Origin of the sequence: Thermomonas mangrovi, assembly GCF_028201335.1 — a bacterium.
GTDB classification, from domain to species: domain Bacteria; phylum Pseudomonadota; class Gammaproteobacteria; order Xanthomonadales; family Xanthomonadaceae; genus Thermomonas; species Thermomonas mangrovi.
The window spans coordinates 222,487-278,927 of the sequence record NZ_JAPEVV010000006.1 but is presented as its reverse complement, the minus strand read 5'-3'; the positions used below and the strand labels follow the sequence as shown (position 1 = coordinate 278,927).

The 56,441-nt window shown below is 70.0% G+C and carries 53 protein-coding genes (2 of these 53 only partly in view); 35 read left to right on the top strand and 18 right to left on the bottom strand.

What is annotated here, in order from left to right; genetic code table 11:
- Together ON759_RS10150 and ON759_RS10145 are read left to right on the top strand one after the other, a co-directional pair.
- On the top strand, positions 1-133 hold the 3' end of the coding sequence (locus ON759_RS10150) for a pyridoxal-phosphate dependent enzyme (protein ID WP_271680254.1). It extends 1,244 nt beyond the left edge of the window; the window shows 133 of its 1,377 coding nt (coding positions 1,245-1,377); its start codon lies off the left edge, out of view; the stop codon is at positions 131-133.
- A gap of 22 nt (positions 134-155) precedes the next feature.
- Complete coding sequence (locus tag ON759_RS10145) at positions 156-1,322, top strand: cystathionine gamma-synthase (protein ID WP_271680253.1); 1,167 nt, start codon at positions 156-158, stop codon at positions 1,320-1,322.
- 3 nt (positions 1,323-1,325) lie between these two features.
- Here the strand turns inward: ON759_RS10145 and ON759_RS10140 are convergent, their stop codons facing one another.
- The 3 genes from ON759_RS10140 to ON759_RS10130 form a co-directional block, all read right to left on the bottom strand.
- Positions 1,326-2,093, bottom strand: coding sequence for a sulfotransferase domain-containing protein (locus ON759_RS10140; RefSeq protein WP_271680252.1), 768 nt, complete (start codon positions 2,091-2,093; stop codon positions 1,326-1,328).
- On the bottom strand, positions 2,077-3,393 hold the full coding sequence (locus ON759_RS10135) for an ABC transporter ATP-binding protein (RefSeq protein WP_271680251.1): 1,317 nt from the start codon (positions 3,391-3,393) through the stop codon (positions 2,077-2,079). Before ON759_RS10135 ends, ON759_RS10140 begins: the two co-directional genes overlap by 17 nt.
- A gap of 109 nt (positions 3,394-3,502) precedes the next feature.
- Positions 3,503-5,311: a hypothetical protein gene (locus ON759_RS10130; RefSeq protein WP_271680250.1), complete on the bottom strand. Its 1,809-nt coding sequence runs from the start codon at positions 5,309-5,311 to the stop codon at positions 3,503-3,505.
- A gap of 429 nt (positions 5,312-5,740) precedes the next feature.
- Between ON759_RS10130 and ON759_RS10125 the strand changes: the two genes are divergently transcribed.
- The 22 genes from ON759_RS10125 (at position 5,741) to ON759_RS10020 (ending at position 29,578) form a co-directional block, all read left to right on the top strand.
- Positions 5,741-6,538: an ABC transporter permease gene (locus ON759_RS10125; protein WP_271680249.1), complete on the top strand. Its 798-nt coding sequence runs from the start codon at positions 5,741-5,743 to the stop codon at positions 6,536-6,538.
- Between the two features lie 7 nt (positions 6,539-6,545).
- Positions 6,546-8,231, top strand: coding sequence for a GspE/PulE family protein (locus ON759_RS10120; protein WP_271680248.1), 1,686 nt, complete (start codon positions 6,546-6,548; stop codon positions 8,229-8,231).
- Between the two features lie 2 nt (positions 8,232-8,233).
- On the top strand, positions 8,234-9,427 hold the full coding sequence (locus tag ON759_RS10115; RefSeq protein ID WP_271680247.1) for a type II secretion system F family protein: 1,194 nt from the start codon (positions 8,234-8,236) through the stop codon (positions 9,425-9,427).
- A gap of 51 nt (positions 9,428-9,478) precedes the next feature.
- Complete coding sequence (gene gspG / locus ON759_RS10110; protein WP_271680246.1) at positions 9,479-9,919, top strand: type II secretion system major pseudopilin GspG; 441 nt, start codon at positions 9,479-9,481, stop codon at positions 9,917-9,919.
- 9 nt (positions 9,920-9,928) lie between these two features.
- Positions 9,929-10,315, top strand: a complete 387-nt coding sequence (locus ON759_RS10105; RefSeq protein ID WP_271680245.1) for a pilus assembly FimT family protein — start codon at positions 9,929-9,931, stop codon at positions 10,313-10,315.
- A 17-nt stretch (positions 10,316-10,332) separates the two neighbouring features.
- Positions 10,333-10,776: a type IV pilus modification PilV family protein gene (locus ON759_RS10100; protein ID WP_271680244.1), complete on the top strand. Its 444-nt coding sequence runs from the start codon at positions 10,333-10,335 to the stop codon at positions 10,774-10,776.
- Entirely contained in the window at positions 10,773-11,396 is a 624-nt protein-coding gene (locus ON759_RS10095) for a type II secretion system protein (protein ID WP_271680243.1), read from the top strand. Before ON759_RS10100 ends, ON759_RS10095 begins: the two co-directional genes overlap by 4 nt.
- Positions 11,393-12,457: a type II secretion system protein GspK gene (locus tag ON759_RS10090; RefSeq protein ID WP_271680242.1), complete on the top strand. Its 1,065-nt coding sequence runs from the start codon at positions 11,393-11,395 to the stop codon at positions 12,455-12,457. The genes ON759_RS10095 and ON759_RS10090 overlap by 4 nt, the downstream gene beginning before the upstream one ends.
- Entirely contained in the window at positions 12,363-13,466 is a 1,104-nt protein-coding gene (locus ON759_RS10085; RefSeq protein WP_271680241.1) for a hypothetical protein, read from the top strand. The genes ON759_RS10090 and ON759_RS10085 overlap by 95 nt, the downstream gene beginning before the upstream one ends.
- Positions 13,463-14,074, top strand: a complete 612-nt coding sequence (locus tag ON759_RS10080) for a GspMb/PilO family protein (RefSeq protein WP_271680240.1) — start codon at positions 13,463-13,465, stop codon at positions 14,072-14,074. The genes ON759_RS10085 and ON759_RS10080 overlap by 4 nt, the downstream gene beginning before the upstream one ends.
- Positions 14,061-14,621, top strand: coding sequence for a hypothetical protein (locus ON759_RS10075; RefSeq protein ID WP_271680239.1), 561 nt, complete (start codon positions 14,061-14,063; stop codon positions 14,619-14,621). Before ON759_RS10080 ends, ON759_RS10075 begins: the two co-directional genes overlap by 14 nt.
- Before the next feature lie 104 nt (positions 14,622-14,725).
- The gene (locus ON759_RS10070) at positions 14,726-16,840 is read left to right on the top strand and encodes a type II secretion system protein GspD (protein WP_271680238.1); all 2,115 of its coding nucleotides are present in this window, start codon (positions 14,726-14,728) and stop codon (positions 16,838-16,840) included.
- 102 nt (positions 16,841-16,942) lie between these two features.
- On the top strand, positions 16,943-20,623 hold the full coding sequence (locus tag ON759_RS10065) for a glycosyltransferase (protein WP_271680298.1): 3,681 nt from the start codon (positions 16,943-16,945) through the stop codon (positions 20,621-20,623).
- Complete coding sequence (locus ON759_RS10060) at positions 20,620-21,645, top strand: GHMP family kinase ATP-binding protein (protein WP_271680237.1); 1,026 nt, start codon at positions 20,620-20,622, stop codon at positions 21,643-21,645. Before ON759_RS10065 ends, ON759_RS10060 begins: the two co-directional genes overlap by 4 nt.
- Positions 21,642-22,229, top strand: a complete 588-nt coding sequence (locus tag ON759_RS10055) for a D-sedoheptulose-7-phosphate isomerase (protein ID WP_271680236.1) — start codon at positions 21,642-21,644, stop codon at positions 22,227-22,229. The genes ON759_RS10060 and ON759_RS10055 overlap by 4 nt, the downstream gene beginning before the upstream one ends.
- Positions 22,219-22,920: a nucleotidyltransferase family protein gene (locus ON759_RS10050; RefSeq protein WP_271680235.1), complete on the top strand. Its 702-nt coding sequence runs from the start codon at positions 22,219-22,221 to the stop codon at positions 22,918-22,920. Before ON759_RS10055 ends, ON759_RS10050 begins: the two co-directional genes overlap by 11 nt.
- Complete coding sequence (locus ON759_RS10045; protein ID WP_271680234.1) at positions 22,917-23,495, top strand: HAD-IIIA family hydrolase; 579 nt, start codon at positions 22,917-22,919, stop codon at positions 23,493-23,495. The genes ON759_RS10050 and ON759_RS10045 overlap by 4 nt, the downstream gene beginning before the upstream one ends.
- Positions 23,492-25,546, top strand: coding sequence for a hypothetical protein (locus ON759_RS10040; RefSeq protein WP_271680233.1), 2,055 nt, complete (start codon positions 23,492-23,494; stop codon positions 25,544-25,546). Before ON759_RS10045 ends, ON759_RS10040 begins: the two co-directional genes overlap by 4 nt.
- A 113-nt stretch (positions 25,547-25,659) precedes the next feature.
- Positions 25,660-26,778, top strand: a complete 1,119-nt coding sequence (locus tag ON759_RS10035) for an acyltransferase family protein (protein ID WP_271680232.1) — start codon at positions 25,660-25,662, stop codon at positions 26,776-26,778.
- Complete coding sequence (locus ON759_RS10030; RefSeq protein WP_271680231.1) at positions 26,775-27,209, top strand: hypothetical protein; 435 nt, start codon at positions 26,775-26,777, stop codon at positions 27,207-27,209. The genes ON759_RS10035 and ON759_RS10030 overlap by 4 nt, the downstream gene beginning before the upstream one ends.
- 13 nt (positions 27,210-27,222) lie before the next feature.
- Positions 27,223-28,197, top strand: coding sequence for a glycosyltransferase family 2 protein (locus ON759_RS10025; protein WP_271680230.1), 975 nt, complete (start codon positions 27,223-27,225; stop codon positions 28,195-28,197).
- Positions 28,190-29,578, top strand: a complete 1,389-nt coding sequence (locus ON759_RS10020; RefSeq protein ID WP_271680229.1) for a hypothetical protein — start codon at positions 28,190-28,192, stop codon at positions 29,576-29,578. The genes ON759_RS10025 and ON759_RS10020 overlap by 8 nt, the downstream gene beginning before the upstream one ends.
- 102 nt (positions 29,579-29,680) lie before the next feature.
- On the opposite strand, the gene ON759_RS10015 is transcribed toward ON759_RS10020, so the two are convergent.
- Complete coding sequence (locus ON759_RS10015) at positions 29,681-30,619, bottom strand: electron transfer flavoprotein subunit alpha/FixB family protein (protein WP_271680228.1); 939 nt, start codon at positions 30,617-30,619, stop codon at positions 29,681-29,683.
- Entirely contained in the window at positions 30,619-31,365 is a 747-nt protein-coding gene (locus ON759_RS10010) for an electron transfer flavoprotein subunit beta/FixA family protein (RefSeq protein WP_271680227.1), read from the bottom strand. The genes ON759_RS10015 and ON759_RS10010 overlap by 1 nt, the downstream gene beginning before the upstream one ends.
- Before the next feature lie 176 nt (positions 31,366-31,541).
- Here ON759_RS10010 and ON759_RS10005 point away from each other — a divergent pair, with 176 nt between their 5' ends.
- Together ON759_RS10005 and ON759_RS10000 are read left to right on the top strand one after the other, a co-directional pair.
- Positions 31,542-32,276 (top strand): CoA transferase subunit A, encoded by a 735-nt coding sequence (locus tag ON759_RS10005; protein ID WP_271680226.1) that lies wholly within the window; start codon positions 31,542-31,544, stop codon positions 32,274-32,276.
- Between the two features lies 1 nt (position 32,277).
- Positions 32,278-32,904: a CoA transferase subunit B gene (locus tag ON759_RS10000; RefSeq protein WP_271680225.1), complete on the top strand. Its 627-nt coding sequence runs from the start codon at positions 32,278-32,280 to the stop codon at positions 32,902-32,904.
- Positions 32,905-32,992: 88 nt separating this feature from the next.
- On the opposite strand, the gene ON759_RS09995 is transcribed toward ON759_RS10000, so the two are convergent.
- From ON759_RS09995 to ON759_RS09975, 5 genes are all read right to left on the bottom strand, one after another.
- Positions 32,993-34,660 (bottom strand): electron transfer flavoprotein-ubiquinone oxidoreductase, encoded by a 1,668-nt coding sequence (locus ON759_RS09995; protein WP_271680224.1) that lies wholly within the window; start codon positions 34,658-34,660, stop codon positions 32,993-32,995.
- Between the two features lie 72 nt (positions 34,661-34,732).
- A complete protein-coding gene (locus ON759_RS09990) occupies positions 34,733-35,371 on the bottom strand; it encodes an ABC-type transport auxiliary lipoprotein family protein (protein WP_271680223.1) in 639 nt (212 codons plus the stop codon).
- Positions 35,368-36,294: an MlaD family protein gene (locus tag ON759_RS09985; protein WP_271680222.1), complete on the bottom strand. Its 927-nt coding sequence runs from the start codon at positions 36,292-36,294 to the stop codon at positions 35,368-35,370. The genes ON759_RS09990 and ON759_RS09985 overlap by 4 nt, the downstream gene beginning before the upstream one ends.
- A 48-nt stretch (positions 36,295-36,342) precedes the next feature.
- Positions 36,343-37,149, bottom strand: coding sequence for an ABC transporter ATP-binding protein (locus tag ON759_RS09980; RefSeq protein ID WP_271680221.1), 807 nt, complete (start codon positions 37,147-37,149; stop codon positions 36,343-36,345).
- Between the two features lie 2 nt (positions 37,150-37,151).
- On the bottom strand, positions 37,152-38,273 hold the full coding sequence (locus ON759_RS09975; RefSeq protein ID WP_271680220.1) for an MlaE family ABC transporter permease: 1,122 nt from the start codon (positions 38,271-38,273) through the stop codon (positions 37,152-37,154).
- A gap of 70 nt (positions 38,274-38,343) precedes the next feature.
- On the opposite strand from ON759_RS09975, the gene ON759_RS09970 reads away from it, so the two are divergent.
- Positions 38,344-39,591, top strand: a complete 1,248-nt coding sequence (locus ON759_RS09970) for a threonine/serine exporter family protein (RefSeq protein WP_271680219.1) — start codon at positions 38,344-38,346, stop codon at positions 39,589-39,591.
- A gap of 220 nt (positions 39,592-39,811) precedes the next feature.
- Here the strand turns inward: ON759_RS09970 and ON759_RS09965 are convergent, their stop codons facing one another.
- From ON759_RS09965 to ON759_RS09950, 4 genes are all read right to left on the bottom strand, one after another.
- Positions 39,812-40,186, bottom strand: a complete 375-nt coding sequence (locus ON759_RS09965; RefSeq protein ID WP_271680218.1) for an H-NS histone family protein — start codon at positions 40,184-40,186, stop codon at positions 39,812-39,814.
- Positions 40,187-40,284: 98 nt separating this feature from the next.
- On the bottom strand, positions 40,285-41,994 hold the full coding sequence (locus ON759_RS09960) for a proline--tRNA ligase (protein ID WP_271680217.1): 1,710 nt from the start codon (positions 41,992-41,994) through the stop codon (positions 40,285-40,287).
- A gap of 57 nt (positions 41,995-42,051) precedes the next feature.
- Complete coding sequence (locus tag ON759_RS09955; RefSeq protein WP_271680216.1) at positions 42,052-42,321, bottom strand: DUF4124 domain-containing protein; 270 nt, start codon at positions 42,319-42,321, stop codon at positions 42,052-42,054.
- A complete protein-coding gene (locus ON759_RS09950; protein ID WP_271680215.1) occupies positions 42,318-42,701 on the bottom strand; it encodes a DUF4124 domain-containing protein in 384 nt (127 codons plus the stop codon). The genes ON759_RS09955 and ON759_RS09950 overlap by 4 nt, the downstream gene beginning before the upstream one ends.
- 74 nt (positions 42,702-42,775) lie before the next feature.
- Here ON759_RS09950 and pssA point away from each other — a divergent pair, with 74 nt between their 5' ends.
- From pssA to rimI, 3 genes are read left to right on the top strand one after another with little or no spacing between them, the layout of a single operon-like run.
- Complete coding sequence (pssA, locus tag ON759_RS09945) at positions 42,776-43,558, top strand: CDP-diacylglycerol--serine O-phosphatidyltransferase (protein ID WP_271680214.1); 783 nt, start codon at positions 42,776-42,778, stop codon at positions 43,556-43,558.
- Positions 43,555-43,842 carry a hypothetical protein gene (locus ON759_RS09940; RefSeq protein ID WP_271680213.1) on the top strand — a complete coding sequence of 96 codons (288 nt, stop codon included), beginning with the start codon at positions 43,555-43,557 and terminating at the stop codon, positions 43,840-43,842. Before pssA ends, ON759_RS09940 begins: the two co-directional genes overlap by 4 nt.
- Before the next feature lie 2 nt (positions 43,843-43,844).
- The gene (rimI, locus tag ON759_RS09935; RefSeq protein WP_425608475.1) at positions 43,845-44,345 is read left to right on the top strand and encodes a ribosomal protein S18-alanine N-acetyltransferase; all 501 of its coding nucleotides are present in this window, start codon (positions 43,845-43,847) and stop codon (positions 44,343-44,345) included.
- Between the two features lie 14 nt (positions 44,346-44,359).
- Here rimI and ON759_RS09930 read toward each other — a convergent pair whose 3' ends face one another.
- The 3 genes from ON759_RS09930 to ON759_RS09920 all read right to left on the bottom strand — a co-directional run bounded on the left by ON759_RS09930 (position 44,360) and on the right by ON759_RS09920 (position 49,374).
- A complete protein-coding gene (locus ON759_RS09930; RefSeq protein WP_271680211.1) occupies positions 44,360-47,188 on the bottom strand; it encodes a valine--tRNA ligase in 2,829 nt (942 codons plus the stop codon).
- A gap of 145 nt (positions 47,189-47,333) precedes the next feature.
- Positions 47,334-47,756 (bottom strand): DNA polymerase III subunit chi, encoded by a 423-nt coding sequence (locus tag ON759_RS09925; RefSeq protein WP_271680210.1) that lies wholly within the window; start codon positions 47,754-47,756, stop codon positions 47,334-47,336.
- Between the two features lie 133 nt (positions 47,757-47,889).
- Positions 47,890-49,374, bottom strand: coding sequence for a leucyl aminopeptidase (locus ON759_RS09920; protein ID WP_271680209.1), 1,485 nt, complete (start codon positions 49,372-49,374; stop codon positions 47,890-47,892).
- A 152-nt stretch (positions 49,375-49,526) separates the two neighbouring features.
- On the opposite strand from ON759_RS09920, the gene lptF reads away from it, so the two are divergent.
- Positions 49,527-50,606 (top strand): LPS export ABC transporter permease LptF, encoded by a 1,080-nt coding sequence (gene lptF / locus ON759_RS09915; protein ID WP_271680208.1) that lies wholly within the window; start codon positions 49,527-49,529, stop codon positions 50,604-50,606.
- Complete coding sequence (gene lptG, locus ON759_RS09910; RefSeq protein ID WP_425608474.1) at positions 50,555-51,700, top strand: LPS export ABC transporter permease LptG; 1,146 nt, start codon at positions 50,555-50,557, stop codon at positions 51,698-51,700. The genes lptF and lptG overlap by 52 nt, the downstream gene beginning before the upstream one ends.
- Before the next feature lie 15 nt (positions 51,701-51,715).
- Here lptG and ON759_RS09905 read toward each other — a convergent pair whose 3' ends face one another.
- A complete protein-coding gene (locus tag ON759_RS09905) occupies positions 51,716-52,156 on the bottom strand; it encodes an RDD family protein (RefSeq protein WP_271680207.1) in 441 nt (146 codons plus the stop codon).
- 31 nt (positions 52,157-52,187) lie between these two features.
- On the opposite strand from ON759_RS09905, the gene xerD reads away from it, so the two are divergent.
- The 3 genes from xerD to purL all read left to right on the top strand — a co-directional run.
- Positions 52,188-53,135 (top strand): site-specific tyrosine recombinase XerD, encoded by a 948-nt coding sequence (gene xerD, locus ON759_RS09900; RefSeq protein WP_271680206.1) that lies wholly within the window; start codon positions 52,188-52,190, stop codon positions 53,133-53,135.
- Between the two features lie 100 nt (positions 53,136-53,235).
- The gene (locus ON759_RS09895) at positions 53,236-54,066 is read left to right on the top strand and encodes a DsbC family protein (protein WP_271680205.1); all 831 of its coding nucleotides are present in this window, start codon (positions 53,236-53,238) and stop codon (positions 54,064-54,066) included.
- Between the two features lie 71 nt (positions 54,067-54,137).
- Positions 54,138-56,441, top strand: the 5' portion of a protein-coding gene (gene purL, locus ON759_RS09890; RefSeq protein ID WP_271680204.1) for a phosphoribosylformylglycinamidine synthase. The gene runs 1,578 nt beyond the window's last position; only the first 2,304 of its 3,882 coding nucleotides appear in the window; the start codon lies at positions 54,138-54,140; its stop codon lies off the right edge, out of view.

Below are 56,441 nucleotides of genomic sequence, written 5' to 3'. Positions count from 1 at the left end.
GCGCGCGCCGATGGAATCGCTGCTGCCGGTGTTCGACCGCGGCCACGTCGCAATCGTGATGGACGGCCAGCGCTTCCTCGGCCTGATCACCCGCATCGACCTGCTCAACTACCTGCGCCGCCGCGTGCAGTGACCCCACGGATACGGATCCCTCGATGAAAACCCACGACCAGAAGGAACTCGGTCTCGGCACGCTGGCGATCCACGGCGGCCAGTCGCCGGATCCGTCCACCGGCGCGGTGATGCCGCCGATCTACGCGACCAGCACCTACGCGCAATCCAGCCCGGGCGTGCACCAGGGCTTCGAGTATTCGCGCACCCACAACCCGACCCGCTTCGCCTACGAGCGCTGCGTGGCGGCGCTGGAGGGCGGCAGCCGCGGCTTCGCGTTCGCGTCCGGGCTCGCGGCGACCTCGACCTTGCTGGAACTGCTGGACAGCGGCGACCACGTCATTGCGATGGACGACCTGTACGGCGGCAGCTACCGGCTGTTCGAGCGCGTCCGCAAGCGCAGCGCGGCGCTGGACTTCAGCTTCGTCGACCTCACCGATCCGGCGGCGTTCGAAGCCGCGATCACGCCGAAGACCCGGCTGGTGTGGATCGAGACCCCGACCAACCCGCTGCTGAAGATCGTCGACATCGCCGCGATCGCCGCCATCGCGAAGAACCACGGCCTGCTGGTCGCGGTCGACAACACCTTCGCCTCGCCGATCCTGCAGCGCCCGCTCGAACACGGCGCCGACATCGTCATGCATTCGGCGACCAAGTACCTCAACGGCCATTCCGACATGGTCGGCGGCATGCTGGTGGTGGGCGACAACGCCGAACTGGGCGAGCAGCTGGCCTTCCTGCAAAACTCGGTGGGCGCGGTGCAGGGCCCGTTCGACAGTTTCCTCGCCCTGCGCGGCCTGAAGACGTTGCACCTGCGGATGAAGGCGCATTGCGACAACGCGCTGGCGCTGGCGCAGTGGCTGCAGGGCCACGATGCCGTCGCCGAGGTGATCCACCCGGGGCTGGCCGCGCACCCGCACCACGCGCTGGCGGCCAGGCAGATGCACGGGTTCGGCGGCATGCTCTCGATCCGCCTCAAGGGTGGCTTCGAGTCGGCGAAGCGTTTCTGCGAGCGTCTCGAACTGTTCACCCTGGCCGAGTCGCTGGGCGGCGTCGAATCGCTGGTGAACCACCCCGCGGTGATGACCCATGCCTCGATCCCGCCGGCGCGGCGCAGGCAACTGGGCATCGGGGACGAGCTGGTGCGCCTGAGCGTGGGCATCGAGGCGCTGGAGGACCTGCGCCGGGACCTCGCGCACGCGCTGGCCTGAAGCTCAGGCGTCGAAGTCGATGCCGTGGCGGCGTGCCAGCGCGCGCCGCTCCCGCCGGAACCGCCATCGCAGCCAGCGCATCGCCCACCCCGCTGGTGGCGTGTAGTCGCCCACGAAGACCGGCGGGTAGGGCGTCCCGGGCGGCGGTGGCGGCACGCCGAGGAATCGGCAGGCCGACGCCACGCAGGCGCCCGGATCGGCGCGCAGGTGGTCGCTGCGCAGCACCAGCACCTGCGCACGCGGGACGTGTTGCAGCAGGACGTCCAGTTGCCGCGCATAGTCGCCGCGCAATCGGTACGCATGGCGACGCATCGGCGAGCTGCGCGAGAAATCGTCGTGGTGGCCGGCCAGCCGCCAGCGTTCGAGGAGCAGGGCCAGCCACAAGGGCCAGCGTTCCCTGCCACGCGATCGCTCCATGTGGTGGTGCGAGAGGGCGCGTTCCGCCGGCTCCCGCAGCAGCACGATCCAGCGCATCGCCGGGTTGTAGCGCGCGATGCGCGCGACCACGCGCGGGTGCAGGAGGTAGAACGGCGTCGCATCGCCGTGAAGCGCATCGGCGCGCGCGGGATCGAACAACGCCGTGCACCGCGCGTCGATGTCCGCGGGCAGCCATGCCTCGTCGAAGTCGGGCGCATCGAAGACATGCCCTTCCTTGCCGGTGGGCAGGCAGAGCGCCGGATGCGCGTCGAGGTAGCGGGCCAGGGCGGACGTGCCGCCCTTCTGCGCGCCGCCGATCACGAATCGCAGCAGGGGCTCAGCCGATGGCCGCATCGTTGCCGGCGGGCTGCACGTCCACGTCCACCGGCATCGGGAACAGGCCGCTGAAGCGCTCGATGGAATTTTCCACGACCTCGAACGACAGGTTCGATTCGTAGCGGCAGAGCACGCGCCGATGGTGCTGGTGGAGCGCCGGGGCCTGCACCAGCCGCGCGCGGACCCGGTAGATGCCATTCGCCAGCCGCGTGCGGAAGCGCAGGCCCACGCGCAGGCGCTCATACCCGGCCGTGCGCACGGGCAGGCGCACGCGTTGGCCGCTGAGCGGCACGCCCCGACCGTCGAGGATGTCGATGATGCAGGCGGCATCCTCCACCTCGGCGGCGACGTGCAGGTCAGCGTGGATTTCCAGCACGTCGTCGTAGCCCAGCGCCAGGTGGCGGGCGCCCCCCGCGAAATGCAGGGCGAGCACCCCGCCGTCCTCGCTGCGGAATCCTTCGACGATCCGGATCGGCCGCGATGCCCCTTCCCGCGCAGCCTTGGCGTGCACGCGGTAGAGGTATTCCTCGATGACCTCCTCGGGGCTTCCCTGCGTCGCGACCCTGCCCTCCTCGAGCAGGATCGCGCGCTGGCAGAAAGCGCGGATCGCATTGAGGTCGTGGCCGACGAACAACAGCGTCGTCCCGCGCGCCAGGGTTTCCTGGATCCGGGTCATCGCCTTGGCCTGGAAGGCCGCGTCGCCCACCGCCAGGGCTTCGTCCACGATCAGGATGTCCGGGTCGATGTGGACCTGCACCGAGAACGCCAGGCGCAGCGCCATGCCCGAACTGTAGGTCTTGACCGGCTGGTCCACGTAGTCGCCGATGTCGGCGAACGCGATGATGTCGGCGAGGCGCGCCTCCACCTGGCGGCGATCCAGCCCCAGGATCGCGGCATTGATGTGGATGTTCTCGCGCCCGGTGAGTTCGGGGTTGAAGCCGGACCCAAGCTCCAGCAGCGCGGCGACGCGGCCGTGCGTCTCGACCGTGCCGGTGGTGGCCGGCAGCACGCCGGCGATGATCTGCAGCAGGGTGCTCTTGCCGCTGCCGTTGAGGCCGACGATGCCCAGCGCTTCGCCACGCCGGAGCGTGAAACTGATGTCTCGCAGTGCCTCGTGGACGTGGATGCGTCGCCGTGCCGACGCCTGCAGCCGCGCGGCGAGGCCCGGCAAAGCGTGCGCGAGCAGGCCGCCGGCCCGATGCAGTATCGGCACGATCAGGCGCTGCGCGGGGCTGGCCCAGGTGCGGAAGGTCTTGGAGACCGCATCGACGCGGATCGCGACCGCATCGGCTGGCTCGGGCTGGGGGGAGTGCGGCATGGGCGGCGTATTGTGCCGCGCGTGGCGGGTGGCGGCCAGCCTGCCGCGCCCCAAAAGAAAACGGGCGGCCCGGAGGCCGCCCGTTGGTACAGCAAGTATTGCGTGACGCTTACGGACCGGAGTTGCCGAAGTTGCCGTCCGGGGTGGTCTGGCCACCGCTCGGGCCGTCGCTGCCGTTCGGGCCGCCCGGTTCATCGGTCGAACCGCCGTTGCCGTGGAAGTCCGGGGTGACTTCCTGGATGAAGTCGGACGGACGCTCACCCGGCTCGCTGGCGAAGGTGCCTTCGTTGTAGTCGCGATCGTACTGCTCACCGCGGGTGTCGCTGTCGGTGATGTTGGTCAGGACGCGCGGCAGGGCGCTGTTGACCAGGCTGGTGGCGACCAGGCCCGGGAACTCGGCGGTCACGACCGCACGCCACTTGCCATCGGTCGGGGCACCCCAGGCACCGACGGCGCCGTTGGTCCCGTTCTCGAGGTCAGCCGCATCCAGCTGCACCGACGCACCGGCCGGCACCCACACGCGGACCTGCGACGCGCCGCGAACGCCGGCGTTGTCGATGCCTTCCAGCGAGACCCAGCCGTCGGTCATGCCGCGGTTGGTCAGGCGGACGAAGCTGCGCTGGGTGGTGTTGCTGCCCGGGTTGATGGTGAAGATTTCCATCGTCGAGCCGTTGTAGCGCAGCGGCAGCAGGTTGCAGCCGGTCGGGCCGAACTGGGGCGTCTGGACCGCATTCGGACGGAAGAAGTTGGTGACGACCGTGTTGATGTGGTCGTCGATCACGCGGTCGGTGCCGGCGAAGGCGCACACGGTCAGGCGGTTCACGAACGAACCGGTCGCCAGGTTCAGGCCAGCCTGCGCCGCCGTGTACTGGAAGATCACGGTCTGGCCGGAGATGGTGCCGGCGTCGATGATGGTGCCCGACGAGCAGCTGCCCTGGACCAGGTACACCTCGTCATCGATGCCCGCGCCGTTCTCGAACGCATTCCAGTCGTCGCCGCCGTTGCCGGTGATGACGGTGGTGAACTGGTCGGTGACCAGGAAGGCGAAGTTGCCGGCACCGGTGTTGGTGATGGTCACGTCGCCCAGGTCGATGGTCTGCGAGTCGTAGTCGGTCTCGGACTGGAAGCTGCCGCCGGCCGAGTCGACCGCCGTGCCCAGCTTGCCGTCGAAGCTGAAGCGGGTCTTCGGGTACTGGCTCTCGTTCCAGTTGTCGGCAACGTCGATGTACTTGTCGACTTCCGAACCGACGCTGTCGGCGCAGGCCTGCACGCCGCTGACGCGGTTCAGGATGGTGCGCGACATGGTGGAGTTCACGAAGCGCGCGTCGTTCGAGATGTTGATCATCCAGAACTCGGCATCGACCTTGTTGGTCGCGCCGGTGGCGAACTCGTTCAGGCTGGTCAGGCGCGGGTTGTTCCAGGTCAGCAGCGTGCCGGAGCTCGGGTTGACCGGGTTCGGGGTGGTCGGGGTGAGGCGGAAGCTCGCGGTGGTGTTGCCGTTGCTGTAGCCGTCGAACGCGACGCTCCAGGTGGCGGCCAACGACGGATCCAGGACCAGGTCACCCGGCAGCGGCGGGTTGGCGGCGTCGAACAGAGCGCCGTCGGTGGTGGGCGAGCAGACCGGGACGTTGGTCGGCGGGCTGGTCGGGTTGACCATCGTGTCGTGCGGGTTGCAGCGGCTGTTCAGGGCCACGCGGACGGTGAAGCTGTCGCCGATGTTGGCGGCGTTGTCCGGCACTTCGATGTCGAAGACGATCGCCTGCGTCATCTGGTAGCTGTAGTTCGGCGCGAACAGCATCTGGTAGGCCACGTTCTCCGGGGTCGCCAGACTCGGGCTGGTGCCGTAGTTGTAGGCGGCAGCGGCGCCCGCCAAGCCCAGGCCGGCCACCAGGGCAACGGCGAGGGTGTTCTTCTTCATGCTAGACATGTCTAACTAACTCCTGTCAGTTGGTGTAGCGGATGTATGCAACTTGCTCCGATTGCACGGCCCTTGCCCGGTACCAGGAGGCAGGGCCTCCGGCAACCGGTGTCTCCCGTGGGAGCAGTATGACGTGGAATGGCGTTGGTTTTCGCGTCGGCTGCAGGCCGGGCGCAACTTCCCCCTTCTCCCCTGGTTGACCAAGTTGCACTGCGGACGCTAACCCACGGTTAAGGAATCGTCAATCCCTAGCCCTGTGAATGACTTGGGCTGCGGAGCGAAAGTGGTGCCGAATGTCGCGATCAGGGCGACCAAGCGCATGCGAGGGTTGCATGCGAGGCATTCGAACGGGATTCGATGCCGCCAGGAGCGGCCGGTTAGACTTTGCGACCGCCCGTCCTGCCCCGGCCCGAGTCCCCCGACGACGTGTTGAGCCACCTCGCCCATCCCTGGCGCCACCGCGCGCTCATCCAGATCCTGGCCTGGCGGGACATCAGCGGGCGCTACCGGGGCTCGCTGTTCGGTTCGCTGTGGTCCTTGCTCACGCCGCTGCTGATGCTCGGGGTCTTTACCTTCGTGTTCGGCGTGGTCGCCCCGACCCGCTGGCCCGGCGCGCAGGACCAGGGCATCGGCATGTTCGCGTTGCGCCTGCTGGCCGGCATGGTGGTGCACGCCCTGCTGAGCGAGGTGCTCAACCGCGCGCCCACCCTGGTGACCACCCAGCCGAACTACGTCAACAAGGTGGTGTTCCCGCTCGAGGTGCTGGGCTGGGTCGCCCTGCTGACCGCCCTGTTCCATGCCGCCATGGCGCTCATCCTGCTGCTCGTCCTCGACGGCCTGTTCGGGACCGGGTTCTCGGCGACGCAGTTGGCCCTGCCGCTGGTGCTGGCGCCGTTCGCCCTGCTCCTGCTGGGCCTGTGCTGGATGTTCGCCGCGCTAGGGGTCTACCTGCGCGACCTGGCGCAGCTGGTCGGTCCGCTGGTCATGGTCACCATGTTCCTCGGACCGGTGTTCTATCCCCGTGCGGCGATGCCGGCCGCGGCGCAGCCCTGGCTGGCCCTGAACCCGATCACCGTCCCGGTGGAACAGGTGCGCCGGGTCGTATTCGATGGCCAGTGGCCCGAATGGGGCGTCCTGGCGCAGTATGCGGCGATCGCCCTGGCCGTCTACCTGTTCGGCCTCTGGGCCTTCTCCAAGCTCAAGAAGGGATTCGCCGATGTCATCTGAGGCCGCGATGCGGACCGCTCCGCGCGACCGCCTGCTGGGCGAGCTCCTGCTCGAAGCCGGGCTGGTCGGCGCCAACGACTTGGAACGCGGGCTGGCCCTGCAGCAGAAGATCGGCGGGCGCATCGGCAGCGTGCTGATGCGGATCGGCGCGGTCAGCGAGGACAACCTGCTGCAGGTGCTGAGCCGGCAACTGGGCTTGCCGGTGATGGGGGCGGACGTGCCCGCCCCCGACGAGGACGTGGTGCGGGTGTTGGCGGCGCAGGCGCCGGTCGGCATCGATTGGCTGCTGGACCAGCAGGTGCTGGTCTGGCCGGGCGAGGGCAGCGACCTGTTCTGCGCGGCGCGCGATCCGCTGCAGCCCGCCTTGCGCGACTCGATGCGCCACGCGTATCCCGGCCGCCGCATCCACTGGTGCCTGTGCCGGGCGCAGGACCTCGAGCGGGCGCTGGACGGGCTGGCCCACCACGCCCGCAACGACGAGTTCGGCGGCGGCGACGAACAGCAGCTGCGCGCGATGGCCGAGGAGGCGCCGGTCGTCGAACTGGTGAGCAACCTGATGGCGCAGGCGGTGGAACAGCGTGCGTCCGACATCCACCTGGAGCCGGAAGAGCGGATCTTCGCCGTGCGCTTCCGCATCGACGGCGTCCTGCACACGCGCCTGCAGCTGCCGCGCGAACGCTTCGACGCGGTGGCCTCGCGGCTCAAGCTGATCTCCGGCATGGACATCGCCGAGCGGCGCCTGCCACAGGACGGCCGCCTGTCCACGCGCGTGGGCGGGCAGGAGATGGACATCCGCGTGTCCGCGCTGCCGGGCGTGCATGGCGAGTCGATCGTGATGCGCCTGCTGCCGAAGGAGCGCAAGGAGCTCGGGCTGGAGCGGCTCGGCTTCGAGCCCGACCACCTGGCGATGTTGAAGGCGTGGACGGCGGAGGCGAACGGCATCGTGCTGGTCACCGGCCCGACCGGCTCCGGCAAGTCGACCACCTTGTACGCGGCCCTCGCCGCGGCCAACGACGGCCTCAAGAAGATCATCACGGTCGAGGACCCGGTCGAGTTCCAGCTGCCCGCGATCACCCAGATCCAGGCGCACCCGGACATCGGCCTGACCTTCGCGAACGCCCTGCGCTCGATCCTGCGCCAGGACCCGGACGTGATCATGATCGGCGAGATCCGCGACCTGGAGACCGCGGAGATCGCGGTGCAGGCGGCGCTCACCGGCCACCTGGTGCTGAGCACCCTGCATACCAACGATGCGATCAGCGCGTTCACCCGGCTGGTCGACATGGGCGTCGAGCCGTTCCTGGTCGCCACCCCGATCCGTGCCGTGCAGGCGCAGCGCCTGGTCCGGCGCCTGTGCCCGCATTGCGCCCGGCCGCATGCGGTGCCGGCGCGCATCGAAGCCGAGGCGCGGGTGTTCGCGGAACGGGTGCTCCCGGGCGTCGCGCCGCGGTGGATGGAGGCCGTGGGCTGTTCGCAGTGCCTCAATACCGGGTATCGCGGGCGCCTGGGCATCTACGAGATGGTGCCGGTGACCGAGCGCATGCAGCACCTGATCGTGAGTGGCGCATCGGTCAACGACATGAAGGCCCTGGCGCGCGAAGAGGGCTGCCGCTTCCTGCGCGACGACGGCCTGCTGAAGGCCTGGCAGGGGTTGACCACGGTCGAGGAAGTCCTGCGCGTGGCGGGTAGCTGACGATGCCCCGTTACCACTACCAGGCCCTCAATGCCGAAGGCGTGAGCCTGGAAGGCATGCTGCGCGCCAACAACGAGCGCGAAGCCGCGCGCGCGCTGGAGCGCCGCGGGCTGGCGGTGATCGAAGTGCGCAGCGGCGAGGCTGGCGCGCGCGAACGGCGCGGCAGGTTGCGCCACGGCGACGTGATCCTGGCCCTGCAGGAATTGGCGACCATGCTCACCTCCGGCGTGAGCATCGCGGATGCGGTGGGCAGCCAGGCGCTGGGGGCGCACCACCCGCGCATCGTCGAGGCCTTCGCCGGGATGTCGCGCGACCTGCAACGCGGCCAGGCATTCTCCGCGACCCTCGCCAAGTGCGGGCTGCCGCTCCCCGAGTACGTGGTGCAGCTGGCCCGCGCCGGCGAGTTGACCGGCGAACTCGGCAAGGCCCTGCGCGACGCCGGCACGCAGATGGAATACGAGCAGCAGCTGCGCAACGAGATGCGCAACGCGCTCATCTACCCCGCGGTTCTGGTGGTGGCGGGCGTGGCCGCGGTCGCGATCATGTTCATCTTCGTGGTGCCGAAGTTCGCCTCGTTGCTGCAACAGGCGAAGGACCTGCCGCTGCTGGCGTGGGTGGTGCTGGCATTCGGGACCTGGACGCGAGAACACTTCTGGCTGCTCGTGCTGGCGATCGTCGGCGTGGGTGGTGGCCTGGCCTGGGCGCTGCGCAAGCCCGAGTTGCGCGCGCGGGCGATGGACGCCATGTCGCGCTGGCCGGTGGTCGGCCCGTGGCTGGTCGAGGCCGACACCGCGCGCTGGGCGAAGGTGCTCGGTGCACTGCTCGGCAACAAGGTGCCGCTGATGCGCGGGCTGGAGCTGGCCCAATCGGGCCTGCAACTGCCGCAGCGCCGCGCCCGCATGGGCGAGGTCACCCGTGCGGTGCGTGGAGGTGCCTCGCTCGCCGACGCGCTGGAGGACCACGATGCGCTGACCGCGACCGGGTACAACCTGGTCCGGGTCGGCGAGCGCTCCGGCAAGCTCGCATCCATGCTGGATTCATTGGCCCGCCTGTATGAAGAGGCCGGCCGCAACCGCATGAAGCGCGTGCTGATCCTGCTGGAGCCGATCGCCATCCTGGTGATCGGCAGCGCGATCGGCACCATCATCCTCGGCGTCATCCTCGCCATCACCAGCGCCAACGACCTTGCCGTCTGAGGCAGACACCGCACACAGGGGCAACCGATGCAACCTCGCCGCGTTCCTTCCATGCCGCGCCAAGCCGGCTTCACCTTGCTCGAGATGATCGTGGTGCTGGTCATCATCGGCCTGATCATGGGCCTGGTCGGGCCGCGGCTGTTCGGCCAGGCCGACAAGGCCAAGGTGCAGACCGCGGAGACCCAGGTGAAGATGCTCCGCGGCGCCCTGCAGACGATGCGGCTCGACATCAGCCGTTGGCCCACCGAGCAGGAAGGCCTGGCGCTGCTCACGACCAAGCCCGCGAATGCGGAAGCGGCGCAGGGATGGGCAGGGCCCTACCTGGACGAGGAGGTGCCGCAGGATCCCTGGGGGCATCCCTACCAGTACGCACCGCAAGCCAGCGGCAACAACCCGTTCACCCTGTATTCGTATGGCGCCGATGGCAAGCCGGGTGGGGAAGGCCAGGACGCGGACATCGGTTACGTCGCCGGCGTCGCCGCCGCGAACTGACGCGACGGGATGGACCCGCGCGGCTTCACCCTGCTGGAGATGATCGTCGTGCTCGCCATCCTCGGGTTGGCGACCGCGCTGGTCGCGCCGTCGGCGCTGCGTGGCATCGACAGCTGGAAGCGCCAGGCCGAGCTCGATTCCCTCGTGGACCAGGTGCGTGCCTTGCCCGGCACTGCGCGCGCGCGCGGCAGGGCGATCCTGGTCTCCACCGAGACCCTGGCGTCCGACCAGCCGCCGCTCCGCATCGCGCCGGAGTGGACCCTCGCGGTCGACAAGCCCTGGCGCGTGGGGGCGAATGGCGTGTGCGAAGGCGGGCAAGTGCGCGTCGGCAATGCCTATGGCAGCCGGACGCTGGACGTTGCGGCACCGTTCTGCGACCCGGTCGTGCGGCCTTGAGCGAACGACGCGAACACTTGCGCAGGTCGCGCCCGCCGGCGCCCGCCGTGCGGATGGTCGGCGGCTTCACGCTGCTGGAGGCGATCGTCGCGCTGGTGGTCTTCAGCATGGGCGCATTCGCGCTGTACGGTTGGCTGTCGACCAACACGATCGCCTTGCAGCGCATCCGCGACAGGCAGCAGGTGGAAGTCGCGATGCACTCTGCGCTGGACCTCATCCGGCGCAGCAATCCCATGGAAACGCCAGCGGGCCAGCGCCAGCTCGGCGACCTCACGGTCACCTGGAACAGCGAGCCGGTGGAGCCGCCCAAGCCCGGCGTCGACCAATCCGGCACCCCCGATGTCTTCATGGTCGGCCTGTACGACGTGCAGGTGCGCGTGACCCGCGGGGGCGATCAGCTGCATGCCTTCCACGTCCGCCAGGTGGGTTGGCGGCAGGTGCGCGAGGTGGGCGACCTGTGAGCGCGCGAGGCATCCCCTGCATCGCCGCGCGCGGTCGCGGCACCGGTTTCACGCTGATGGAAATGCTGGTCACGCTGATGCTGGTGTCGTTCGCCACCATGCTCATGTTCCAGATGCTGGGCAGTTATCGGGTCGCGCGCGAGCGCGTGCAGGCGCAGGCCGGCGGAATCGACCGCCAGGTGTTGTTCCAGGACTGGTTCCGCGACAGCGTGCACGGCCTGTTCATCAACGAGGACCTGCGCTTCGACGGGGACGGCAAAGGATTCCGCGGGACCTCGCTGAACCCGCTGTACGCGCCGGAGGGCAGTCCCACCCCGGTGGAATGGACGATCGTGCCGCGCGATGGCGGCGTCGTGGTGGCCTACGTGGAGGATGGCGCGTCGCGTTGGGCGTTGCCGTTGTCGAACACGGGGGAGGCGAAGTTCGCCTACCTGGACGAGGCGGGCGTGCTGCATGCGACCTGGCCGCCCAAGCGCGGCCTGCAGGACGCGGGGCCGACGCTGCCGGCGGCGGTGGTGCTGTCGCGTGGCGACGAGGGCCGCGATGGGGTGCAGGCGGCCGCCGTGCTCGGGCCGCTGAAGCCACCGGTGCGGCTCTACGGCGACGAGGAACTCGAATGACCCCGATGCGTCGTCCCGCGGGGTTCGTGCTGGTCCTGGTGCTGGCGATGCTGGTCGTGCTCGGCTTGCTGGCGGGCGGCATCGCCGCGGTCACCGCGCGCCTCGTGGCGCAGGCGCAGGAGCGCGCGCAAGGCATGCAGGACGCAGTGGACATCGCCAGCACGCGCGCGACCGTGATCTACCTGCTGACCACCCAGCGCATGACCCTCGGCGGGGTCACCGTCGACAACCTGGTCTCGATGGGCGATGCCGGCGTGCGGCCGATCGAGTCGACCGCCGACCTGGAGTCCTCGTTGCCGGTCGGCAGCGAACTCGCGCTCGACGGGCGCGTCTACCAGGGGGTGGGCGGCGCGCGCTTCTCGCTGCAGGACGACTACGGCTTGTTCGGGGTCAACTGGAATCCGCCCTGGATGCTTGACCGCCTGCTGGCGCAGGGCGGGGTGCGGTCGGTGCCGGGCGTGACCCTGCAGAACCGGCTGCTCGACTACCAGGACAAGGACGACCTGTACCGCTTGAACAGCGCCGAAGCCGATGGCTACCGCAAGGCGGGCCTGCCCCCGCCGACGAACCGCCCGCTGGCGACGCCGATGGAATTGCTGCGCGTGATGGGATGGGCGGAGGCGCTGTCCTTCATGCCGCCCGCCGAGATCAACGACACCCTGAGCGTGGACAACGTGGCGGTGGTCAATGTCAACACCGCGCCGGAGCGCGTGTTGCGCACCATCGATGGCGTCGACGAAGGCATGGCGCGACGCGCGATCGCGTACCGGAAAGTGCAACCGTTCCTGACCGAGACCGCCTTTTTCGAGTTCCTCGGCCTGCCCAAGTCGGCAGAAGCGCCGGTCGCCGTGTATCCTGCGATGTCGGGCACTTTGAAGCTATGGCCTTCGCATGGGGGGCAGGTGGGCGTGGTGCACTGGACGTTGACCCCGATCGAGGATCGCGGTCGCCCCTGGCGTGAGGATTATGAGCTCATCCAATCCCAAGCAACCGCTCAGGACGACGTGGCTTACCCGGTTCGCTCGCGGCTTTTCGCCGAGCCGGTGGCTGCGCGCAAGTGAGGGCCTGCAGCGACTGAGCGAGGGCGGCGGCGGGCAGGAATGGATCCTCGCGCGCGCCTTCTGCGCCTACACCGTCCTCGACGGCGCGGCGGTCCCGCCGCGCAAGCGGCGCGCCTTCGCCGAGATGTCGGTCGCCCGCTGGGCCCCCTTCGCCGACGTGCAATCGCACGTCGAATGGATCGGCGACAAGGCGATGGTGTGGGCGTGGTCGCGGAGCCGGGTGCTGGCGGGCGAGGATGGCGAACCTTTGCCGCCGCCGCGCCGGATCCTGCCGGAATCGTTGTTGCGCGGCGCGCCGCAGGAGCACGGCGAAGCGCTCGCCGCGATGGCGGATGGCTGCGAGGGTCGGGTCTGGCGCGGCGGCGTGATGCAGGCGTCGCGCTGGTGGCCCGCCGCGCCCGAGCTCCACGAGTGGAATGAGTTCCGGCGGGGCGCCGGTTTGTCGCCTGCGGCGATGGTGCCGGATTTGCAAGCCCTCGCGCTCGGCGAGCGCACCTGGAGCGCGCAGCGCAGGGTCGATTTCGGGGATGCCCTCGGGCAGTACCGCAATTACCTGGTGGCAGGCGCCGCCGGCCTCGCTGCAGCGGTGTTTTCCGCGTTGCTGGTGGGCGCGTTCGCGCTGAAGGCATCGATCTGGCAGGTCGAACGCGACATCGCCGACCGCGAGAAGGCGCTCGAGAAGATCATCAATGCCCGCGATGCCGCCTTGCAGGCGCAAGGCGCGATCACGCAGGCGCTCGCGCTGCGGCCGCCGGCGGGACAGCTGGAACTGCTGTCGCTCATGCCGCGGCTGTTCCGCGGCAACTGGCAGCTGGTGGAGTGGAAGATGCCGGATGCGCAGACGCTCGAAGTCACCGCGCGCATGGCCAATCCGGACCCGCGGGCCATCGTCTCCGCCTGGGAGGATTCCAAGCGCTTCGCCGACGTGACCGCGCAGCTGGGGCGGCAAGCCGATACCGTGGTGGTCAAGGCGCGCGTGCTGCGCGACAGCGCCGGGGGCAAGCCATGAGCGCGGCCGTGCCGAAATTCCTGCGCCAGGCGCATGAGGAATGGCGCGCGAATCCTCGCTTGCGCTGGGGCGCGCTGGTGGCCGGTGCGATCGCGGTGGTGTACCTGTGCCTGCTCCTGGTGGACTGGCGGCGCGACCTGCACGAGCAATACCAGCAACGGACCCTCCAGCTCTACAAGATGGCGGCGCTGTCGGGCCAGGAAGCCTGGCTCGTGCGCGCCGATCGCGCGCGCGCCGTGGCCAAGGCGGTCGATGCGGAAATCCCGCGCGCAACCACCATCGGCCTGGCCGAGGCCGAAGTGCAGACCACCGTGCGGCAACTGTTGAATGCCTTTGGCGGCAAGCTATCCAGCGATCCCAAGCCTTCGGTGCAGGTCGCGGGCCAGCCGGGCCTGTGGCGGGTGCCGTTCACCCTGCGCGGGATCACGAGCCAGGCGCAGATGCTGGAGATCCTGCGCAGGATCGAGAGCTCCCAGCGCCTGATGGTGGTGGAGGAGTTCTCCTTCAGTTTCGTGCAGGGCGCACCCAACCTCACGCTGACCGGAGTCGCCTATTTCCGGATCGGGCCGCAGGCTGCAGCGGCAGGAGGCAAGCGTGCGCCTGGTTGACGCCATCCGCCATCGCCCGTGGCTCGCGGCGGTGCTTGGCGGCGCCCTGCTGGGCGGCGTGATCGGCCTGTTCCTGCCGATCCGCGCCGCGGATCCGCCCAAGGCCGATGCCGTGGACTGGACCCTGCCGACCGCGCAGTCGCTGAAGCGGTTCCGCGAGGACCAGTACCAGCTCGTCCGCGGCGCCCGCTACTGGGGCGAATTGGCGGCGGCCGGCGGTCGTCGCGCGGCGCCCCTGAACTGGACGCCCGTGGCGATCCTGACGCGTCCATCGGTGCGCGTGGCGGTTTCGGTGGCCGGGAAGAAAGAGACCCAATGGGTGCGGCTCGGCGAAGCGCTGCCGGATGGCGCGACCCTGGTGTCGGTGACCCGCGACCGCATCTGGTTCGAGAAGGACGGTTGTCGCCGCGAGCGTCCGCTGTACCCGGGCAAGCCGGACAAGGCGACCGCCGCCGCGGATGCGTGCATCGGAGCGCCCGCCGCCACACCCACGACGCCAGCGGTGTCGCGGCGCCCGTTGCCGGCACCCGCCGGCAAGACCCCCTGATTACCTTGCGAACAAGGCTTGGCATGAACAGTTTCCGACCTTTCCTCGCTGCGACCGGCATTGCATTGCTCGCGGGCGCGTGTGCCGCGCCGAGCATGCTGGCGGTGCCCCAGCCCCTGCCCGCGCCGGCATCCAGCGGCGCAATGAACGAAGGGCTCGGCATGCAGGGTGACGAGCCGTCGTCGCCACAGGCCACCGGCCTGCGGCGCACCGACACCCCGCGGATGCCCGGCCTGGCCGGCGCGGATGCGCGGGGCGTGTTGGTCGCCGGTGCGGCCGGGGAGCCGATGCCGCCGCTCAAGGGCGGCAGCGTCAACGTCAATATCGAAGGGATGCCGGTTCCGGCCTTCATCAACGAGTTCTTTGGCGCGATCCTCGGCGCCGGGTTCCAGATGGACCCGCAGGTCGCGAAGATGAACGACCTGGTGACGCTGCGTACGTCCGGGCCGCAAACCCCGCAAAACTTTTATCGGCTCGCGGTGCAGGTCCTGCGGACCTATGGCGTGGCCACCGACTACAGCTCGGGCCTGGTGTTCTTCTCGCGCGCCCGCGACGGCGCCGGCGGCGTGCCGCCGCTCGTAGTCAGCGGCCGCGCCCTGCCAGAGGTCCCGATCAGCCATCGCCCCGTGTTCCAGTTGGTCGAGTTGCAGTCGGCGCGGGCCACCGACGTGACGACGTTGTTGAACGTCGCGTTCAAGACCGAAGGACTGACCATCCAGGCGGATTCCAACCGCAACGCGATCATGCTGATGGGGCGCCCGGAACTGGTGCGGCAGGCCCTCGACGCGATCAAGGTCTTCGACTCGCCGTTCATGCGCGGCCGCCAGAGCGCACGCCTGGAGCCGGCCTTCGTGACCGCCGGCGAATTGTCCAAGCGACTGATCGAAGTCCTCGGCGCCGAAGGCTACGCGGCGGCCCTGTACGGCAACAGCGTGAGCAACGCAGCGGTGCTCGTGCTGCCGCTGGAAGCCTCGAACTCGGTGCTGGTGTTCGCCGCCGATCGTGCCGTGCTCGAACACGCGATCGCGTGGTCGCGCGACATCGACAGGCCGAACCCGACGGGCGGCACCGACGGACTCTTCTACTACCTGGTGAAGAACACCCAGGCCAAGGAGATTTCGGAAACCATCAACGGCGTGCGCAGCGCCAAGTCGGGCGGCTCCACGCGCAACGCGATCGATGGCAGCCAGGTGGGCGTCCCGCCGCCGCCGGTCGTGGAGCAAGTCCCGGCCAACGCCCAGTCGTCCTCCGGCAGCGGCGACCTGGCGCGCGGCAAGCTCACCCTGGACGAGCCGCGCAATGCCCTGATCTACCAAGGCTCCGCGACCGACTGGGGGCGCCTGCTGCCGCTGATCCAGCAGATGGACCGCGCGCCACGGCAAGTCATGGTGGAGGTCACGATCGCGGAAGTGACGCTGACCGACAACGAGGATTTCGGCATCGCCTGGAAGGCGCTGACCAACAGCGGCATCTCCAACGGACAGATCCAGTCCGGCACCTTCAGCGGCCTCGGCGGCAGTGGGCTGACTTACCTGCTCGACATCGGCGGGCAGACCCGCGCCACGCTCAAGGCGATGGCCGAGAAGGGACGGGTCAACATCCTGTCGACGCCGCGCCTGATGGTGAAGAGCGGCGAGGAAGCCTCGTTCGACGTCGGCACCGAAGTACCGACGATCACCTCGCAAGCGACCTCGGGCATCCAGACCGACGGCAACACCGGGATCATCCAGAACGTGCAATACCGCAAGACCGGCATCCTGATCACGATGAAGCCGGTGGTCTATTCCGATGACCGGGTCGACCTCCAGTTGCGGCAAGAGGTCAGCGAGGCGCAACCGCTCGGCGCCGATGCCTCGGTGAAATCGCCGTCGATCTTCAACCGGTCCTACAGCACCAACCTCAGCCTCAAGGACGGCAGCGCGATCCTGATCGCCGGACTGATGTCGCAGAAGGAAACCACCGGCGACGCCGGCGTGCCGTACCTCAAGGACGTGCCGGTGCTGGGCAACTTGTTCAAGACCCAGTCCCGCGAGCGCAGCAAGACCGAGCTGGTGCTGATGGTGGTGCCCTACATCATCGAGACGGACACCGAAGCCGAGGAGCTCACCCGTTCGCTGCGCCAACGCTTCGAGTTGATCGACCTGTCGCTGCCGGGACCGTCGCCGACCACGCAAGTCATGCCGTCGACGCCGGTGTCGCAACCCGCGCCCCAGCGCTGAGGCCGACGCGCCGTGGGGACTGCGCAGGCACAACCCGGGCGGCGGCGCCCGGCGGACGAAGGGCGGGCCACCGGCCGGCAGGTCGGGGTACTCGTGCTTGGGATGCACCGCAGCGGGACGTCCGCGCTGACCCGCTTGCTCGCCCTGCACGGCATCGCCCTGGGCGACGCGCTGTTGCCCGCGGCGGTGGACAACCCGACCGGATTCTGGGAACACCGCGAGGTCGTGGCGCTGCACGAACGCCTGCTCGCCGCACTCGGACGCGCCTGGGACGATCCGCGCGCCCTGCCGCGTGACTGGCTGGAGCATCCGGCGGCGCGGGAGGCGCAGGCGGGCATCGGGGCATTGCTGGACCGCGAGTTCGCCGGGCATCCCGCCTGGGCGGTGAAGGACCCGCGGCTGTGTCGGTTCGTGCCGCTGTGGCGGCGGGCGATGGCCGAACGCGGGATCGACGCGGTGGCGGTGTTCGCCCTGCGCCACGCCGACGAGGTGGCGGCGTCGCTCGAAGCACGGGATGGCTTGCCGCGCGGCGTCGGCCATCTGTTGTGGGCGCGCTACCTGCTGGATGCCCTCGCAGGCAGCGAGGGCATGGCCCGGCATGCGATCCGCTACGACGCGCTGCTTGCCGACTGGAGCGGCGCAATGCGCGCACTCGTCGACGCCACCGGCTTGCGCCTGCCGCATCCCGCGGATCCGGACACCGTGGCTGCGTTCCTGTCGCCGACCCTGCGCCACCATGCCGCGACGAACGAACCGCCGGCGCTGGTCGCGCCGCTGCAGGCAGCGCTGGAGGAGGGCGTGGCGCCGCTCGACGCCGCCGCCCGCGCCACCGCAGTTTGCGAGGCGCGATGGGCGCCGGCGGAAGCCGCGCTGGACGGGCTGGCGGAGATGCTGGCGCATGCGCGTGCGCAAGCGGGGGAGGCGCAGGCGATGGCCGGCCGCCTGCAGGGCGAACTCGACCAGCAAGGTCGATGGGGCGCTGGCCTGGTCGATGAACTGGCGACCCTGCAGGCCAACCACCGTGCGTTGCAGGCGGAGCATGCCGACGCGGTCCGCTGGGCGCAGGACCTGGATGCCGCGATGGTGGACCTGCGCGCGGACCTCGCGAAGGTCGAGTCAGACCGTCGCGAAAAGCTGGCATGGGCGCAGGCGCTGGATGCGGCCCTGGCGGACGTGCGTGCGGACTTGGCCAAGGTCGAGGCCGACCGCCGCGAAAAGCTGGCATGGGCGCAGGCGCTGGATGCGGCCTTGGCGGACGTGCGTGCGGACTTGGCCAAGGTCGAGGCCGACCGCCGCGAGAAGCTGGCCTGGGCCGAGGCGCAGCAACGCGAGTTGGCGGCCCTCGGCCTGGCCTATCGGCAACTCGAGGCCGATCGCGACGAGAAGCTCGCCTGGGCGCGCCGCGCGGATGCCGATGCGGTCGCGGCGCAAGTGTCGATCGAAGGCCTCGGTGCCGCACTGGCGGAGGCCAATGACGCGCGTCTGGAAGCCAACGCCTTGCTCGGTGAGGCCAGCGCGCGCGCGCAGGCGCTCGAGGCCGACGTGGCGGGCTTGCAGTCCCGCCTGCAGGCCGAGGAGCGCGCACTCGAGGCCGAGCGTCGCCACGCCGACGCGGTCACCGGCTTCGCGCGCGAACTCGTGCAATCGACCAGCTGGCGCGCGACCGCGCCCTTGCGGCGTTTGCTGGCCAAGTGGCGGGGCGTCTCCGCCGAACCGGTGTTGCCCGCGCGGCCCGCCGGCGCCGCGCGGGTGGCGCCGGCCCCCGTGCCAGCGGACGGGCCCGCTCCGGCCGCATCGATGCCTACGCAGCAAGACCTCGGCCCCATGCACTTCGCGGGCCTCGCGTTCCCGGCGGTCGAAGCGCCGACGGTCACCATCGTCATCCCGACCTGGGGCAAGCCGGACTACACCGCGCGCTGCCTGCGCTCGCTGCAGGCGCATCCGACGCTGGCCAGCGCGGAAGTGCTGGTGCTCGAGGACGCGTCCGGCGATCCGGCCATGGCCGCGCTGCGCGCCGTGCCGGGCCTGCGCTACCACGAGAATCCCGAGAACCTCGGCTTCCTGCGCTCCTGCAACCAGGCGCTCGAACTGGCCCGCGGCGAATACGTCTGCTTCCTCAATAACGACACCGAAGTCACCCCGGGCTGGCTGGATGCGCTGCTGGAGGTGTTCGACCTGCACCCGGATGCCGGGGTCGCCGGCTCCATGCTGCTGTTCCCCGATGGCCGGCTGCAGGAAGCCGGCGGCATCGTGTGGCGCGATGCGTCGGCGTGGAACTACGGCCGGCTCGGCGATCCCGACGCCACCGAGTTCAACTACGTGCGACGCGTCGACTATTGTTCCGGCGCGTCCCTGCTGCTGCCGCACGCGTTGTTTGCGCGGCTGGGCGGCTTCGACCCGCGTTACGCGCCGGCTTATTGCGAGGATTCCGACCTCTGCTTCCGGGTCCGCGAGCTCGGCCTGCAGGCTTACTACACGCCATTCTCGCGGGTGGTGCACCACGAAGGGATCTCGCACGGCACCGACACCGGCGGCGGGGTGAAGGCCTACCAGGTGCGCAACCAGGCGACCTTCCGCGCACGCTGGGAAGATGCGCTCGCGGCGCATTTCCCGAACGCCGAGCAGGTCGCGCGCGCGCGCGACCGCGCATGGGACCGACCGGTGGTGCTGGTGGTCGACCACTACGTGCCGCAACCCGACCGCGACGCCGGCTCGCGCACGATGGTCGCGTTCATGCAGTCCTTGCTGGATGCCGGCGCGGTGGTCAAGTTCTGGCCGGACAACCTCTGGCACGACCCGGTGTACACGTCGCGGCTGCAGGCGATGGGCGTGGAAGTCTTCCACGGCGCGCGCTGGCGCGAGGGCATCGGCGCGATGCTGCGCGAGACCGGGCTCCGGCCCGACGCGGTGCTGCTGTCGCGGCCCGACGTGGCCGAGGCGCACCTCGACGCCGTGCGCGCGCTCGCTGGCTGCGCGGTCGCCTACTACGGACACGACCTACATTTCCGGCGCATGCACGAACAGGCCGCGCAGGCCGGCGGCGACGATGCCGCGCGCCTGCAGCGGGAGGCGGATGCGATGCAGGCCCGCGAACGCGCGCTGTGGCGGCGCCACGACGTCGTGCTGTATCCCTCCGAGGACGAGGCGGCCCAGGTACGCGCGCTGGAACCCGCGGTCGATGCGCGCGCGGTCTTGCCGTATGCCTACGACCGATTCGTCGATGATGCGATGCCGGCAGGTCGCGCCGGCGTGCTGTTCGTCGCCGGCTTCGCGCATCCGCCGAACGTGGATGGCGCACGCTGGCTGGTGGAAGCGATCATGCCGGCGGTGTGGGCGCGGCGTCCCGGCGTGCGCCTGTCGCTGGTCGGCTCGAACCCGACCGCAGAGGTGTTGGCTCTCGCCGGCGAGCGGGTCGAGGTGACCGGGTTCGTCAGCGACGCCGAATTGCAGCGCCGCTATGGCGCGGCGCGGGTGGCGGTGGTGCCGCTGCGCTTCGGCGCCGGCGTCAAGAGCAAGGTCGTGGAAGCGCTGCAGCAGGGGTTGCCGCTGGTCACCACCAGCGTGGGCGCGCAGGGGCTGCCGGGCGTGGAAGCCGCATGCACCGTGGCCGACGACCCGGCGGCGCTGGCCGACGCGATCCTCGCGTGGCTGGATGACGACCAGGCCTGGTTGTCGGCATCGCGCGCCGGGGCGGCGTATGCCGGGGCGAGGTTCTCGCGCGCGGCGCTGCAGGCTACCCTGCTCGGGGCGCTGGGGATCGCAGCGCGGGAGGAACGGGCATGATCGTGCGGGCACGCGCGCCGTTGCGGCTGGGATTGGCCGGTGGCGGGACCGATGTCGCGCCGTATTGCGACTTGCACGGCGGCTACGTGATGAACGCCGCCATCGACAAGTACGCGCATGCGACGATCGAAGCCGGCGACGCGCTGGTCGAGCTGCATGCGCTCGATGGCGGCGTGCAGGCCAGTTGCGCGCCGGCCGCCCTCGAGGTCGCTCCGGGGCCGTTGCAGTTGCTGGCGGGCGTGTACCTGCGCATCAGCCGCGACTTCCTCGGTGGCGAACGCCCGCCACTGCGGATCCGCACCTGGTCGGATGCGCCGCCGGGTTCGGGCCTGGGCGCGTCCTCGACCCTGGTGGTCGCGCTGGTGGCGGCATTCGCGGAGTACTTCGCGCTGGGCCTCGGCGAATACGAAGTCGCGCACCTGGCCTACGAGGTCGAGCGCCAGGACCTGGCCCTGGCCGGCGGCAAGCAGGACCAGTACGCGGCGGCGTTCGGCGGCTTCAACTTCATGGAGTTCCATGCCGGCGACCGCGTCATCGTCAATCCCCTGCGCATCAAGGACTGGGTGCTCGCCGAACTCGAGGCCTCGCTGCTGCTGTATTTCACCGGCGTGTCGCGCGAGTCGGCGCGGATCATCGACGAGCAGTCACGCAACGCGGAACGCGGGGCCGCCGAGGCGCTGGACGCCATGCACGCGCTCAAGCGCGAGGCGGTGCAGATGAAGGAGGCCCTGTTGCGCGGCGACCTGCGCGCCTTTGCCGCCACCCTGCAGCAGGGTTGGGAGGCGAAGAAGCGCATGGCCAGCAGCATCAGCAACCCGATGATCGATGCGCTCGAAGCAACTGCGCGCGCGCATGGCGCCACCGCGACCAAGGTCTCGGGCGCGGGCGGCGGCGGCTTCATGATGTTCGCCTGCGACCCGGTCGACCGCATCCGCCTGGCGCGTGCGCTGCAGGGCGAAGGCGGTCGCCTGCTGGATTTCCACTTCAACCCGGCCGGGGCAGTGGCCTGGAGGGTGCCGTGAAGGATTACATCGACGCCGAGTTCCGCAAGGCCTTGGCCAACATGCAGGCGCTGGCGGCGGATGCGCCATTGCATGCCGACCTGCAGCGCGCGGTGGAGGCCTGCGTGGAAGCGTTGCGCGGCGGCGGCAAGCTGCTGTTCTGCGGCAATGGCGGCAGCGCCGCGGACGCGCAGCACTGGGCCGGCGAACTGGTCAGCCGGTTCTACTACGACCGGCCCGGGCTGGCGGCGATCGCGCTGACCACCGACACCAGCATCCTCACCGCGGTCGGCAACGACTACGGCTACGACTACACCTTCGCCCGCCAGGTCGAGGCGCTCGGCCGCGCCGGCGACGTGCTGGTCGCGATCTCCACGTCCGGCAACTCGCCGAACGTGCTGCGGGCCGCCGAGGCCGCGCGCGCGCGCGGCATGCGCGTGCTCGCCTTCACCGGTCGCCACGGCGGCACGCTGGCGCCGCTGGCCGACATCGCCTTCCGCATGCCCTCGGACGAGACGCCGCGGATCCAGGAAGGCCACGAGTTCGTCGGCCATTTGCTCTGCGCGCTGGTCGAGGCGCGCATGCATCCGCGCGATGCCGGCTGACGAGGCCATCGTCCTCGCCGGCGGCTTCGGCACGCGCCTGCGCGGGATCGTCGACGACCTGCCGAAACCGCTCGCGCCGGTCGCCGGCCGCCCGTTCCTGGCGCGCCTGCTGGATCGCCTCGCCGGCGACGGCATCCGTCGCTGCATCCTCGCCACCGGCTACCTCGCCGAGCGCATCGAGGCCGTGGTCGGCCCGCGCTGGCAGGGCATGGAGATCGCGTATTCGGTCGAACCCGCGCCACTCGGCACCGGTGGCGCGATCCGGCTCGCCGCGCGCCTCCTGCAGGGCAGCGGCACGCATGTCCTGAACGGCGATACCTGGCTGGCGTACGCGCCCGCGGCGCTGGAGGCGGCGGCGCGATCGATCGATGCGCCGATGGCGATGGCCCTGGCCCGGGTGGACGACGTCGCCCGCTACGGCGCCGTGGACATCGACGCCGGCCGCGCGGTCGCCTTCCGTGAGAAGGGCGAGCGCGGCCCGGGCTGGATCAACGCGGGCTGCTACTTCCTGGATGCCCGCGCGCTGGACGCGCTGCCGGCGACGCAGGCGTTCTCCTTCGAACATGCGGTGTTGCAGCCACGCGTCGCGCGCGGCGAGGTGGCGGCCTTCACCGCGACCGCGGGCTTCATCGACATCGGCGTGCCGGAGGATTTCGCGCGCGCGCAGGGCTTGTTCGCGGACGCGCCGTGACCGCGCCGGCGATCCGCCCGCCCTATCTCGACCCGGCCGCCGATGCGCTGCTGGCGGCGGCGCCGACGCCGCGCCGCGCCCTGTTCCTGGATCGCGACGGGGTGGTCAACGTCAACCACGGCTATGTGCATGCGCCGGCGCAGACCGATTGGGTGCCCGGCATCTTCGCGTTGGTCGCCGCGGCCGCCGCGCGCGGTTACCTGGCGATCGTGGTGACCAACCAGGCCGGCATCGCGCGCGGGCTGTACGACGAAGCCGCCTTCCTCGACTACACCGCGTGGATGCATCGCGAGTTCGCCCGGCGCGGCACGCCGCTGCTCGCGACCTACTGGTGCCCGCATCATCCAGAGGCCGGGCAGGGTGGATACCGGGTCGCCTGCGCGTGCCGGAAGCCCGCGCCGGGCATGTTGCTGGCGGCGTTGGCGCGGTTCGCGTTGATGCCGGGAGCCTCGTTCCTGGTCGGCGACCACGACAGCGACGTGCTTGCCGCGGCGGGTGCGGGCGTGGCCGGCAGGCGCGTGGACCGCGCGGATTGGGGCGACGCCATGGCCGGGCTGTTGGCGTTCGCGCCATGACGTCATCCGCCGCGCGCAACGGTCTCGCCGGCTGGGTGTTCGTGCTGCCGGTCGGCGTGCTGCTGGTGGCGTTCGTGGCCTACCAGCTCGGCGACCAGGTCGCGCGCGATTACCGGCTGTTGCTCGTGGCGCTGGCCGGCTGGATAGCCGTGCTCGCCGGCCTGGCATGGACTGGGGCGCGCCGGCAGCGTGCGGGCGGCACGCGGTGGGTGGCGCTTGCGGCGCTCCCGGCGAGCATCGCGGTGGTGGCGTTCGCGGGGCCTTCGACCGTGGTCGCAGGCGCACTGCTCGCGCTGGTGGCGATCGGGATCGGCAGCTGCATCGTGCCGCGATCCAGCGGATCCGCCACCGCCTTGCTGGCGGGGCTTGCGGTGTTGGCCGCGATCGTCGGCTGGACCCTGCCACTGCCGATCCACCATCGCGGCGCCTACCTGCTGGGGGCGGTCGTGGTGCTGGCGTGGCGACGGCAGGCCTTGCTGGCGATGTCGCGCGACGCGTTGGCCTCCGCACGCGCCGTCGCCGCCGCGCATCCGGCCTGGTCGATGCTGCTGGTGGCGGCCGCCAGCGTCGCCAGCCTCGGGCTGTGGTTGCCCAGCCTCAACTACGACGATAACGCGGTGCACCTGGTGATGCAGGCGCAACTGCTCGCGGATGCGCGGTACCACTTCGACGTGCAGCGCCAGGCCTGGGCGGTGGCGCCCTGGGCCAACAACGTCCTGCACGCGATCGCCGCGATGTTGGCCGGGCACGAGGCGCGCGCGGCCATGGGCGCGATCTGGCTGCTGCTCGGGATCGACGGTGCGCGCCGGCTGGCGCTGGCGCTTGGCGCGCCGGTCGCGGTGGCGCTGGCCGCCGCCGCGGTGTTCGCGGCGCAGCCCTTCACCGGCTACTTCACGACCACGATGCAGGTGGACGGTGCCAGCGCGGCGATCCTGCTGCACCTCGCGGCGATCGCTGCCAGCCCGCCCGCCGCCCGCCCCGGGCCATGGGCGACCGGCGCGATCGGCGGACTGCTGCTTGGCCTGAAGACCGTCAACTTGCTGTTCGCGCTGCCCCTGCTGGCGTGGATCGCGTGGACATCCCCCGCGCGCGGACGATGGCTGGCGCGGGCATTGGCGATCGGGGTGGCGATCGCCCTGCCCAACTATGCCTATGCGTGGTTCATCACCGGCAACCCGTTGTTCCCGTTCTTCAATGCGGTCTTTCGCTCGCCGCTGTATCCGCTCGAGAATTTCCGCGACCTGAAATGGATGGCGGGGATCACCTGGCGTGCGCCATGGGACCTCAGCTTCCGTTCCAACCTGTTCGGCCAGGTCGCGCCGGGCGCCGCGGGCCTGGCGCTCCTGGCCACCTTGCCGGCGTTGTTCGCGGCAGCGCGGACGAGCCGGCCGCTGGCCTGGCTTGGCGCGTGGGCGATCGCCGTCGCCGCACTGCTGTTCTGGCAGATGCAGTACCTGCGCTACCTGTTCCCCGCCTACGCCGTGCTGGTCGTGCTCGGCACCGTCGCGCTCGCCCGGTTGGCCCCGATGCGCGGGTTCGTGGCCGCGGTGTCGGTGCTGGTCGTGGTCGACGCCGCGCTGATGCCGACCACCAGCTGGACCCTGCAGCAGAACGCATGGGCGCGGATGCTGCGGGAGGGGCCAGGAGGACGTGCCGCGCACCTCCGCGCCGCGATCCCGGAACGCGCGTTGCTGGAGGCGATCATGGCCCGCGAACCGATGGCATGCGTGCTGATGGCCGACCCGAGGCGCCCGTTCGTCGGTGCCGGCCGCGGCCGGGCCTTCTCGGTGCACCGCCGCTACGACCCCGCAGCCTGGCAGGCGCGCCAACGCGCCGAGGCGGATCCGACCGGCATGGCATGGCGCAGCGCGCTGGCGCAGTGGCGCCCGTCGCACGTGGTGCTGGCGCCCGCCGAGTCCCCGGTTTTGGCGCAGGTGCTGGTTGCAGGCGGTTGGCGGATGCAGGATGCCGCCGGCGGCGAGCAGGCATGGGCGGATCCCGCCGGCAGCGCGGGCTGCGGGCGGGGTCGCGGCAAGCACGACGGTCGTTGAGGCGTGTGCCGCGGATCACGATCCGTGCATGGCCGGGAAGCCCCTGATCCGCCATGCTGTGGCGGAGAGCCGCAGCGCGCAGCGACGACAGCGGGTGAGGAGGGACGAAGGGGATGGAGAAGGATTCGATGAGCGGAGGCTCCATGGACGCACTGCGCGTTTCAGACTACCTGTCGATGCGGCGCGACAATTTCCTGTTGCTTCGCATCGTCGCTGCGCTCGCCGTGATCTACGGCCACAGTTTCGCGTTGGCCAAGCCGGATGGTTCGCAAGACGTCTTCATCCGGCTTGGATGGCCGATGTACAGCGGCGACATCGCGGTCGCGATGTTCTTCGTGATCAGCGGGTTCATGGTGTCCGGCAGTTTCCTGGCGCGTGGCGACGTGATCGATTTCGCCAAGGCGCGCCTGTTGCGCATCGTCCCGGCCTTCGCGGCGGTGTTGTTGGCGAGTGCGTTCGTCATCGGGCCGCTGGCGACCGAACTTTCCACGGGCGAGTACCTGCGCAATCCCGAGGTGGCCGCGTACGTGTGGAAGAACCTCAGGTTCAGTTCGGACATGGCTTGGCAACTCCCGGGTGTGTTCAAGGACCATGTGCGGGATGCCGTGAACGGGTCGATCTGGACGCTTCCGGCCGAGATGCGGATGTATCTCCTGGCCGCAGCGTTGGGGGTGTTCGGCTTGTTGGGACGGCGATGGTTGGCAACCGCCTCCCTCGCCCTGCTGGCCTGGCTGGGCATCGCCCACCCGGAGTTCATCCCGCTCCACCAGGACTGGTTCCGCCTGGCGGGCTATTTCCTGCTCGGCATCCTCGTGCAGCTGCACAAGGACGAGCTGCGCATCGGCCATGCCGCGATGGCGATGCTCGCCCTGCTGGTCTACCTGTCGATGCGCACCCAGTCCGCGCCCTATCTGTTCGCGCTCGCGCTCGCGTACTTCTGCTTCTGGTTCGCATACCGAACGCCGGCATGGACGCGCCTGGAGCGCTGGGGCGACCCGTCCTACGGCATCTACCTCTGGGGATGGCCGGTCCAGCAACTCGTCGTGTCCGCATTCCCCGACGCACGCCCATGGCATAATTTTTTGATGGCAGCCGCGGTCGCCGTCGGTCTGGGATACCTCTCCTGGTGGTCCCTGGAGCGACCGGCGCTGAAGCTGAAGGATTGGCGACCGCGCTTCCTCCGCCGATCCATGCCACGACAAAACCCCCAACGTGGAGTTCAATCACCATGAAGATCGGATCGCTTGCCCTCGCGCTTGCGCTGAGCGGCGCAGTCGGTTGCAGCCAGGAGGCCCCGCCTGCACCGAACGATGCGGCCTCGACGCCCACCGCGGCCGCTGCGCCCACTGCGGCCAAGCAGGTGCAGCCGCCCATCGGCGACGCCATGTTCTCGATCGATCCCGGTTCCTTCCGCACCTGCGATGCGGTGGACGGCGCGATCACCTCCACCGCGAAGTGGGACGTCGCCTCCAAGCAGGTGGCCGAGGTTTCGATCTACGTGGTCGATGCCAAGGGCGAGAGGAAGCTGTGGCTCAACGGCGGCCCTTCCGGCCAGTCGACGACCGGCAACTGGGTCTTCCCGGATACCAAGTTCCAGCTCGTGGAGCGGGAAGGCGGGAAGTCCCTCGCGGAACTCACGGTGAAAGCCATCCCCTGCGAGTGAGGAGTTCCGTCGTATGGAGAGCGGGGGCGGGTCGACGACGGCGCAGGGCGTGGTGCTCAGCGTGCTCGTGCCCGTGTACAACGAGATCGACGTCCTCCCGGAATTCCACCGTCGATTGACCGCGGTGTTGGGCGCCTGCGTGCCTGCGTACGAGGTCATGTACGTGAACGATGGCAGCACCGATGGATCACTCGCCTGGCTGGAGGCTCTCTGCGACCGTGATCCGGCAGTCGCGCTGGTCGACCTGAGCCGCAATTTCGGCAAGGAGATCGCGATGGCCGCGGGTCTCGACCACGTCGTCGGCGAAGCCGTGGTCGTGATCGACGCCGATCTCCAGGATCCGCCCGAGGTCATCCCGCGCCTGCTCGAGCAGTGGCATGCAGGGTACGACAACGTCTTCGCGAGGCGGCGGCGGCGGGAAGGCGAGACCTGGCTCAAGAAGGCGAGCGCCGCGTGGTTCTACAAGCTCATCGGCAGGCTGTCCCGGGTCGACATCCCGCGCGACACAGGCGACTTCCGCCTGCTCAGCCGGAGGGCCGTGCAAGCCCTCCGTCAACTGCGCGAACAGCATCGCTTCATGAAGGGACTGTTCGCGTGGATCGGCTATCCCTCCATCGCGGTCGAATACGATCGTGATCCGAGGATGGCGGGCCAGACGAAATTCAACTACTGGAAGCTCTGGAACTTCGCGATCGAAGGGATCACGTCGTTCACCATCGCGCCGCTGAAGATGGCGACATACTTCGGCTTGGCCGTCGCCCTGGTCGCGTTCGTGGCGATCGTGGCGATCATCGTGAAGACGGTGCTCTTCGGCGATCCGGTGAAGGGCTATCCGTCGTTGATGTCCGTGGTCCTGTTCCTCGGCGGCATCCAGTTGTTGGCGCTGGGTGCCCTCGGCGAATACATCGGTCGCATGTTCAACGAAACCAAGGGGCGTCCCCTGTACTTCACCAAGCAGGTCATTCCATCCCACCGCGGCCATGGCTGACGCGGGTCGACCCGCCAGCGACCTGCGGCAATGGCTGGCGATGTCCATCGCCGTGGTGGCGGCGTTGTGGTTCAACGCGTGGGTGCTCGACCCCGCGCATTTCTTCTTTGCAGACGACTGGGGATGGCTCGCGCGCGTCCACTTCCATGAGTGGACGGAGACGGTCCATCTCCTGCCCAATGCGCTGTACAACGATCGACCGGTCGGCGAGTTGGTGATCCGCGGGTTCTACCGCGCATTCTGGTTGAGGCACGGGGCGTGGAACCAGGCGTGGTGGGTCGTGCACGCGCTCAACGTTGCGCTTCTCATGTTGCTCGCGCGGCCATGGTTGCCGACCTATCGGTTGCTGCTCGCGGGTTTGTTGTCGGCTTGTTGGTTCTCCACGCTGACCGCCGTCCACTGGATCGGTGCGGTCTTCGATCTCGTCGGTGCGACCCTGGTCCTCGGCACGTTGCTGGCCTACCAGCATGCGGTGCTATCCGCCGACCGAAAGTGGCCGTGGCTGTTGTTGTCCCTGGTCCTCCACGTGGCGGCGATCCGGACCAAGGAGTTCGCGCTCGGCCTGGTCGCGGTGCTGGCGATCTGGGAATTCGTGTTGCTCAGGCGAGGCGGGATTCGCGAGCGCTGCATTCGACTGTTGCCCCACGCGATCATCGCGCTGGTGTTCCTGGCGCGCTACGCATGGCTGTACCGACACCAGCATGCCGCGCTCGACGGCGGTGCGTACGGGCTCACGCTCACCGCTGCGAGCGTGATCGAAGGGGTCGGCTGGTATTTCGCGCAGGCGTTCTACGCGTTCGTTCCCGGCAGCAACCAGACGCATGTCTTCGTCGGGCTGTGCTTCGCGGCTCTGGCGGCGGTGTTGGCAGGATGCAGTCGTGCCGGAATCGCGTCGTTCGCAGTCGCTGGCGTCCTGGTGTCGGCCGTACTTCTCCTGGGCAGCCAAAGGCATCCCCTGTACTTGTACGTCCCGCACTTCTTCGTCGCCATCGCGCTGGTCGCACCCTTCCCGCAACGGCGCCTCGCCGGTGTCGCCGCGACCTTGCTCGTGGTCGTGCTCCTCTCCTGGCCCGCGCACACCGGCTTTCTCAGGGATGCCAGGCACTTCGTGTTGGTGAAGGGCGCGTACAGCAAGTCGCTCTTCTACGATTACGCTCGCCTGATGCAACACGATAAAGCGACATCGCCAATGACGATCGCCGTCGCCGAAACCTACTTCGATCCCTTCTCGTGGGGAGATGGCGATGCCGTGCGGCTCTACCACGATGACCACGCGCTGAAGGTGCGGGTCGTCGGGTTGCAGGCGGGTGGCGAACCCTGCGGTGATCCCACTGGTTCATGCTTCGTCGAGCGGGCAGGTCGCCTGACAAGGGTGCACTGAGGCGCGGCAGTTTCGGGCTGCGATGCGGTCGATCGACGGGACCATCCAGCCAACGAAAAAGGCGCCCTCGGGCGCCTTTCCGTTCCCAGCTTGGCGGGGGCTTTACAACGCCGCTTCCAGCTCCGGCAGCACCTGGAACAGGTCGCCGACCAGGCCGATGTCGGCGATCTCGAAGATCGGCGCGTCGCCGTCCTTGTTGATCGCGACGATGGTGCCGGCGTCCTTGATGCCGGTGAGGTGCTGGATCGCGCCGCTGATGCCGACCGCGACGTACAGCTCCGGCGCGATGATCTTGCCGGTCTGCCCGACCTGCAGTTCGTTCGGCACGTAGCCGGCGTCGACCGCGGCGCGCGAGGCGCCGACCGCCGCGCCGAGCTTGTCGGCCAGCGCGTAGATCACCCGGAAGTTCTCCTCGGAACCGACGCCGCGGCCGCCGGAGACCACGCGCTTGGCGCTCTGCAGGTCGGGGCGGTCGGACTTGCCGGCGGCGAGCGCGACGTAGCGCGTGTGCGCGGGCAGGGCGGCATCGACGGAGGCGGCTTCGACCGTTGCGTTGCCGCCGCGCGCGGCTTCCGGCCACGAGGCCGTGCGCACGGTGGCGACCACGGCCTGGCCGGCCGGCGCTTCCACGGTGACGATGGCGTTGCCGGCGTAGATCGGGCGCTTGAAGGTGTGGGTACCTTCCACCGCCATCAGGTCGGACACCTGGTTCACGCCAAGCAGCGCGGCCACGCAGGGCATCAGGTCCTTGCCGAAGGTGGTGGAGGGGCCGAACACGTGGCTGTAGCCGGCGGCCAGCGCGGCCACCTGCGGCGCCTGCACCTGGGCGATCGCATGCTCGTTCGCGGCGTTGGCGACGGCGAGCACCCTGGCCACGCCGGCGATCTGCGCGGCCTCGGCGGCGACGCCGGCGGGATCGGCGGCCAACACGACGATGTCGATGGCCTCGGGCGACAGCGCCTGCGCGGCGGAGACGCACTTGGCGGTGGCGGCGTTGAGCTTGCCGCTGAGGTGTTCGGCGACGATCAGGACCTTGGCCATCAGAGGAGCCCCTTCTGCTTGAGTGCGGCGACCAGTTCGGCCGCGTCCTTCACCATCACCCCGCGGCTGCGCTTGGCGGGCGGCGCATGCAGCAGGGTCTTGAGGCCTTCGTTTGCCTCCACGCCGAGGTCGGCGAAGGCGATCGACTCCAGCGGCTTGCTCTTGGCCTTCATGATGTCGGGCAGCTTGATGAAGCGCGGCTCGTTGAGGCGCAGGTCAGTGGTGACCACGGCCGGCAGTTCGACCTCCAGGGTCTCGAGGCCGGCATCGACCTCGCGCACCACGGTGGCCTTGCCGCCTTCGACGTCGAGCTTGCTGGCGAAGGTGGCCTGCGGGCGGCCCCACAGCGTGGCCAGCATCTGCCCGGTCTGGCTGGCGTCGTCGTCGATCGCCTGCTTGCCCAGGATCACCAGGTCCGGCTGTTCCTTCTCGATGAGCTTGAGCAGGGTGCGCGCGGCGGTGAGCGGTTGCACCGGGCCGTCGGCCACCAGGTGGATGGCGCGGTTGGCGCCCATCGCCAGGCCGTTGCGCAGGTGCGCCTGGGCATCCGCCGGGGCGATGGTGGCGACCACCACTTCCGTCGCGATGCCCTTGTCGCGCAGGCGCAGCGCTTCTTCCAGCGCGATGTCGTCGAACGGGTTGGGCGACAGCTTGACGCCGTCGGTGACCACGCCGGAACCGTCCGGCTTGACCTGGATGCGGACGTTGTAGTCCACCACGCGCTTGTAGCCGACGAGGATCTTCATCGTCTGGGGAATCCTAGTGGGGAAGGGCGCCACGGGGGCGAGCCCGGCATTTTACCGGAGCCGCGCATACGCTGCAGTACGGTGTTCGCCGGTCGCGTCGCCTGCCCGAAGGTACGGTGGGCGCGCCCGGCCGCGCCGCTAGAATGGCGCCCTCCCCACGTCCCGGAGTCCTGCCCGTGGCATCCGCCCAGAGCACGCCTGCATCCAGCAAGCACTACCCCAGCGCCGCCGCGGCCCTCGAAGGCCTGGTCGCCGATGGCCAGACCCTCGCGGTCGGCGGCTTCGGCCTGTGCGGCATCCCCGAGGCCCTGATCGCCGCGCTGCGCGATTCCGGCGCCAAGGACCTGACGGTCATCTCCAACAACGCGGGCGTCGACGGCTTCGGCCTGGGCCAGCTGCTGAGCACCCGGCAGATCCGCAAGATGATTTCGTCCTACGTGGGCGAGAACAAGGAATTCGAGCGCCAGTACCTCGGCGGCGAGCTGGAACTGGAGTTCAACCCGCAGGGCACGCTGGCCGAGCGCCTGCGCGCCGGCGGCGCCGGCATCCCCGCGTTCTTCACCGCCACCGGCTACGGCACCATCGTCGCCGACGGCAAGGAAACCCGGCAGATCGATGGCCGCTGGTACGTGCTGGAGACCGCGCTGAAGGCCGACGTCTCGCTGGTCAAGGCGTGGAAGGCCGACCGGGCCGGCAACCTGGTGTTCCGCAAGACCGCGCGCAACTTCAATCCCGCCTGCGCGATGGCCGGCAAGGTGTGCATCGCCGAGGTCGAGGAACTGGTCGAGACCGGCAGCATCGATCCGGACCACGTGCACCTGCCCGGCATCTACGTGCAGCGCATCGTGGTCAACCCGACCCCCGAGAAGCGCATCGAACAGCGCACCATTCGCCAGCCGGAGGGCAACTGACATGGCCTGGACCCGCGACCAGATGGCGGCGCGCGCCGCGCAGGAACTCACCGACGGCGCCTACGTCAACCTCGGCATCGGCCTGCCCACCCTGGTGGCCAACCATATCCCCGAGGGGATGGAGGTGTGGCTGCAGAGCGAGAACGGCCTGCTCGGCATCGGCCCGTTCCCGACCGAGGACACGGTGGACGCCGACCTGATCAACGCCGGCAAGCAGACCGTCACCGCGGTGCCCGGCGCCAGCTACTTCGGCAGCCACGATTCGTTCGCGATGATCCGCGGCGGCCACATCGACCTGGCGATCCTCGGCGCGATGGAAGTCACCGACAAGGGCGACCTCGCCAACTGGATGGTGCCCGGCAAGATGGTCAAGGGCATGGGCGGCGCGATGGACCTGGTGGCCGGCGTGCAGCGCGTGGTGGTGCTGATGGAGCACGCGACCAAGGCCGGCGCACCCAAGATCCTGCCTGCGTGCACGCTGCCGCTGACCGGCGTCGGCGTGGTCGACCGCATCATCACCGAGCTCGGCGTGTTCGACGTCACCGCCGAGGGCCTGAAGCTGGTGGAGCTCGCCGATGGCGTGACCCGCGAGGAAGTAGTGGCGAAGACGGGTGTTCCGCTGCACTGACGGCGCGGCATGCATCGCGGCAGTCCGGCGGAACCCGGAACTCCGCGCAGATTGAAAAAGCCGCCCTCGGGCGGCTTTTTCATTCGCGTCACATGCCGGTGTAGTTGGGCCCGCCGCCGCCCTGCGGGGCAACCCAGACGATGTTCTGGGTGGGGTCCTTGATGTCGCAGGTCTTGCAGTGCACGCAGTTGGCGGCGTTGATCTGCAGGCGCTCGGCGCCGGGCTCGCCGACGAATTCGTAGACGCCCGCCGGGCAGTAGCGCGCCTCCGGGCCGGCGTATTCCTTCAGGTTGACCGCGACCGGCACCGACGGATCCTTGAGCGTCAGGTGCGCCGGCTGGTCCTCGTCGTGGTGGGTGCTGGACAGGAACACCGAGCTCAGGCGGTCGAAGCTCAACACCCCGTCGGGCTTGGGGTATTCGATCCTCGGCTGGGTCGCGGCCGGTTCCAGGCAGGCGTGGTCGGGCGCCTGGCGGTGGAGGGTCCACGGCGGGTTGCGGATGCCGAGCTTCGGTAGCAGCCATTGCTCGATGCCGGTCATCAGCGTCGCGAACGTGCGGCCCTTCTTGAACCACTGCTTGAAGTTCTTCGACTGCTGCAGTTCGGCATGCAGCCAGCTGCGCTCGAACGCGGCGGGGTAGGCGGCCAGTTCGTCGCGTTGGCGGCCTTCGCCCAGCGCCGCGAACGCGGCCTCGGCGGCCAGCATGCCGGTCTTGATCGCGGCATGGCTGCCCTTGATCCGGCTGGCGTTGAGATAGCCGGCCTCGCAGCCGACTAGCGCGCCACCGGGGAACACCGTCTTCGGCAGGCTGAGCAGGCCGCCCGCGGTGATGCTGCGCGCGCCATAGCCGATGCGCTTGCCACCTTCGAGGTGCTTACGGATCGCCGGGTGGGTCTTGAAGCGCTGGAATTCGTTGAACGGGCTCAGCCACGGATTCCTGTAGTCCAGCCCGACCACGAAGCCGATCGCGATCTGCCCGCCCTCGGCGTGGTACAGGAACGAACCGCCGTAGGTGTCGCTGTCCAGCGGCCAGCCGGCGGTGTGCACGACCAGGCCCGGCCGGTGCCTGGCCGGATCGGCCTGCCACAGCTCCTTGATGCCGATGCCGTAGCTCTGCGGGTCCTTGCCGGCATCGAGTTGGTACTTCGCGATGAGTTGCCGTCCCAGCTGGCCGCGCGAACCCTCGGCGAAAATCGTGTACTTCGCGTGCAGTTCCATGCCGCGCTGGAACTGCTCGGTCGGCTCGCCGTCCTTGCCGATGCCCATGTCGCCGGTGGCCACGCCCTTGACCGCGCCGGCCTCGTCGTACAGCACCTCGGCGGCGGCGAAGCCGGGGAAGATCTCCACCCCCAGCGCCTCGGCCTGTTGCGCCAGCCAGCGCGTCACCGCGCCCAGGCTGACGATGTAGTTGCCGTCGTTCTTGAAGCAGTCCGGCAGCAGCCAGTGCGGCGTGGCCTTGGCGCCGGTTTCGTCGAGGAACAGGAATTCGTCCTCGGCCACCGCCTGCCGCAACGGTGCGCCGCGCTCCTTCCAGTCCGGGAACAGTTCGGCCAGTGCCCGCGGATCCATGATCGCGCCGGAGAGGATGTGCGCGCCCGGTTCCGAGCCCTTCTCGAGCACGCAGACGGAGACCTCCCGCCCGGCTTCGCTGGCCAGCTGCTTGAGGCGGATCGCCGTCGCCAGCCCGCCGGGGCCTGCCCCGACCACGACGATGTCGTACTCCATCGCCTCGCGTTCGACCTGCTCGTGACCCATGCCGTGATGCTCCATCCGTTCGGGATGGATTGTCCCCGGTTTGCACGCGGCGCCGCAAATGCGGCGCGGGCCTCAGCGCCTGGGCGCGTGGGTGCGCTCGTGGGCTTGGCCCGTCTCCAGCACCCAGCCCGCGATCTCGCGGCTGGTCGCCTGCAGGGCACGGCCGAAGGCATCGGCCACGCGCGCGACCTCGGTGCCGTCGGCGGGTACCGCCTGGCGGATGGTGCGGGTGCCGATCACCGACTGGTCGATGGTATGCAGCAGCTTGGCGTTGACCTCGACCAGCGCGGACGGCGTGGCCGCGCCGGCGTAGTCGGCCTCGAAGTGGCGGATGTCCATCACCAGCCGGTAATCCGCGCCGATCCCGCTGCCCTGGCGCGCGACCGCCGGGATCTTGCCGGAGTCCTCCAGCGCACGCAAAACGCCGTCCTCCAGCATTTCGCCGGGGGCGCTGGCCCACAGCGCGCCCTTGTACACCTGCAACTCGCCGGGCGTTGGACTCACCGCGATGCGCGAGCTATCCATCATCCGCGGCGCGGTAGGCCGGGCGATGCTGAGTTGCCAGGTCACCGCCGGCCATGCCGGATCGGCCTGGGTGGCGAGCGCGGGTGCGTAGATCGCGGGCGCGTCCTTCGGCGTGGACAGGCAGCCGGAGAGGGCCGCGCACAGCAAGGCGGCGAGCAGGGCGGAAGCGGGCGTCGGTCGGCTCATTTCGGTTCGAATTCCTTGGGCGCGTCGCGGCCGAGGATGTAGCGCGCAGGACCGCCGTCGAGGCGGTCGGTCACCCGGCGCAGGTCGCGGATCAGGGCGCGTAGTTCGGCGAGGGTCGGGCCCATCTGCGACAGGCCTTCGTTGGCGAAGCTCTGCAGCGCCGGGCGGTTCTCGGCAATCATCGCGTTGGCGTTGCCGGCGACCGAGTCCAGCTTGCCGACGGTCGCCTCCAACTGGTCCATCAGCGCCGGCAGGCGGTCGACGACGTCGCGGTCGATCTTCGCCATCGAGCCGTTGGCGGTGGCCAGCGTGGTCTTCAGCGAGGCGGTCGCCTCGCGGGCGTTGACGATCAGCGCGGCGATGTCCTCGCGCTGGTCGGCCAGGGTGCCGGTCGCGGCCTCGATGTGGGCCAGGGTGTCGGACACGTGGCGGATGTTCTGCTCGCTCAGCAGTTCGTCCATGCGCGCAACCAGGCGGTTGGCGGTGTCGGCGATGTTCTGCAGCGCCGAGGGCTCGGTGCGGATGATCGGGATCTCCACGCTTTCGGTCGGCTCCAGCCGCGGCGCGGTTGGGCTGCCGCCGGTGAGCTGGATGAAGGGGACGCCGGTGATGCCCTGCTGCGAGAGCTTGGCGCGGGTGTCGACCTTGATCGGGGCATCGGCCTTCAGCTTGAGCAGGGCCACGACCTTGCGCGCATCGTCGCGGTCGAGGCTGAGCTTGTCCACGGTGCCGACCGCGATGCCGTTGTACTGGACGCTGCCGCCCTCGGTCAGGCCGGTGACGGGCTCGGTGAAGATCACCTCGTAGCGGCGCCAGCTGCGGTCGGAGCTGAACTTGGTCGCCCACAGGGCGAACAGCAGCAGGAACACCGACGCGAGGATGGTGAAGCCGCCGATCAGCACGTAGTTGGCACGGGTTTCCATCGTTCGGACTCTACGTCATCTGGTGACAAGGGCGTGCATGCCGGCGCTTCAACCCCGCGCCGCGCGCCCACGCGGCCCGTTGAAGTATTCCTGGACCCAGGGATGGTCGAGGGTTTCCAGCTCGGCAACCGGTGCCACCGCGATCACCTTGCGGTCGGCCAGGACCGCGACCCGGTCGCAGATCGCGTACAGCGAATCGAGGTCGTGGGTGATCAGGAACACGGTGAGGCCCAGCGCCTGCTGGAGGGTACGGATCAGCGCGTCGAAGGCGGCCGCGCCGATCGGGTCGAGGCCGGCGGTTGGCTCGTCGAGGAACAGCAGCGGGGGATCCAGCGCCAGGGCGCGCGCCAGCCCGGCGCGCTTGCGCATGCCGCCCGACAGTTGCGAAGGCAGCTTGTCCAGCGCGTCCGCCGGCAACCCGGCGAGCTTGATCTTCAGCAGCGCGAGCTCGTAGCGCAGCGAGTCCGGCAGGTCCGGGTAGTACTCCTTGAGCGGGACCTGCACGTTCTCGCCGACGGTCAGCGACGAGAACAGGGCGCCGTCCTGGAATAGCACCCCGGTATTGCGCTCGATGTGCCGGCGGGTCACCGGATCCTCGCTGCGCGCATCCACGCCGAGCAACTGGATCCGCCCCGCGTCCGGCTTGCGCAGGCCCAGGATCGAGCGCATGAGCACCGACTTGCCGGTGCCGGAGCCGCCGACCACGCCGAGGATCTCGCCGCGGCGCACGTCGAGGTCGACCCCGTCGTGCACGACCTGCTCGCCGAAGCGGTTGACCAGGCCGCGCACGCGGATCAGCGGCGCATCGCCGATCACCACGCCGTCCACGGTATTCGGATCGCGGGGCGTCGCCATGCTCAGACGTCCATCTCCATGAACCACAGCGCGGCCATCGCGTCGATCACGATCACCATCGAGATCGCCTGCACCACGCTGGAGGTCGTGCGCTCGCCCAGCGACTGCGCGGTGCCTTCGACCTGCAGGCCTTCCAGGCAGCCGATCAGCGCGATCACCATCGCGAACACCGGTGCCTTGACCATGCCGACCATGAAGTGCCGGAATTCCATCATCTCCTGCATGCGCGCGAGGTAGGCCGGCACCGGGATGTCGAGGGTGAACGCGCCGACCGCCATGCCGCCCAGCAGGCCGGCCATCATCGCGATGAAGGTGAGCAGCGGCAGCATCGCCAGCAGCGCCAGTACCCGCGGGATGACCAGCAGGTCGACCGGGTCCAGGCCGAGCACGCGGATCGCGTCGACCTCCTCGCGGTTGACCATCATGCCGATCTGCGCGGTGAATGCGCTGGCGGTGCGGCCGGCGAGCAGGATCGCGGTCAGCAGCACGCCGAACTCGCGCAGGAAGGCCGCGCTGACCAGCTCGACGACGAAGATCGTGGCGCCGAAATCCTTGAGCACCATCGCGCCGAGGAAGGCGATCACCGCGCCGACCATGAACGACAGCAGCGCGACCAGCGGCGCCGCGTCCAGGCCGACCTGCTCCATGTGGTGGAAGGTCGCGGTCAGGCGGAAGCGGCGCGGCTCCTTGAACAGCCGCAGCAGCTTGACCAGGGTCTCGCCGAGGAAGGCGACCAACGCCACGATCTCGCGCGCGTTGTCGACCACCGCGAAGCCGAGCCGTCCCAGCGCGGCCTTGAAGCCGGTGTCGCGCTTGCGCTTCGGCCGCTGGTCGTGGACGTCCTCGATCGCGGCGATCAGCGCCTTGTGCTCGTCGCGGAAGTGGAAGCGATCGAACGCGAGCGAGCGACGGTCGGCGTAGCGCAGGAGCTGCAGCACCCCCAGCGTGTCCAGGCGCTCGACGTCGCGCGCATCGATGCAGGCGATCCCGTCCGGCAGGTCGCGCAGCGCGTCCCCGACTTCGTTGGCGAAGCGCAGCGTCCAGCGTCCCGCCAGCCGCAGGACCTGCGGGTTGGCGGGGTCGATGGTGGTGGCGGGTGGGTGGTGGTTCGGGGCGTGGCTCATGCGCCCGCCAAGCTTACGCAATGCGGTGCCGCGGGTGTGAATGCCGTGGGACGCATGTCATCCTAGCGGGATGACCGCGCATGCCCGCGACACCGCGTCCTACACCGAGCGCATCGCCTTCGTGGTGGACATGGCGATGCACCTGCATGCCTACGGCACCACCACCCAGCGCCTGGAGGGCGCGATCGTCGCAGTGGCCAAGCAGCTGTCGCTGGAATGCGAGCCCTGGGTCAACCCGACCGGGATGATCCTGGCCTTCAGCGATCCGCTGCGCCCGGCCGGCGAATCCGACACCACCCGCGTGATCCGGCTGGAGGGTGGCGACACCAATCTCTACAAGTTGTGCGAAGCCGACCGCATCGCCGAGGACGTGCTGTCCGGACGCATGCAGGTGGCCGAGGGTCGCGCGGCCTTGCGCGAACTGCGGCGGCCGCCCGGACGCCGCGGCATGGCGATGCAGCTGCTCGGGTTTGCGCTGGCGTCCGCGGCGGTGGCCGGCCTGCTGCGCCTGCCGTGGCTGGACATCGGCACCGCGGGGGCGATCGGCCTGGTGATCGGCGTGCTCGACCTCGCCGCGCAGTCGCGGCCGCGCCTGCACGAGGCCTTCGAGGCCATCTGCGGGCTGGTGGCCGGTGCCATGGCGATCGCGGTCTCGGCGCTGGTCGGCCCGCTGAACCTCAACACCGTGATCATCGCGTCGCTGATCGTGCTGCTGCCCGGCATGGCGCTGACCAATGCAATGAACGAACTGACCAGCCGCCACCTGGTCTCCGGCACCGCGCGTTTCGCCGGCGCGCTGACCACCATCCTCAAGCTGACCATCGGCACCGCGATCGCCTTGGCCGTCGCCGACGGCCTCGGCATCGAACCCGACGTCGAGGCCGCCCGCCCGCAACCGGAATGGGTGGTGTGGACCGCCCTCGTGGTCGGCGCCTATGCGTTCGCGGTGCTGTTCCGCGCGCATCGCCGGGATTACCCGCTGGTCATGGCGGCCGCGGCCGCGGGCTACCTGATCTCGCGCTACGGCGGCGAGTGGGTCGGCCCGCAGGCCGGCCTGTTCCTGTCCGCGCTGGCGACCACCGCCGCCGGCAATGCCTATGCGCGCTGGCGCAATCGCCCGGGCGCGCTGGTGCGCCTGCCGGGGCTGATCATGCTGGTGCCCGGCAGCGTGGCCCTGCGCGGGGTGATCACCCTGGTGCAGGCGCAGGACCTCGGCGCCGGGCAGGATGCCGCACTGGCCGCGCTCAACACGCTGATGGCGCTGCTCGCCGGCCTGCTGTTCGGCAACCTGCTGGTGTCGGCGCGCCGCAACCTCTGAGTGCGGGCGGTACGAACGAAAACGCCGGCGATCGCCGGCGTTCCCTCGGGTGCAGCGCAGGCGCTTGGGAACCGCTGATCCATCCAGAGGTTCCCGCCAGCCATGGATAGCGGGCCACGAAGCACTCATGCGCGTGATTGCTTCGTGTGGGCCGAGTCCGGGCCTTGACCGGACTCGGCGTGGGCTGGCAACGCCTGGAAGGCGTTGTCGAGACCTTCGCTTACTTGATCAGGAACTCGTCGAGCTTGCGGCCCTTCGCGGTTTCCGCGGCCAGCCAGCGCGGCTGCTTGCCGCGGCCGGTCCAGGTCTCCTTGGCATTGGCCGGGTTGCGGTACTTCGGGGCGACCTTGCCGAGGCTGCGGCCCTTGGTGGTCTTGCGCGGCTGCTTCTCCGCGGCCGGGGTGGCCGCCTTCGGCGCGCCCGCGCGGCCATACAGCTCGTCGAAGGTCCAGCCGGTGCTCTTCAGGAACTTGGCCACCGCCGCCTTCACCTGGTTGGCGGGCTTGCGCTTGGCCAGGACTTTCTTGCGCAGGTTGGCCTTGCTGATCAATTCGGACAGTTCCTTGGTGCTGAGGCTTTCGAGGTTGATGCTCATCGGCGCGGTTCCTTGGATGTGGTCGTGATATCCCCGGGCGGGATAATCGCGATATTAACCATGGGAATATCCCCGGGCAAATCCGGGGATATTCGCGGTCAACCCCGGAGTTTCGCCAGCAGCGCGGCGCGGTCGAGGTTTTCCGCGGCCTCCGCGGTGCGCGCGCGATATTCGAAGGTGCCCGCTTCCAGTCCCCGGCCCGACACCACCACGCGATGCGGGATGCCGATCAGTTCGATGTCCGCGAACATCGCGCCGGGGCGCAGGCCGCGGTCGTCGAGCACGCTGTCGATGCCGGCCGCGTTCAACTCGGCGTGCAGGGATTCCGCGGCCGCCGCCACCGCCGGGTCGTCCTTGGGGTTGATCACGCACACCGCGACGCGCCACGGCGCCATCGCCTCCGGCCACACGATGCCGTTGGCATCGTGGTTCTGCTCGATCGCGGCGGCGACGATGCGCGACACGCCGATGCCGTAGCAGCCCATGGCCGGGTTGACCGCCTTGCCGGTGGCGTCGAGCACCGTGCACTTCATCGCCTCGGAATACTTGCGGCCCAGCGCGAACACGTGGCCGACCTCGATGCCGCGGGCTAGGCCCAGCACGCCCTGGCCATCCGGCGACGCATCGCCGGCGACCACGTTGCGGATGTCGGCGACCTCGGGCTCGGGCAGGTCGCGGCCCCAGTTCACGCCCGCGATGTGGAAGCCGGGCTTGTTGGCGCCGACCACGAAGTCGGCCAGTGCGGCCACGCTGCGGTCGGCGATGACGCGAATCGCGGTCTTCGCGTTGAGCGGGCCGAGGAAGCCCGGCTCGCTGCCCAGGTGGGCGGCGATCTCGGCCTCGGTCGCCAGCCGGTACTCGGCAAGCCCCGGCAGCTTGGCCAGCTTGATCTCGTTGACCATGTGGTCGCCGCGCACCAGCGCCAGCACGAACTGGTCGCGGCCTTCGGCATCGGTCCCGATGAGCGCCACCGACTTCGCGGTGCGCTGCAGCGGGATGCCCATCAGCGCGGCCACGTCCTCGCAGGTCTTCTGCGTGGGGGTGGCGACGTCGCGCAGCGCCTCGGACGCCGCAGGGCGCTCGCCCGGCGCGACCGCCTCGGCCAGCTCGACGTTCGCCGCGTAGTCGGAGGTTTCCGAAAACGCCAGCGCGTCCTCGCCGGAATCCGCCAGCACGTGGAACTCGTGCGAGGCGCTGCCGCCGATCGCGCCGGTGTCGGCGGCCACCGCGCGGAACTTCAACCCGAGCCGGGTGAAGATGCGGGCGTAGGTGTCGTACATGTTCCGGTACTCGGCGGCGAGCGAGGCGTCGTCGGCGTGGAACGAGTACGCATCCTTCATGATGAATTCGCGCGCCCGCATCACCCCGAAGCGCGGGCGGATCTCGTCGCGGAACTTGGTGGTGACCTGGTAGAAGTTGACCGGCAGTTGCTTGTAGCTGGCGACTTCCTGGCGGAAGAAGTCGGTCACCGCTTCCTCGGCGGTCGGGGTGAAGCAGTAGTCCTGCTCCTTGCGGTCGCGGATCTTCAGCAGCTGCGGGCCGAACTTGGCCCAGCGCCCGGTCTCCTCCCACAGCTCCTTCGGCTGGATCGAGGGCATCGCCATCTCGATCGCGCCGGCGGTGTTCATTTCCTCGCGGACGATGCCCTCGACCTTGCGCAGCACGCGCAGGCCCAGCGGCGACCAGGTGTACAGGCCGGCGGCCAGCTTGCGGATCATGCCGGCCTTGAGCATCAGCTTGTGGCTGGCGATCTCGGCCTCGGCGGGGGTTTCCTTCTCGGTCCGGAGGTGGAACTGCGACAGGCGCATGGCGTGGGGATTCGCGTCGGGAAACCCGCATTTTGCCACGCGCGGCCGCGCCGGCCCTCAGTCGCGGTCGCCGCGGACCTCGATGCCGTCCTCGGGGGTGCGGCTGATGCGTTCGTAGCGATGCCCCTTCGGCGGCTGCTCGGTCACCTGCAGCACGCCGTTGACATCGCGCCAGCGGTACAGCGAACTCACCTGCTCGGCGCGGCGGGCCTCGGCTTCGGCGGCGACGGCGCGTTCCCGCTCGCGGCGCGGCATCTCGTGGCTGAACCACCACCAGGCCGCCACGCCCAGCACGATGGCCAGCACCAGCAGCCCGAGCTGCCTCATCGGGTCGCCGGGCAGTACGCCTTGACCGCGGCGTGGTTGAGCTCGACTTGCGAGGCGCGCTCGTCCGCGGTGAGGTTGCGGTCGGCCTTGCCGTCGCCGTCGGTATCGATCCCGACCGCCTGGCCGCCCTGCAGGCGTTGCAGGTTGGCGCGCGCATCCAGGCACTGGCGGCTCTCCTCGACCTTGGCCTTCGGTGCCTCCGCCGGCGTGCCGCGGTCGTCGATGTCGCGGGACTTGTGGGTCTGCGGCGGGGGGGTATCCGTGTAGTGGGTCACGCCGTTGGCGTCCTTCCATTGGTAGACGCGCTGCTGCTCCGCCAGCGCCGTGGCCGATGCGAGCGACAGGACGAGGACGGCGACGAGCGGACGAGCGATGTCCATGGCGGACTCCGGGGGGCACGTGGGCCGATTGCAGCACCGCGCCGGCAGCGCCGCAACCCCTTACACTCGGCGGGATGGACGCCCACGACGACACGCCGACGCCGCGCCCGCGCGGACGCGGCATCTACCTGCTGCCCAACCTGTTCACCACCGGCGGCCTGTTCGGCGGCTTCTTCGCGATCATCGCCGCCTCGCAGGGGCGCTTCGAGGCCGCGTGCATCGCGATCTTCGTGGCCGGCGTGCTGGACGGGATCGATGGCCGCGTCGCCCGCCTCACCAATACCCAGAGCGAGTTCGGCGTGCAGTACGACTCGCTGGCCGACCTCGTCAGCTTCGGCATGGCGCCGGCGCTGGTGATGTACCACTGGGCGCTGCTGTCGATGAAGCTGGATGGCGCCACCGCGGGCAAGCTCGGCTGGTTGGCGGCGTTCCTGTATGCGGCCTGCGCGGCGCTGCGGCTGGCCCGCTTCAACAGCCAGGTGGGGCAGGTCGACAAGCGCTGGTTCATCGGCCTGGCCAGCCCGGCCGCGGCTGGCTTGATGGCCAGCTTCGTCTGGACCTGCCACGAATTCGGCTGGAGCGGGCAGGAACTGCGCTACCCCGCGCTCGCGCTGACCGTGGTCGCCGGCCTGTTGATGGTGAGCCGCATCCGCTACCACAGCTTCAAGGGCAGCGGCACCGGCCCGAAGGCCGACCGCGTGCCCTTCGTCGCCCTGCTGGTCGCCGTCGTGGTGCTGATCGCGTTGTGGATCGAACCGCCGGTGACCCTGTTGGTGGCCGCTGCGCTGTACGCGTTGTCCGGGCCCCTGCTCGGACTGCGCCGTCGCGCGCCGTCGCCGCCCGCCGCCACGCCGTGAGCTGGGATCCGTTCCAGCGCGAGGTGCTCGTCGAGTTGGGGCTGGTGGCCTACCAGCCGGTGACGCAGCGTGCACCGGCGATGCCGCCGGCGGTGGCCATTGCGGCAGGCGGGAGCGACGCCACGATGCTGGCGCGCGTCGCGCGGGCAGCCGGGCTCGCGCCCGAGGCCTTGCAGGCCAGCGCACCGGCGATCGCCGCCGCCTGCGCGGGACTCGCCGGCGACGCGGCGGCCAAGCGCGCACTCTGGCCGCGGTTGAGGCGCCTGCGCCGGGAGCGCGGATGAGCGTGGCCGCGCCCGAGGCATTGCGCGACGCCAGCCTGCGGCCGATGCGCGAGGCCGACCTCGACGCGGTGATGCGGATCGAGGAGCAGGCCTACCCGTTCCCGTGGACGCGCGGGATCATGCGCGACTGCCTGCACGCCGGCTACGCGATGTGGGTGCAGGAGCGCGCGGGGGAGATCGTCGGCTACGGCGTGCTGAGCATCGCCGTCGGCGAGGCCCACGTCCTGAACCTGTGCACCGCGCCCGGCCACGAAGGCGAAGGCCTGGGCCGGCGCATGCTGCAGGCGCTGCTGCGCGTGGCGCGCGGCGGCGGCGCGCAGCGGGTGTTCCTGGAGGTGCGGCCCTCGAACCCGCGGGCGATCGCGCTGTACGAACGCAGCGGCTTCAACGAGATCGGCCGGCGGCCGCGTTACTACCCCGCTGCCGACCACGGCCGCGAGGATGCGATCGTGATGGCGATGGAGCTGCTGGGCGACGACATCGCGAAGATGCCGCCGCTGTAAGCCGGAATCCCGGGTTACCCGAGCCGCGCGCGCTGTTCGGCGAGTGCCGCCAGTTTGCCGGTCCAGTCCGCCAGGCGCAGGCGTTCCTGCTCGACCACCGCGGCCGGGACGCCGGCGCCGAACTTGGCCAGCTTGGCCTCGCTCTTGTCCTTCTCGGCGGCGACCTTGGCCAGTTCCTTGTCCAGGCGCACGCGCTCGGCATCGAGGTCGACCAGGCCTTCCAGCGGCACGAACAGCTGCAATTCGCCGACCACCGCGGGCGCCGCGGCCGGCGGCTCGCCCGCCAGCGTTTCGATCCGTTCCAGCTTGCACAGGAAGCGCAGTGGCGCGTCCAGCCGGCCCATTCGCGCGCATTCGCTTTCGCCGCCGCCGCGCACCAGCAAGGCAATCTGCTTCGCCGGCGACACGCCCAGCTCGCTGCGGATGCGGCGCACCGCGGACACCATCGCCTTCAGCCATTCGATGTCGGCCTCGGCCTGCGCGAACGCGCCGGCATCCACCTCGCCCGGCTGCGGGTAGGGCTGCAGCATCACGCTGCCCGACTTGCCGAGCCTCGGCGCGACCGCCTGCCACAGTTCCTCGGTGACGAACGGGATCAGCGGATGCAGCATCCGCAGCAGCGCGTCCAGCACGTAGGCCAGGGTGTGGCGGGTGCTGTCAGCGGCCGCGGTGTCCTCGCCTTGCAGCGCCGGCTTGGCCAGCTCCAGGAACCAGTCGCAGACCTGGTTCCAGGTGAACTCGTACAGGCATTGCGCGAGCAGGTCGAAGCGGTAGCTGGCGAAATGCGCGGCGGCCTCGGCGCTGGCGCGGTCGAGCTGGGCGAGGATCCACTGCTCGGCGTCGGTCTTCGGCTGCGGCGCGCCGGTGAAGGTCGCATCGCCCAGGTTCATCAGCGCGAAGCGTGTCGCGTTCCACAGCTTGTTGCAGAAGTTCTTGTAGCCCTCGGCGCGGGCCAGGTCGAACTTGATGTCGCGGCCGGGACCGGCCAGCGCGGCCATGGTGAAACGCAGCGCGTCCGCGCCGTGCGGGTTGATGCCGTCGGGGAATTCCTTGCGCGTGGCCTTCTCGATCTTCTCGGCCATCTTCGGCTGCATCAGGCCGGTGGTGCGCTTGGCGACCAGTGCGTCGATGCCGATGCCGTCGATGATGTCCAGCGGGTCGAGGATGTTGCCCTTCGACTTCGACATCTTCTGGCCGTCCTTGTCGCGGACCAGGCCGGTGATGTAGACGTCGCGGAACGGCACGCGGCCGACCAGGCGGTCGGTCATCATGATCATCCGCGCCACCCAGAAGAAGATGATGTCGAAGCCGGTGACCAGCACGCTGGTGGGCAGCGCGACGTCGAAACCGAGCGCGCCCATGGTGTCTTCGTCCGGCCAGCCTTGCGTGCTGAACGGGAACATCGCCGAGGAGAACCAGGTCTCCAGCACGTCCGGGTCCTGGCGCAGCGCGATGTCGCCCAGGCCGTGCGCGGCGCGCACCTCCGCCTCGCTGCGACCCACGTAGGCGTTGCCGGCGTCGTCGAACCACGCGGGGATGCGGTGGCCCCACCAGAGCTGGCGGCTGATCGTCCAGTCCTGGATGTTCTCCAGCCAGTGGCGATAGGTGTTGATCCAGTTCGGCGGGACGAACTTCACGTCACCGGACTCGACCAGTTCAAGGCCGCGCCTGGCGAGTTCGTCCATCTTCACGAACCACTGGTCGGTCAGGAACGGCTCGATGACCTGGCCGCTGCGGTCGCCGCGCGGCACCTGCAGCTTGTGCGGCTTCGCCTCGACCAGCAGGCCCGCGGCCTCGAGGTCGGCCACGATCGCCTTGCGCGCGTCGAAGCGGTCGAGGCCGCGGTACGCGTCCGCGATGTCGTCGCGCGACGAAATGACCTTCGCCTCGTCGGTGAAGATGTTGATCATCGGCAGGCCGTGGCGCTGGCCCACCGCGTAGTCGTTGAAGTCGTGCGCGGGGGTGACCTTGACCACGCCGGTGCCGAAGTCGCGGTCCACGTAGTCGTCGGTGATCACCGGGATGCGGCGGCCGGTCAGCGGCAACTCCACGAACTTGCCGTGGATCGCGGTGTAGCGCGGATCTTCCGGATGCACCATCGCGGCGGTGTCGCCGAGCATGGTTTCCGGGCGGGTGGTGGCGACGATCAGGTAGTCGCGCGTCTCGCGCAGGATCTCGTTGCCGTCGCCGTCGACCTCGACGTGTTCGTAGGTCGCGCCGTCGGCCAGCGGGTAGCGGATCGACCACATGTGGCCGTTTTCTTCCTCGCTGGCGACCTCGAGGTCGGAGATCGCAGTCTTCAGCACCGGGTCCCAGTTGACCAGGCGCTGGCCGCGGTAGACCAGGCCCTGTTCGTGCAGGCGCACGAAGGCCTCGGTGACCGCGGTGGAGGCCATCGGGTCCATGGTGAACACGCTGCGCGACCAGTCGCCGCTGGTGCCGAGCCGGCGCATCTGCCGCTCGATGGTGCCGCCGGACTGTTCCTTCCACGCCCAGACCTTCTCGATGAAGGCGTCGCGGCCCAGCGAGTCGCGGGTCTCGCCCTTGCCCTCGAGCATCAGGTTGCGGCCGACCACCATCTCGGTGGCGATGCCGGCGTGGTCGGTGCCCATCTGCCACAGCGTGCGGTAACCGCGCATGCGGTGGTAGCGGATCAGCGCGTCCTGCAGGGTGTGCTGGAACGCGTGGCCCATGTGCAGCGTGCCGGTGACGTTCGGCGGCGGCAGCAGGATGGTGTAGGCCGGGCCGTCGCCCGCGGGCGCGAACGCGCCGCTGCTTTCCCACTGCTGGTACAGGCGGGATTCGAAGGATTTCGGGTCGTAGCCAGGGGCGAGGGTGGTCATGGGTTCCGTCTTTCCTGTTTGCTTTTTCCTCTCCCCTCGTGGGAGAGGATGCCCCCAAGGGGCAGGAGAGGGGCGCAGTCACGACCCCTCTCCCGGTGCTGCGCGCCACCCTCTCCCGCAAGGGGAGAGGGAACATCAACAGCGATTACATGTCGTGCTTGTTCACCTCGAAGCCGAGCGCCTGGTAATGCTTCCAGCGGGCGCGCAAGGGCGCGCGCGCGGCCGGGTCGGCGGGCACCACCTCCAGCACGCGCTCGAAGCGGCCGGCCGGCGGGTCGTCGCGCAGGTTGAGCAGCAACGGGCGCGCCGGCACGTCCATGTCCGGGGTGGCGATGAGGATCGGGGCCTCGTCGTCGTCCTCGTCCATGCCGGCGATCTGGTGCGGCAGGTACTCGTCGGGGTCGAACGACCACAGCAGGTCGTCCAGCGCCTCGGCCTGCGCGCTGTCGCGCGCCAGCACCAGCAGCGGCTGGCTGGCCGCATAGGCCTTGCGCGCGAGCTCGCACACGAGCAGCAACGGCTGCGCGCGGAAGCGCTCCTTGTCGATCAGGTAGAAGTCGGCGCGCATCCTGCGGTCCTCACTCGTGCTGGCGTTGTTGCATCGCCCATCGCCAATCCTCATTGACCATGCGTCAACTCCGGTTGGCGACAGGCGCGGCGTCGCGCCAGCCCATCGTGATGCCTCGCAGGAACCCGTCGCATCACGCCGCCACGCGGTCCAGCAGCCACTGGCTGAGCAGGCCGACCGGCCGGCCTGTGGCCATGCCGAGCTTGCCGTCGCCATTGGCCACGCCGGCGATGTCCATGTGCGCCCAGCGCTGGCCCTCGGTGAAGCGCGACAGGAAGCAGCCCGCGGTGATCGCGCCGGCCCAGCGCCCGCCGATGTTGTAGACGTCGGCGAAGGCCGACTCCAGCTGGCCCTGGTATTCGTCCCACAGCGGCAGCTGCCAGCCGCGGTCGAAGGTGGTCTCGCCGGCGGCGAGCAACTCGCGCGCGAGGTCGTCGCTGTCCTTGGTCATCACCCCGCTGGCGAACTTGCCCAGCGCGACCACGCAGGCGCCGGTCAGGGTGGCGACGTCGATGAGCGCAGCGGGTTCGAAGCGCTGCGCGTAGGTCAGCGCGTCGCACAGGATCAGGCGGCCCTCGGCGTCGGTGTTGCCGACCTCGATGGTCTTGCCGGACATGCTGGTGATCACGTCGGACGGGCGATAGGCATTGCCGTCGATGGCGTTCTCCACCGCCGCGGCGATGGCGACCAGGTTCACCGGCAGCTGCATCCCGACCGCGGCCACGAAGGTGCCGAGCACGGTGCCGGCGCCGCACATGTCGTACTTCATTTCCTCGATGCCGCCCTGCGTCTTCAGGTTGACGCCGCCGGTATCGAAGGTGATGCCCTTGCCGACCAGCACGTAGGGCTTGGCGTCGCCGCCGTTGGAATACGTCAGCACCACCAGCCGCGGGCGGTTGGCAGAGCCGCGCGCGACCGCGAGCAGCGAGCCCATGCCGAGCGCTTCCATCGCGGCGTCGTCCAACACCTCGCATTCGACCTTGTCCTGGCCGGCGGCGAAGTCCTGCGCCTGCTGCGCGAGGTAGGCGGGGTTGCAGATGTTCGGCGGCAGGTTGCCCAGCTCGCGGGTGAACTGCACGCCGCGGGCGATGGCGACGCCGCGCGCCAGCGCGACCGCATCGTCGCCGGCGATCTCCAGCCGGGCCAGGCCCTTGTCGTCGCGCTTCTTGTTCTTGGCGCCGAGGGTGGCGGTGTAGCGGTAGCAGGCGTGGTCGGCGGCGATCGCGGCGCTGCGGATGTTCCACGCGGCGTCGCGGCCCTTCACCGGCACTTCGGAGAGGGTCAGCAGGGCGGACTGCACCGCGCCGCTCTTGAGCGCGCGCGCGGCATCGCCGACCGCCTTGAGGTATTGCGGCACGCCGAACTTGCCGGCATCGCCCAGGCCGACGACCAGCACGCGCGGGGCGGCGACGCCGGGCAGGTCGTGCAGCAGCGCGGTCTTGCCGGTCTTGCCGGAGACGTCGCCGCGGGCGACGAGGGCTTGCAGCTTGCCGCCGCTGGCGGCATCGATCGCGGTGGCGGCCGGCGTCAGGCTGCCATCGGCATGCGCGCCGACGACGATGCAATCGACCGCGGCGGCGGCGGGGGCGGACTGGTTCAGGCTGAATTCGAGGCTCATCGACCACTGTTCCGGGGGAAAGGGAAGGCGTCCGCGCGGCGGGGCACGGGCCGGGAGGCGGCGTCGCTTACAATGCGCGGCCGCGTCCAGGCGCGGCCCATGCGCGATCGAACCCCCGGATTCTAAAGCAAGTTCCCACGCACGCAGGCCCGATGCCGAAGCTGGACCGCTACCTCAGCAGTGAATTCACCCGGTCCGTGTTCGCGGCCCTGGTGGTGCTGGGCATGGTCAGCCTGGGCGGCCTGTTCGCCGACCTGCTGGGGGAAATGGCGCGCGGCAAGGTGCCGCCGCCGCTATTGCTGTCGCAACTCGGGTTGCGCCTGGTCCGCTACCTGCCGCTGATCCTGCCCTTGGCGTTGTTGCTCGGCTTCATGCTGGCGCTGGGGCGGCTGTACCGCGACTCCGAGATGTTCGTGCTGGCGGCCGCCGGGATCGGGCCGCGGCGCCTGCTCAAGCCGGTGTTGCTGGTCGCCTTGCCGGTGGTCGCGGTGATCGCGCTGAGTTCGCTGTGGCTGGGCCCGTGGGCCGACCGGGTGGCGCGGGCGATGGTCGCCGAGGCCAACAAGAACCTGCTGGTCGCCGGCCTCGAGCCGGGCCGGTTCACGGTCATGGCCAACGGTGGCGTCGCCTACGCCGACGCAATGTCCGCCGACGGCACCCACCTCGACCGCGTGTTCGTCTACCGCGAGCGCGGCGAGCGCATGGACGTGGCCACCGCCCGCGCGGGCCAGCTGTACCGCGACGAGGGCGCCCGCGTGCTGGCGCTGGAGGATGGGTTCCGGGTGGAAGGGCCGCTCAGCGGCGAGGCCCTGGACTACCGCCTCATGCGCTACAAGCGCAACGAAATGGGCCTGCCCGCTGCGGACGACGAGCGTCCCGGCAATTCTCCGGCATTCAAGTCGACGCTCGCCCTGCTTGGCGATCCGTCACGCGGAGCGGCGGCCGAACTCCACTGGCGGATCGCGCCGCCGCTGCTGGCCTTCGCCTTCGTGTTGCTGGCGGTGCCGCTGTCGCGGAGCTCGCCACGGCAGGCGCGCTACGGCGCGATGCTGCTCGCCTTCCTCGCCTACCTGGTCGGCGTGTTCCTGATGCTGCTCGGGACCCAGTGGCTGGCTGACGGCACGCTGCCGATGCTCGCGGGCCTGTGGTGGCTGGTGTTGCCGATGCTCGCGCTGGGCGGCTGGCTGTACGCGCGCGATGGGCGCGTCGCCAGGCGCTGGTGGTCGCGATGATCGGCGCGCTGAAACTGCACGACAGCTACATCGCGCGGACGGTGGTGCTCACCGTGCTCGCGACCTGGGGCGTGCTGCTCGGCTTGGACGTGGTGATGGCCTTCGCCGGCGAATTCGGCGAGATCGGCAAGGGCAGCTACACCATCAACCATGCGATCGCGGCCACCGCGCTGACCATCCCGTGGCGCGGCTACAACCTGTTCCCGACCGCGGCGGTGATCGGTTCGCTGCTGGGGCTGGGGCAGCTGGCGGCGACCTCCGAGCTCACCGCGTTGCGCGCGCTTGGGCTCTCGCGCCGGCGGCTGAGCGTGTCGGTGGCGATCCCGCTCGCCTTGATGACCCTGCTGATGGTCGCCAACGGCGAGGCGCTCGCGCCCTGGGGCGAGGAACGCAGCCAGGCCTTGCGCAGCACCCGCAACCAGGACCTGGTGGTGGCCCAGTACAGCGGCCTGTGGGCGCGCGAGGGCGGGATGTTCCTCAACGCCCGCGCGGGTGAGCAGAAGGCCGGCAACGGCGACCAATGGCTCGAGCTGCAGGGCGTGCGGCTGTTCCAGTTCGATGCCGACGGGCGCCTGCAATCGATCGCCAACGTGCGGGTCGCGGAGCATCGCAAGGGCAAGTGGCTGCTGCGCGACGTCGAGCGCACGACCTTCGCCGCGAAGTCGGTGCAGCGCACGCGCGTCGCGGAAGAACGCTGGGACTCGCAGCTGGACGAAACCGCGCTGGCCGCCAGCGTCACCAAGCCGCGCAACATGGGCAGCGGCGAACTGCGGCGCAGCATCGACTACCGCCAGCGCAACGGCCTGCAATCCTCGGATTTCGAGGAGATCTACTGGGGCCGCTGGTTCTACCCGATCAACGTGCTCGCCCTGTGCCTGGCGGCGATCCCGTTCGCCTTCGGCACCCTGCGCAGCGGCGGTTACGGCAAGCGCCTGTTCCTCGGCATCGTGTTCGCGCTGGGGTTCTGGGTGTTGCAGCAGGTGTTCACCCGGCTCGCCGGCATCTACCACTTCGACTTCCGCATCGCCTACGCGATGCCACCGGCGATCATGCTCGGGGTGTCGCTGTGGCTGTTCAAGCGGCGCTCGGGCTGACCGCCGAGGCCGGCATCAGGCATTGGCCGGCTTGTCGATCCGCTGCATCCGGGTGCCGCTGGTGCGGTCGTGCCAGGCCAGGCGGTCGCGATCGATCCACGCCCACCAGAACCCGAGTCCGCCCGCCAGCAGGCCGATGGCGCCGACCAGGTAGCGCAGCCACAGCGCGCGCCAGCCGGGCGCGCCGCCCGCGGCGTCGGTGACGCGCAGCCGCCAGGCGCGCATGCCGATGGTCTGCCCGCCGCGGCGCCAGCTCAGCGTCGCGTACACCCCGGCCACCGCCCACAACACCGCGAACTCGAGCAGGCCGAGTGCGCCGCCGCGCACGGCATCGCCATGCGCCGCGGTGAAGCCGGCGGCGACCACGAACCACAGTGCGAGCACGGGGAGGAGGTCGTAGGCCAGGGCCAGCAGGCGCCAGCCGACGAGTGCGCGTGGTGGGTTCGATCCGGGCATCGCGCAAGGATACAGGCGCTACCCTAGGCGCATGGGCACGCCCGCAGATCGCCGCAAGCTCGCGCAGTCGCTGCCGCCCCTGGCGGACGCGGATGCCGCCGCGATCGAGCGCTTCATCGACGCGATCTGGGCCGAGAACGGCTTGGCCGGCGCCTCGCTGGCCGCCTATCGGCGGGACCTCGAAGGCCTGGCGCGGTTCCGCCCCGGGCTGGTCGGGCTGGATCGGGGTGCGTTGTTCGATTACCTGGCGATGCGCACGCGCGCGGGCTATTCGCCGCGCAGCAATGCGCGCCTGCTGTCCAGTCTGCGCGCCTTCTACGCGCACGCGCTCCGGCGCGGGCAGCGCAGCGACGACCCGACCGCGCTGCTGCAGCCGCCGCGGCTGCCGCGCGCGTTGCCGAAGGCGTTGTCCGAAGCGCAGGTCGAGGCCTTGCTGCATGCGCCGGACGCCGCGACGCCGCATGGGCTGCGCGACCGCGCCATGCTGGAGCTGATGTACGGCTGCGGCCTGCGGGTCAGCGAACTGGTGCAGCTGCCGGCGACCGCGGCCAACCTGCGGCAGGGCGTGCTGCGGGTCGCCGGCAAGGGCAGCAAGGAGCGCCTGGTCCCACTGGGCGAGGAATCGCAGCATTGGCTGCAGCGCTACCTGCGCGACGCGCGCCCCGCGTTGTTGGCGCCGCTGCGCGATCCGGCCGGTGCGCAGGCGTTGTTCGTCGAGCCGGGTGGCAATCCGCTGACCCGGCAGGCGTTCTGGGCCTTGGTCAAGCGTTGCGCCGCCTCGGCCGGCCTGGATCCCGCGCGGATCAGCCCGCATGGCCTGCGCCACAGCTTCGCCACCCACCTGCTGAACCATGGCGCCGACCTGCGCGCACTGCAGATGCTGCTGGGGCACAGCTCGCTGTCGACGACCCAGATCTACACCCTGGTCGCCCGCGAGCACCTCAAGCAGTTGCATGCGCGGCACCACCCGCGCGGCTGACCGCTGCTCGCGCGGGCGAACCGACCATCGCCCCGTGCGAGAATGGGCGGAACCCTGGACGCCGCGGCGGGTCTGCGCGTCCATCGACCCAGGAGCTTCCATGCGATTCACCCTCTTCGCTGCGCTGTGCAGCTTCAGCCTGGCTGCATGCGCGCAGTCGGCCTCTCCCACGTCTGCGGACGGCAGCAAGATCGCCGTATCCAGCGCGGCCAAGGCGCCGGTCCCGGCGGAGCCCGTCTATGCGGCCGGAAGCCCGGAGGCGCGCGTGCGCGAGGTCCTGCGCGGACTCGATCCGCGCATCCAGGTCGACCATGTCGGACCCGCGCCGCTGCCGGGCTTCCGCGAGGTCATCGCGGGCGGGCAGGTGGTGTACGTGAGCGATGACGGCAAGTACCTGCTGCAGGGCAGCCTGCTGGACGTGGCCAAGCGCAAGGACCTGAGCGAGGCGGCGATGGGCCGCCTGCGCGGCGAGGTGCTCAAGGGCATCCCGATGGCGGACCGCATCGTCTATTCGCCGGCGGGCACGCCCAAGCATCGGGTGGTGGTCCTGACCGACATCGAGTGCGGCTACTGCCGCAAGTTCCACACCGAGATCGGCGAGCACCTCAAGCGCGGCATCCAGGTGGAATACCTTGCGTTCCCGCGCGCCGGCCTGGGCAGCGCGGACTACCGCAAGATGGTGTCGGTCTGGTGCGCGGACGATCGCCGCAAGGCGCTAACCGACGCCAAGAGCGATCGCGCGGTGCCCAGCAAGACCTGCAAGACGCCGGTCGACATGCAGTACCGTGCCGGCCAGCGCATGGGCCTGACCGGCACCCCGATGATCCTGACCGAGGATGGCCGGATGCTGGGGGGCTACCTGCCGCCCGACGCGCTTGAACAGCGCCTGCGGGCACTCGATCAGGACAACGCGGCCGCCAGCGGCGGCTGAGGGTCGCGCGGGGCCGGCCCGGGTGCCGGCCTCGGCTACAATGTCCGGCCCGACTCCACGTGCTGCCGGACATGATCGTCCTCGAGGGCGCGCCCGCCCTGTCGCCGTTCCGCCGCGACCGCCTGCAAGCCCGCCTCCAGGCGATCGTCCCCGGCCTGCGGGTGCTCGGCACCTGGCATGGGTACTGGATCCAGCCGGACGAGGGCGCAACGCCCGATCCGGCCGCGCTGCGCCGCATCCTGCAGGCGCAAGCCGAGCCCGCCGACGCCGCGCCTGAGGCGACCAGCCGCTTCGTGGTGCCGCGCCTGGGCACGCTCTCGCCATGGGCGAGCAAGGCCACCGAGCTGCTGCGCGGTGCCGGGCTGCCGGTGCACCGGGTGGAGCGCGGCATGCGCATCGACCTCGGCGGCTGGCCCGACGATGCCGGTCGCCAGGCCGCGCTGGCCAAGCTGTTGCACGACCCGATGACGCAGTCGCTGCTGGCCAGCCGCGAGGCCGGTGCCGCGCTGTTCGGCGCGCAGCCTGCCGGCGCGCTCGAAGCGATTCCGCTGGAGACCCTGCAGGCCGCCAACGCGCGCCTGGGCCTGGCGCTGGCCGACGATGAAGTGGAGTACCTGCGCACGCGCTACGGCGAGCTGGGCCGCGACCCGCACGACGTCGAGCTGATGATGTTCGCGCAGGCCAACTCCGAGCACTGCCGGCACAAGATCTTCAACGCCTCGTGGACGATCGACGGTCGCGACCAGTCGACCTCGCTGTTCAAGATGATCAAGCACACCCACGCGGTCACGCCGGGCCACGTGCTGTCGGCCTACAGCGACAACGCGGCGGTGGTGGTCGGCTATCCGGCCGCGCGGTTCCGGCCGGACCCGGCGGATGCCCGCTACCGCAGCGAGCCGGTGGTCGACAGCGCGTTCTGCATCAAGGTCGAGACCCACAACCACCCGACCGCGATCGCGCCGTTCCCGGGTGCGTCCACCGGCGCCGGCGGCGAGATCCGCGACGAAGGCGCGACCGGTCGCGGCGGCCGGCCCAAGGCGGGCCTGTGCGGCTTCTCGGTCAGCCACCTGCGCATCCCCGGCCTGGAACGCCCGTGGGAAGCCGCGCGCGCGCTCAACCCGCGGATGGCGCCGGCGCTGGACATCATGCTGGACGGCCCGATCGGCGCCGCCGCCTTCAACAACGAGTTCGGGCGTCCGAACCTCAACGGCTACTTCCGCAGCTTCGAGCTCGCCGATGCCGACGGCCTGGTCCGCGCCTACGACAAGCCGATCATGCTGGCCGGCGGCCTGGGCGCGATCGATCCGCCGCTGGTCGCCAAGAAGCTCCTCGGCGCCGGCGATGCGGTGATCGTGCTGGGCGGGCCGGCGATGCTCATCGGGCTGGGCGGCGGCGCCGCCAGTTCGGTCGCCTCGGGCGAGTCCGCCGAGGACCTCGACTTCGCCTCGGTGCAGCGCGACAACCCGGAGATGGAGCGGCGCGCGCAGGAAGTCATCGACCGCTGCGCCGCGCTGGGCGCCGACAACCCGATCCTGTCGATCCACGACGTCGGCGCGGGCGGCCTGTCCAATGCGATCCCGGAGCTGCTGCACGATTCCGGCGTTGGTGGGGTGATCGACCTCGGCCGGGTGCCGAAGGACGATCCCTCGCTGTCGCCGATGCAGCTGTGGTGCAACGAATCGCAGGAACGCTACGTGCTCGGGATCCCGCCCTCGCGCGTGGACGAGTTCGCCGCGCTGTGCGCGCGCGAGCGCTGCCCGTTCGCGGTGGTCGGCACCGCCACCGCCGAGGAACGCCTGGTCGTGGGCTACGCGGGCGAGCCGCCGGCGATCGACCTGCCGATGGACGTGCTGTTCGGCAAGGCGCCGAAGATGCACCGCGATACCGCGCACCCCGCGCCGCCACGCTGGCCGGAGATCGACACCGGCGCGCTGGACCTGCGCGAGGCTGGCCTGCGCGTGCTCGCGCATCCGACCGTGGCCGCGAAATCGTTCCTCGTCACCATCGGCGACCGCACGGTCGGCGGCCTGACCGTGCGCGACCAGATGGTCGGCCCGTGGCAGCTGCCAGTGGCCGATTGCGCGATCACCCTGGCCGGCTTCGAAGGCCAGGCCGGCGAGGCGATGGCGATCGGCGAGCGCACCCCGCTGGCCCTGCTGGATGCCGCCGCCGCGGCGCGGATGGCGGTCGGCGAGGCGATCACCAACCTGATCGCGGCGCCGGTCGAGGGCCTGGAGCGGATCAAGCTGTCCGCCAACTGGATGGCCGCCGCCGGCCACCCGGGCGAGGATGCGCGCCTGTTCGACGCGGTGCGCGCGGTCGGCCTGGAGCTGTGCCCGGCGCTGGAGCTGGCGATCCCGGTCGGCAAGGATTCC

What these genes read in the sequence shown, in the direction of transcription:
- ON759_RS10015 (WP_271680228.1), bottom strand. Translation starts at nt 30,619, where the DNA reads ATGGCCAAGGTCCTGATCGTCGCCGAACACCTCAGCGGCAAGCTCAAC.
- pssA (WP_271680214.1), top strand. Translation starts at nt 42,776, where the DNA reads ATGGACGCCCACGACGACACGCCGACGCCGCGCCCGCGCGGACGCGGC.
- ON759_RS10000 (WP_271680225.1), top strand. Translation starts at nt 32,278, where the DNA reads ATGGCCTGGACCCGCGACCAGATGGCGGCGCGCGCCGCGCAGGAACTC.
- ON759_RS10105 (WP_271680245.1), top strand. Translation starts at nt 9,929, where the DNA reads ATGGACCCGCGCGGCTTCACCCTGCTGGAGATGATCGTCGTGCTCGCC.
- ON759_RS10115 (WP_271680247.1), top strand. Translation starts at nt 8,234, where the DNA reads ATGCCCCGTTACCACTACCAGGCCCTCAATGCCGAAGGCGTGAGCCTG.
- ON759_RS10085 (WP_271680241.1), top strand. Translation starts at nt 12,363, where the DNA reads ATGAGCTCATCCAATCCCAAGCAACCGCTCAGGACGACGTGGCTTACC.
- ON759_RS10080 (WP_271680240.1), top strand. Translation starts at nt 13,463, where the DNA reads ATGAGCGCGGCCGTGCCGAAATTCCTGCGCCAGGCGCATGAGGAATGG.
- ON759_RS10140 (WP_271680252.1), bottom strand. Translation starts at nt 2,093, where the DNA reads ATGCGGCCATCGGCTGAGCCCCTGCTGCGATTCGTGATCGGCGGCGCG.
- ON759_RS09895 (WP_271680205.1), top strand. Translation starts at nt 53,236, where the DNA reads ATGCGATTCACCCTCTTCGCTGCGCTGTGCAGCTTCAGCCTGGCTGCA.
- ON759_RS10035 (WP_271680232.1), top strand. Translation starts at nt 25,660, where the DNA reads ATGGAGAAGGATTCGATGAGCGGAGGCTCCATGGACGCACTGCGCGTT.
- xerD (WP_271680206.1), top strand. Translation starts at nt 52,188, where the DNA reads ATGGGCACGCCCGCAGATCGCCGCAAGCTCGCGCAGTCGCTGCCGCCC.
- lptF (WP_271680208.1), top strand. Translation starts at nt 49,527, where the DNA reads ATGCCGAAGCTGGACCGCTACCTCAGCAGTGAATTCACCCGGTCCGTG.
- ON759_RS10130 (WP_271680250.1), bottom strand. Translation starts at nt 5,311, where the DNA reads ATGAAGAAGAACACCCTCGCCGTTGCCCTGGTGGCCGGCCTGGGCTTG.
- ON759_RS09950 (WP_271680215.1), bottom strand. Translation starts at nt 42,701, where the DNA reads ATGGACATCGCTCGTCCGCTCGTCGCCGTCCTCGTCCTGTCGCTCGCA.
- ON759_RS09970 (WP_271680219.1), top strand. Translation starts at nt 38,344, where the DNA reads ATGACCGCGCATGCCCGCGACACCGCGTCCTACACCGAGCGCATCGCC.
- ON759_RS10145 (WP_271680253.1), top strand. Translation starts at nt 156, where the DNA reads ATGAAAACCCACGACCAGAAGGAACTCGGTCTCGGCACGCTGGCGATC.
- ON759_RS09930 (WP_271680211.1), bottom strand. Translation starts at nt 47,188, where the DNA reads ATGACCACCCTCGCCCCTGGCTACGACCCGAAATCCTTCGAATCCCGC.
- ON759_RS09960 (WP_271680217.1), bottom strand. Translation starts at nt 41,994, where the DNA reads ATGCGCCTGTCGCAGTTCCACCTCCGGACCGAGAAGGAAACCCCCGCC.
- ON759_RS09925 (WP_271680210.1), bottom strand. Translation starts at nt 47,756, where the DNA reads ATGCGCGCCGACTTCTACCTGATCGACAAGGAGCGCTTCCGCGCGCAG.
- ON759_RS10065 (WP_271680298.1), top strand. Translation starts at nt 16,943, where the DNA reads ATGCACCGCAGCGGGACGTCCGCGCTGACCCGCTTGCTCGCCCTGCAC.
- ON759_RS10020 (WP_271680229.1), top strand. Translation starts at nt 28,190, where the DNA reads ATGGCTGACGCGGGTCGACCCGCCAGCGACCTGCGGCAATGGCTGGCG.
- ON759_RS10040 (WP_271680233.1), top strand. Translation starts at nt 23,492, where the DNA reads ATGACGTCATCCGCCGCGCGCAACGGTCTCGCCGGCTGGGTGTTCGTG.
- ON759_RS10090 (WP_271680242.1), top strand. Translation starts at nt 11,393, where the DNA reads ATGACCCCGATGCGTCGTCCCGCGGGGTTCGTGCTGGTCCTGGTGCTG.
- ON759_RS09990 (WP_271680223.1), bottom strand. Translation starts at nt 35,371, where the DNA reads ATGAGCCGACCGACGCCCGCTTCCGCCCTGCTCGCCGCCTTGCTGTGC.
- ON759_RS10025 (WP_271680230.1), top strand. Translation starts at nt 27,223, where the DNA reads ATGGAGAGCGGGGGCGGGTCGACGACGGCGCAGGGCGTGGTGCTCAGC.
- ON759_RS09965 (WP_271680218.1), bottom strand. Translation starts at nt 40,186, where the DNA reads ATGAGCATCAACCTCGAAAGCCTCAGCACCAAGGAACTGTCCGAATTG.
- ON759_RS10010 (WP_271680227.1), bottom strand. Translation starts at nt 31,365, where the DNA reads ATGAAGATCCTCGTCGGCTACAAGCGCGTGGTGGACTACAACGTCCGC.
- ON759_RS09980 (WP_271680221.1), bottom strand. Translation starts at nt 37,149, where the DNA reads ATGGCGACGCCCCGCGATCCGAATACCGTGGACGGCGTGGTGATCGGC.
- ON759_RS09905 (WP_271680207.1), bottom strand. Translation starts at nt 52,156, where the DNA reads ATGCCCGGATCGAACCCACCACGCGCACTCGTCGGCTGGCGCCTGCTG.
- ON759_RS10120 (WP_271680248.1), top strand. Translation starts at nt 6,546, where the DNA reads ATGCGGACCGCTCCGCGCGACCGCCTGCTGGGCGAGCTCCTGCTCGAA.
- ON759_RS10030 (WP_271680231.1), top strand. Translation starts at nt 26,775, where the DNA reads ATGAAGATCGGATCGCTTGCCCTCGCGCTTGCGCTGAGCGGCGCAGTC.
- ON759_RS10060 (WP_271680237.1), top strand. Translation starts at nt 20,620, where the DNA reads ATGATCGTGCGGGCACGCGCGCCGTTGCGGCTGGGATTGGCCGGTGGC.
- ON759_RS09985 (WP_271680222.1), bottom strand. Translation starts at nt 36,294, where the DNA reads ATGGAAACCCGTGCCAACTACGTGCTGATCGGCGGCTTCACCATCCTC.
- ON759_RS09995 (WP_271680224.1), bottom strand. Translation starts at nt 34,660, where the DNA reads ATGGGTCACGAGCAGGTCGAACGCGAGGCGATGGAGTACGACATCGTC.
- ON759_RS09920 (WP_271680209.1), bottom strand. Translation starts at nt 49,374, where the DNA reads ATGAGCCTCGAATTCAGCCTGAACCAGTCCGCCCCCGCCGCCGCCGCG.
- ON759_RS09975 (WP_271680220.1), bottom strand. Translation starts at nt 38,273, where the DNA reads ATGAGCCACGCCCCGAACCACCACCCACCCGCCACCACCATCGACCCC.
- ON759_RS10050 (WP_271680235.1), top strand. Translation starts at nt 22,219, where the DNA reads ATGCCGGCTGACGAGGCCATCGTCCTCGCCGGCGGCTTCGGCACGCGC.
- ON759_RS09955 (WP_271680216.1), bottom strand. Translation starts at nt 42,321, where the DNA reads ATGAGGCAGCTCGGGCTGCTGGTGCTGGCCATCGTGCTGGGCGTGGCG.
- gspG (WP_271680246.1), top strand. Translation starts at nt 9,479, where the DNA reads ATGCCGCGCCAAGCCGGCTTCACCTTGCTCGAGATGATCGTGGTGCTG.
- ON759_RS10135 (WP_271680251.1), bottom strand. Translation starts at nt 3,393, where the DNA reads ATGCCGCACTCCCCCCAGCCCGAGCCAGCCGATGCGGTCGCGATCCGC.